The sequence below is a fragment of the Varibaculum timonense genome (assembly GCF_027694345.1).
In the GTDB taxonomy this organism is placed as follows: domain Bacteria; phylum Actinomycetota; class Actinomycetes; order Actinomycetales; family Actinomycetaceae; genus Varibaculum; species Varibaculum timonense_A.
On sequence record NZ_JAQEVU010000007.1, the window covers coordinates 86,937 to 129,102 of the forward strand.

Annotated in this window: 48 protein-coding genes and 1 CRISPR repeat array (1 of these 49 running past the window's edge); of the genes, 20 read left to right on the plus strand and 28 right to left on the minus strand. The window is 49.1% G+C overall.

The window, feature by feature from the left end:
- From sucD to PG728_RS07385, 13 genes are all read right to left on the minus strand, one after another.
- On the minus strand, positions 1-326 hold the start of the coding sequence (gene sucD, locus PG728_RS07330) for a succinate--CoA ligase subunit alpha (protein WP_270626723.1). It extends 607 nt beyond the left edge of the window; only the first 326 of its 933 coding nucleotides appear in the window; it begins with the start codon at positions 324-326; its stop codon lies beyond the left edge, outside the window.
- A 30-nt stretch (positions 327-356) separates the two neighbouring features.
- Entirely contained in the window at positions 357-1,523 is a 1,167-nt protein-coding gene (gene sucC / locus PG728_RS07335) for an ADP-forming succinate--CoA ligase subunit beta (protein ID WP_270626783.1), read from the minus strand.
- Positions 1,524-1,787: 264 nt separating this feature from the next.
- Entirely contained in the window at positions 1,788-2,051 is a 264-nt protein-coding gene (locus PG728_RS07340) for a hypothetical protein (RefSeq protein WP_270626724.1), read from the minus strand.
- Positions 2,052-2,170: 119 nt separating this feature from the next.
- Positions 2,171-2,392 carry a hypothetical protein gene (locus PG728_RS07345; protein WP_072509173.1) on the minus strand — a complete coding sequence of 74 codons (222 nt, stop codon included), beginning with the start codon at positions 2,390-2,392 and terminating at the stop codon, positions 2,171-2,173.
- Between the two features lie 70 nt (positions 2,393-2,462).
- Positions 2,463-3,711: a CRISPR direct-repeat array (repeat unit 28 nt; unit sequence GGATCATCCCCGCAGGTGCGGGGCATTT).
- 72 nt (positions 3,712-3,783) lie between these two features.
- On the minus strand, positions 3,784-4,188 hold the full coding sequence (gene cas2e / locus PG728_RS07350; protein WP_270626726.1) for a type I-E CRISPR-associated endoribonuclease Cas2e: 405 nt from the start codon (positions 4,186-4,188) through the stop codon (positions 3,784-3,786).
- Positions 4,188-4,445 carry a hypothetical protein gene (locus PG728_RS09330; RefSeq protein WP_333558170.1) on the minus strand — a complete coding sequence of 86 codons (258 nt, stop codon included), beginning with the start codon at positions 4,443-4,445 and terminating at the stop codon, positions 4,188-4,190. Before PG728_RS09330 ends, cas2e begins: the two co-directional genes overlap by 1 nt.
- 28 nt (positions 4,446-4,473) lie before the next feature.
- Positions 4,474-5,145 (minus strand): type I-E CRISPR-associated endonuclease Cas1e, encoded by a 672-nt coding sequence (gene cas1e, locus PG728_RS07355; RefSeq protein ID WP_333558171.1) that lies wholly within the window; start codon positions 5,143-5,145, stop codon positions 4,474-4,476.
- A gap of 7 nt (positions 5,146-5,152) precedes the next feature.
- The gene (gene cas6e / locus PG728_RS07360) at positions 5,153-5,938 is read right to left on the minus strand and encodes a type I-E CRISPR-associated protein Cas6/Cse3/CasE (RefSeq protein WP_270626727.1); all 786 of its coding nucleotides are present in this window, start codon (positions 5,936-5,938) and stop codon (positions 5,153-5,155) included.
- Positions 5,857-6,627, minus strand: a complete 771-nt coding sequence (cas5e, locus tag PG728_RS07365; RefSeq protein ID WP_270626728.1) for a type I-E CRISPR-associated protein Cas5/CasD — start codon at positions 6,625-6,627, stop codon at positions 5,857-5,859. The genes cas6e and cas5e overlap by 82 nt, the downstream gene beginning before the upstream one ends.
- A gap of 2 nt (positions 6,628-6,629) precedes the next feature.
- The gene (locus PG728_RS07370; protein WP_270626729.1) at positions 6,630-6,878 is read right to left on the minus strand and encodes a type I-E CRISPR-associated protein Cas7/Cse4/CasC; all 249 of its coding nucleotides are present in this window, start codon (positions 6,876-6,878) and stop codon (positions 6,630-6,632) included.
- Entirely contained in the window at positions 6,865-9,030 is a 2,166-nt protein-coding gene (gene cas3 / locus PG728_RS07375) for a CRISPR-associated helicase Cas3' (RefSeq protein WP_270626730.1), read from the minus strand. Before cas3 ends, PG728_RS07370 begins: the two co-directional genes overlap by 14 nt.
- 730 nt (positions 9,031-9,760) lie before the next feature.
- On the minus strand, positions 9,761-10,477 hold the full coding sequence (locus PG728_RS07380) for a response regulator transcription factor (RefSeq protein WP_270626732.1): 717 nt from the start codon (positions 10,475-10,477) through the stop codon (positions 9,761-9,763).
- A complete protein-coding gene (locus tag PG728_RS07385) occupies positions 10,458-11,633 on the minus strand; it encodes a sensor histidine kinase (RefSeq protein ID WP_270626784.1) in 1,176 nt (391 codons plus the stop codon). Before PG728_RS07385 ends, PG728_RS07380 begins: the two co-directional genes overlap by 20 nt.
- Before the next feature lie 326 nt (positions 11,634-11,959).
- On the opposite strand from PG728_RS07385, the gene PG728_RS07390 reads away from it, so the two are divergent.
- The 5 genes from PG728_RS07390 (at position 11,960) to PG728_RS07410 (ending at position 15,761) form a co-directional block, all read left to right on the plus strand.
- On the plus strand, positions 11,960-12,349 hold the full coding sequence (locus PG728_RS07390) for a hypothetical protein (protein WP_270626734.1): 390 nt from the start codon (positions 11,960-11,962) through the stop codon (positions 12,347-12,349).
- Positions 12,350-12,355: 6 nt separating this feature from the next.
- Positions 12,356-13,360: an efflux RND transporter periplasmic adaptor subunit gene (locus PG728_RS07395; protein WP_270626735.1), complete on the plus strand. Its 1,005-nt coding sequence runs from the start codon at positions 12,356-12,358 to the stop codon at positions 13,358-13,360.
- Complete coding sequence (locus tag PG728_RS07400) at positions 13,361-14,053, plus strand: ABC transporter ATP-binding protein (protein ID WP_270626736.1); 693 nt, start codon at positions 13,361-13,363, stop codon at positions 14,051-14,053.
- A 1-nt stretch (position 14,054) separates the two neighbouring features.
- Positions 14,055-15,236, plus strand: a complete 1,182-nt coding sequence (locus tag PG728_RS07405; RefSeq protein WP_270626737.1) for an ABC transporter permease — start codon at positions 14,055-14,057, stop codon at positions 15,234-15,236.
- 93 nt (positions 15,237-15,329) lie between these two features.
- The gene (locus PG728_RS07410; RefSeq protein WP_270626739.1) at positions 15,330-15,761 is read left to right on the plus strand and encodes a hypothetical protein; all 432 of its coding nucleotides are present in this window, start codon (positions 15,330-15,332) and stop codon (positions 15,759-15,761) included.
- A 1,329-nt stretch (positions 15,762-17,090) separates the two neighbouring features.
- On the opposite strand, the gene PG728_RS07415 is transcribed toward PG728_RS07410, so the two are convergent.
- The 4 genes from PG728_RS07415 to PG728_RS07430 form a co-directional block, all read right to left on the minus strand.
- Positions 17,091-17,693 (minus strand): HNH endonuclease, encoded by a 603-nt coding sequence (locus PG728_RS07415; RefSeq protein ID WP_270626741.1) that lies wholly within the window; start codon positions 17,691-17,693, stop codon positions 17,091-17,093.
- Positions 17,694-17,868: 175 nt separating this feature from the next.
- The gene (locus tag PG728_RS07420; RefSeq protein WP_270626743.1) at positions 17,869-18,834 is read right to left on the minus strand and encodes a DNA cytosine methyltransferase; all 966 of its coding nucleotides are present in this window, start codon (positions 18,832-18,834) and stop codon (positions 17,869-17,871) included.
- A 158-nt stretch (positions 18,835-18,992) separates the two neighbouring features.
- Positions 18,993-20,642 (minus strand): DUF2326 domain-containing protein, encoded by a 1,650-nt coding sequence (locus PG728_RS07425; RefSeq protein ID WP_270626745.1) that lies wholly within the window; start codon positions 20,640-20,642, stop codon positions 18,993-18,995.
- A complete protein-coding gene (locus PG728_RS07430) occupies positions 20,636-20,854 on the minus strand; it encodes an ABC-three component system middle component 7 (RefSeq protein WP_270626747.1) in 219 nt (72 codons plus the stop codon). The genes PG728_RS07425 and PG728_RS07430 overlap by 7 nt, the downstream gene beginning before the upstream one ends.
- A gap of 432 nt (positions 20,855-21,286) precedes the next feature.
- Here PG728_RS07430 and PG728_RS07435 point away from each other — a divergent pair, with 432 nt between their 5' ends.
- Together PG728_RS07435 and PG728_RS07440 are read left to right on the plus strand one after the other, a co-directional pair.
- Positions 21,287-21,583 carry a hypothetical protein gene (locus PG728_RS07435; protein ID WP_270626749.1) on the plus strand — a complete coding sequence of 99 codons (297 nt, stop codon included), beginning with the start codon at positions 21,287-21,289 and terminating at the stop codon, positions 21,581-21,583.
- A 694-nt stretch (positions 21,584-22,277) separates the two neighbouring features.
- A complete protein-coding gene (locus PG728_RS07440; protein WP_270626751.1) occupies positions 22,278-22,763 on the plus strand; it encodes a hypothetical protein in 486 nt (161 codons plus the stop codon).
- Positions 22,764-23,226: 463 nt separating this feature from the next.
- On the opposite strand, the gene PG728_RS07445 is transcribed toward PG728_RS07440, so the two are convergent.
- From PG728_RS07445 to PG728_RS07480, 8 genes are all read right to left on the minus strand, one after another.
- Entirely contained in the window at positions 23,227-23,547 is a 321-nt protein-coding gene (locus tag PG728_RS07445) for a SinI family restriction endonuclease (RefSeq protein WP_270626753.1), read from the minus strand.
- A 25-nt stretch (positions 23,548-23,572) separates the two neighbouring features.
- The gene (locus PG728_RS07450; RefSeq protein ID WP_270626755.1) at positions 23,573-23,953 is read right to left on the minus strand and encodes a hypothetical protein; all 381 of its coding nucleotides are present in this window, start codon (positions 23,951-23,953) and stop codon (positions 23,573-23,575) included.
- 46 nt (positions 23,954-23,999) lie between these two features.
- Positions 24,000-24,311: a hypothetical protein gene (locus PG728_RS07455; RefSeq protein WP_270626757.1), complete on the minus strand. Its 312-nt coding sequence runs from the start codon at positions 24,309-24,311 to the stop codon at positions 24,000-24,002.
- A 34-nt stretch (positions 24,312-24,345) separates the two neighbouring features.
- On the minus strand, positions 24,346-24,888 hold the full coding sequence (locus PG728_RS07460; RefSeq protein WP_270626759.1) for a hypothetical protein: 543 nt from the start codon (positions 24,886-24,888) through the stop codon (positions 24,346-24,348).
- A gap of 105 nt (positions 24,889-24,993) precedes the next feature.
- Entirely contained in the window at positions 24,994-25,200 is a 207-nt protein-coding gene (locus PG728_RS07465) for a helix-turn-helix domain-containing protein (protein ID WP_057002007.1), read from the minus strand.
- The gene (locus PG728_RS07470) at positions 25,200-26,915 is read right to left on the minus strand and encodes a DUF2326 domain-containing protein (protein WP_270626761.1); all 1,716 of its coding nucleotides are present in this window, start codon (positions 26,913-26,915) and stop codon (positions 25,200-25,202) included. The genes PG728_RS07465 and PG728_RS07470 overlap by 1 nt, the downstream gene beginning before the upstream one ends.
- Positions 26,905-27,123: an ABC-three component system middle component 7 gene (locus PG728_RS07475; RefSeq protein ID WP_270626763.1), complete on the minus strand. Its 219-nt coding sequence runs from the start codon at positions 27,121-27,123 to the stop codon at positions 26,905-26,907. Before PG728_RS07475 ends, PG728_RS07470 begins: the two co-directional genes overlap by 11 nt.
- On the minus strand, positions 27,116-28,267 hold the full coding sequence (locus PG728_RS07480; protein WP_270626765.1) for an ABC-three component system protein: 1,152 nt from the start codon (positions 28,265-28,267) through the stop codon (positions 27,116-27,118). The genes PG728_RS07475 and PG728_RS07480 overlap by 8 nt, the downstream gene beginning before the upstream one ends.
- A 453-nt stretch (positions 28,268-28,720) precedes the next feature.
- Between PG728_RS07480 and PG728_RS07485 the strand changes: the two genes are divergently transcribed.
- From PG728_RS07485 to PG728_RS07510, 6 genes are all read left to right on the plus strand, one after another.
- Positions 28,721-29,257 (plus strand): sigma factor-like helix-turn-helix DNA-binding protein, encoded by a 537-nt coding sequence (locus tag PG728_RS07485; protein WP_057002011.1) that lies wholly within the window; start codon positions 28,721-28,723, stop codon positions 29,255-29,257.
- A 96-nt stretch (positions 29,258-29,353) separates the two neighbouring features.
- Entirely contained in the window at positions 29,354-29,635 is a 282-nt protein-coding gene (locus tag PG728_RS07490; protein ID WP_022865339.1) for a hypothetical protein, read from the plus strand.
- Positions 29,635-30,033, plus strand: a complete 399-nt coding sequence (locus PG728_RS07495; protein WP_022865338.1) for a hypothetical protein — start codon at positions 29,635-29,637, stop codon at positions 30,031-30,033. Before PG728_RS07490 ends, PG728_RS07495 begins: the two co-directional genes overlap by 1 nt.
- The gene (locus PG728_RS07500; protein WP_270626785.1) at positions 30,033-31,217 is read left to right on the plus strand and encodes a DUF2800 domain-containing protein; all 1,185 of its coding nucleotides are present in this window, start codon (positions 30,033-30,035) and stop codon (positions 31,215-31,217) included. The genes PG728_RS07495 and PG728_RS07500 overlap by 1 nt, the downstream gene beginning before the upstream one ends.
- A complete protein-coding gene (locus tag PG728_RS07505) occupies positions 31,189-31,761 on the plus strand; it encodes a DUF2815 family protein (protein WP_270626767.1) in 573 nt (190 codons plus the stop codon). The genes PG728_RS07500 and PG728_RS07505 overlap by 29 nt, the downstream gene beginning before the upstream one ends.
- A 71-nt stretch (positions 31,762-31,832) precedes the next feature.
- The gene (locus PG728_RS07510) at positions 31,833-33,755 is read left to right on the plus strand and encodes a DNA polymerase (RefSeq protein ID WP_270626769.1); all 1,923 of its coding nucleotides are present in this window, start codon (positions 31,833-31,835) and stop codon (positions 33,753-33,755) included.
- 257 nt (positions 33,756-34,012) lie between these two features.
- Here PG728_RS07510 and PG728_RS07515 read toward each other — a convergent pair whose 3' ends face one another.
- The 3 genes from PG728_RS07515 to PG728_RS07525 form a co-directional block, all read right to left on the minus strand.
- Positions 34,013-34,363 (minus strand): hypothetical protein, encoded by a 351-nt coding sequence (locus PG728_RS07515; RefSeq protein WP_270626770.1) that lies wholly within the window; start codon positions 34,361-34,363, stop codon positions 34,013-34,015.
- A gap of 348 nt (positions 34,364-34,711) precedes the next feature.
- The gene (locus tag PG728_RS07520; protein WP_270626772.1) at positions 34,712-35,182 is read right to left on the minus strand and encodes an SMI1/KNR4 family protein; all 471 of its coding nucleotides are present in this window, start codon (positions 35,180-35,182) and stop codon (positions 34,712-34,714) included.
- A gap of 13 nt (positions 35,183-35,195) precedes the next feature.
- Positions 35,196-35,459: an Abi family protein gene (locus PG728_RS07525; protein WP_270626773.1), complete on the minus strand. Its 264-nt coding sequence runs from the start codon at positions 35,457-35,459 to the stop codon at positions 35,196-35,198.
- A gap of 243 nt (positions 35,460-35,702) precedes the next feature.
- Here PG728_RS07525 and PG728_RS07530 point away from each other — a divergent pair, with 243 nt between their 5' ends.
- The 7 genes from PG728_RS07530 (at position 35,703) to PG728_RS07560 (ending at position 41,902) form a co-directional block, all read left to right on the plus strand.
- On the plus strand, positions 35,703-36,470 hold the full coding sequence (locus tag PG728_RS07530) for a phage antirepressor (protein ID WP_270626774.1): 768 nt from the start codon (positions 35,703-35,705) through the stop codon (positions 36,468-36,470).
- On the plus strand, positions 36,467-36,925 hold the full coding sequence (locus PG728_RS07535; RefSeq protein WP_270626775.1) for a DUF7768 domain-containing protein: 459 nt from the start codon (positions 36,467-36,469) through the stop codon (positions 36,923-36,925). The genes PG728_RS07530 and PG728_RS07535 overlap by 4 nt, the downstream gene beginning before the upstream one ends.
- Positions 36,918-39,161, plus strand: a complete 2,244-nt coding sequence (locus tag PG728_RS07540; protein WP_270626776.1) for a phage/plasmid primase, P4 family — start codon at positions 36,918-36,920, stop codon at positions 39,159-39,161. The genes PG728_RS07535 and PG728_RS07540 overlap by 8 nt, the downstream gene beginning before the upstream one ends.
- A 114-nt stretch (positions 39,162-39,275) precedes the next feature.
- On the plus strand, positions 39,276-39,578 hold the full coding sequence (locus PG728_RS07545; RefSeq protein WP_248903172.1) for a VRR-NUC domain-containing protein: 303 nt from the start codon (positions 39,276-39,278) through the stop codon (positions 39,576-39,578).
- The gene (locus PG728_RS07550; RefSeq protein WP_270626777.1) at positions 39,559-40,917 is read left to right on the plus strand and encodes a DEAD/DEAH box helicase; all 1,359 of its coding nucleotides are present in this window, start codon (positions 39,559-39,561) and stop codon (positions 40,915-40,917) included. The genes PG728_RS07545 and PG728_RS07550 overlap by 20 nt, the downstream gene beginning before the upstream one ends.
- A complete protein-coding gene (locus PG728_RS07555) occupies positions 40,914-41,393 on the plus strand; it encodes a hypothetical protein (protein WP_270626779.1) in 480 nt (159 codons plus the stop codon). Before PG728_RS07550 ends, PG728_RS07555 begins: the two co-directional genes overlap by 4 nt.
- 131 nt (positions 41,394-41,524) lie before the next feature.
- Positions 41,525-41,902, plus strand: a complete 378-nt coding sequence (locus PG728_RS07560) for an HNH endonuclease (RefSeq protein WP_270626780.1) — start codon at positions 41,525-41,527, stop codon at positions 41,900-41,902.
- Positions 41,903-42,166: the final 264 nt, after the last annotated feature.

The following is a 42,166-nucleotide window of genomic DNA, read 5'->3' on the forward strand; positions in this document are numbered from 1 at the left end:
CCGGCCTCTACGGCTTCTAGTACCGCGCCTTTAGCGAAACGCGGGGGAACGAACACTACCGAAACATTCGCGCCCTCTTTTTCGATGGCTTCTTTCACGGTGCCAAATACGGGCACCGAAACTGTTCCGGCTTTTACGCCCCGTTTTTTGGCGACCTCACCCAGGGGAACAATATCGAAATCAACCGTTTGCCCTGCTTTCTTGGGGTTAGTTCCCCCTACCACATTAGTTCCAGCTCCTAGCATCAGCCGGGTGTGTTTACGCCCCTCCGAACCGGTCATACCCTGTACGACAACCCGGGCTGCGGAATCAAGAAATACTGACATATTTGCTTCTCCTTATGCTTTTACCGATTCTTAACAGCCAGCAGCGAGTTTAGCTGCCTGGGCGGCGCCAGCATCCATAGTTTCCACCATGGTCACCTGCTCTAGGTTCGCTTCCTCTAAAATCTTGCGACCGGCCTCTACTGAGTTGCCGTCTAAGCGCACCACCAGTGGCTTAGTGGCTTTATCGCCCAAGATTTCGATTGCTTTCACAATCCCGGTAGCCACCTGGTCACAGGCAGTTATCCCGCCGAATACATTTACAAATACCGACTTGACCTGAGGGTCGCTGAGAATCACGTCCAGTCCATCAGCCATTACCTGCGCGGAGGCTCCGCCCCCAATATCCAGGAAGTTTGCTGGTTTCACCCCGTATTCTTCACCGGCATAGGCCACTACGTCCAGGGTGGACATCACCAGACCAGCGCCATTACCGATGATTCCCACTTGCCCATCTAGGTGGACATAGTTCAAGCCTTTTTCTTTAGCCTGGGCTTCCAAAGGATTTTCTGTGCGTTTATCTAGCAGTTCTTCATGAGCGGGATGACGGAAATGGGCATTATCGTCCAGGTTCACTTTTCCATCTAAAGCGATTATTTCGCCCTCTACCGTAGAGACCAGGGGGTTTACTTCTACTAGAGTAGCGTCCTCGCCCTGATATACGTTCCAGAGCCCTTTAAGCACCGCGGTGGCTTTAGAGATGAGTTCCTCGTCCTCGAAACCGGCTTCTTTGAGGATACTGCGCGCTACCGTCTCGTCGATTCCGGTGGCTGACAGAGGTACTTTCGCTAAAGCATCCGGACGTTCCTTGGCTAACTGCTCGATCTCCATCCCTCCCTCTTTGGAGCACATGGCCAGGTGGCGGCGGTTAGAGCGGTCAAGCAGAATCGAGAAATAATATTCGCAGGCAATATCGGCGCCAGCTGCGATTAGTACCTGACGCACAGTGTGACCTTTAATGTTCATCCCCAAGATTTTTTCGGCTTTTTCACGCGCCTCCTGAGGAGTGCGAGCAAGTTTAACCCCGCCAGCCTTTCCACGACCACCCGTCTTTACCTGCGCTTTTACCACCATTAGGGGGTGAGCGAGTTTTTCGGCAGCTTTTTGAGCTTCTTCGGGGGTTTCGACCACGATTCCAGGTAGTACGGGAACCCCGTATGCTTCGAAAAGATTGCGAGCCTGATATTCATAAAGATCCACTTGCATGTCCTCTCATCAAGTACCTCGACATCAAGATATAGGACTATAGTACCAAAGAGTTCGATAGCTTTTGCTGGGATAGGCGACTCCAGATTTAAGAGTTAATAGCATCAACCGTTTAAATTAGGGGAACTAGAAGAACCCCCAAGGTTTCCTACCGAGACTACAGGGTCAAAACCTTCAAGTTAGTCAGCTCAGGGATTTTGGGAACCGTGGTCATAGAGACACCCCACCAAGGCCCACCTCTCAGACAATCCGGCGAGATTATTGCCGTAAATATTGTCGAGTTGTTTCTGACAAAAGTAAAGGATAATCACCGGTCTTTACATAGTCGTCCTGTAGGGCGACTAGCTGTTCGCAAAGGATTTCCGGTAGTTCAATTTGTTTCTCAAAAGCGAGTGAAACAATAAAATCCAGATCCTCACCCTCACCGTATTCATAATCTTCTATCAATTGTTGCACTGCGGGATTAGCGGTTTTTTCGAGGTGACGCCGCAGCTTTTTATATAGCCCTAGGTAGGTTGGCACGAAATAATCCTATCTTTAGCAATGCTTATATTTATCGCTTCCCGATAAAGATGTGCATCTGTCTAAAGAGAAAACTTTCCGGTGCTAGGAGTAAATTCTTTAACCGCGAGGACTATCGATTAATCGTATTCCGGGAGACTATCTAACGCCGCCTTCCAGTCAGCGATTTTTTGGGGCACTCCTGGCTCATCTCCAAGAAACAGGTCAGTAAAGAACAGGATGGAATCGACGAAACCAGCCCCATCGCACTTTTCGTGACTGTCCAGAAGGGCTATTTGCTTAGGGGTAGCACGAGCTTCGAAGAAAGCACGCGAAGTAGCGTAGAACTCATCGTAGGTCATAATAAATCCACAAAAAAGCTGGCAAGCGTCACAGTACCGCTCAGCATAACATTTATAACTGCAGACTAAAGAACCATCCCCGCAGGTGCAGGGCATTTCGTCGGTTTACGATTTTCTGCACGGCTGCGTAGGGATCATCCCCGCAGGTGCGGGGCATTTCTAGCCACGACCTAGACACAGAAATTGCCACTGGGATCATCCCCGCAGGTGCGGGGCATTTCTCCTTTAGGTGTTGTGTAGGACTTTTACTTTGGGATCATCCCCGCAGGTGCGGGGCATTTAGCAGGTTTACGTCTGCGGTTAGGGTGTCGTAGGGATCATCCCCGCAGGTGCGGGGCATTTCGGAGTATCAAGCCCCTGCACAACAGCCTTGCCGGATCATCCCCGCAGGTGCGGGGCATTTTTCTACCGTTGCGTTTACCATTTTTATTGCTCCGGATCATCCCCGCAGGTGCGGGGCATTTGCGTGGCATTAGCGCACACTCCTAAAACACTTGGGATCATCCCCGCAGATGCGGGGCATTTCCGATTTGGCATAGACCCATGTATCCTAGCGAGGGATCATCCCCGCAGGTGCGGGGCATTTTGGTTGTCCACGGGGTTTTCTACTTCGTAAGTGGGATCATCCCCGCAGGTGCGGGGCATTTCTAGATTCCCTCCACGTCATGGATAAATCCCCGGGATCATCCCCGCAGGTGCGGGGCATTTACGGCGGGGTTATAGCTGAAATGCAGCGTCTTAGGATCATCCCCGCAGGTGCGGGGCATTTAGGGGCAGCAAAAGGCGCGATAACAAGTATCGGGGATCATCCCCGCAGGTGCGGGGCATTTATTACGTATTTGCCCGGCGGTCGCGGTTATTTCGGATCATCCCCGCAGGTGCGGGGCATTTTATTTGCTCACCGCGTTTGATGGCGTAATCAACGGATCATCCCCGCAGGTGCGGGGCATTTCGGCAGCGTGAGCTTTAGGGGTTTCACTAGTGGGGATCATCCCCGCAGGTGCGGGGCATTTAGACGCCCGCATTTTGTCTTTCGATGTCTCTTAGGATCATCCCCGCAGGTGCGGGGCATTTGCGGTGTTAGATAGAACTGACCTGGGTAACCTGGGATCATCCCCGCAGGTGCGGGGCATTTTTTCGCGGGATTTTTCCCAGGTTTTTTACCCTGGGATCATCCCCGCAGGTGCGGGGCATTTCAACACGAGGGCGGGCAGTTCGGCGAATGGAATAGGATCATCCCCGCAGGTGCGGGGCATTTAGCTAACCCTCACCGCGCCCCAATATGCGCCCGGGATCATCCCCGCAGGTGCGGGGCATTTACTCGTTGAGCTGGAATATCGATCCAAAATATCCGTCTCTAACGCAATCCTATAGGTAGCTACCTCAGATTTTTAGAATTTACGTTTACGCATTTTTCTACGCCTGGCAGCTATCGACCACCCATAGCCTTTAATATCACTAGTTTTCCCTTGCGGACATCCCGGTTCTCGTCTCTGCCTATCCCCCGCTGAACTATCACTTTTGATTCGCTCGGGTTGTTGCAACAATGTCATCCCTTCGAGTTCGATTGGATTCCATTTATGTCCAGCCGAGCGCACAGCATAACCTTGCTCATCGTTAGTGCTATATATCAGCAGAGCCTTACCCTGTTTCCGCTCCGCAACCACTAAATCCCACAGGTTCTCCCTCACCCGGGCAGACAATCTCCCCACGAATACTCCCGGCGAGGCCTCTAACAGCCAGCGAGTTATGTATCCGCGCAGCCCCGGAGGGCAGGCCGTCAAGACTAAAACCATCAAAACGGAGCCTCCCCTGCCTCTGCCGCATAGTTAGAGCCGCCCCCAACATTTCCTTGATAGTAATCCCACAACCGATTGCGGTTCTCCCGAACTTCTACCGAAGCATCTCGCTGGCCGGTAAGCAAAAAGATAATATCTTGCGTGCACCGTTTCAGCAGTCCCTTTTGGAATACCTGGTCACGCAGTTTAATCCGCATTCTGGTGGCAACATCTTGCTCTCCCTCAGAAACAATCTGGAATGCCAGTGGAATCACGAATTCAGCCTTATATAGGTCAGCAATATCAAACACAAAGGAGCGCGAATGCCCAGTGTGCACTATGCCGAGTCCCGGCGAACAACCTAGAGCACAAATAGCCGCATGGGCAATCCCATACAAAGTCGCGTTTACCAGCAGACAACGCCTGGTTAACCGTATCTCCTGCCGAGAAATCTTGGGAATCAAAAACTCTACCTGCCCAAGGAACCCTATATTCATCCGCCCAGCGCCGATACGCCTTTTTCATGCGGTGCCCTTCCCGCCCCCGCAGCTGCCGCATGGAGAGCCCCTCCACGTCCTCATCACCAAAACGCATTTGATACATCGCCCTGGCTACTTTGATTCTTTCATTTTGCGAGGACGAGCAACGCGCTTGCAGCTGCAACAAAGCATTCGAGTCAGCCAAACTACGTCCACTGGCATAGAAGCGCACCCCGTTTTCACCAACCCAAACCACGCTCACCCCACATTCACCTAAAAGGCTCATTGCCTGGTGAGAAATCGTAGATCCCGGTCCCAGCAGCAGCGATGAAATCGTCGCCGCCGGGACATGCATCGTTCCCTGCTCATCTCGCAGGGTCAAGGCATTTTCTGCACGATGCACTATGCAGCGTTCCGCATAGAGGAATGACCAGCGGTCTTCCACCCGCGGCAGTGATTGCCGCGGGACGGGCTTATTTGCGAGACCACCGCTCATTGCTAAACTACCTAGGAGCTAAGGTTAGCAGCCCGCATCCGTACGCCTTCGCTGCTCCTAAGCCATTTAGCATGGCGCTGCGCAGCAGTTCAGGATTTTTTACAGTCAGAATTCCTTCGAATGCTACCCGGTTCAAGGTAACTAAAGATCCCGGTCTCCCCGATTTTCCTCGCTGAAAACGAATGCGCTCTTTTTCCACGATTGCCACCGCCAAATCAGTTGCGCCACCAGTGGGCGGATTGACAGATACCCGGGGAATCTCAAACCCCCAGCCCTCTGCTCTAGACGCCAACCAATTAATACGGTCTTCATCTCTAACAATCGGAATCCGCTTAGATCGTTTAGTACCTTCAGCTTTCACCGCTCGAGTGGGAGTCGCCACTAACCTAAAGTTCCAGCTGCTTCCCTCCGCGAGTTGCTCTAAGAAATGCTGATAGCTTTTTACTCCGAACGAGGACGCTATTTCTGGCCACCCTGCCTCCTCGGCAAGTTGGGTTAAATCCGGACGCACCGGAGACTGTATATAGAGGTAATAACCCTTTTGATATCTATCCAGCCGCCAGAGAATCCGCGGAGGTTCCCCTCCCTCCCATTGGGAATCATGAAAACAGTTTTGCAAGATAGCTGCGTGCATCCGCTCCATAGAGGCGAGTAACCTGGTGGCTCCACGTCTCCGGGGGTTTAAAGCGCACCGTGAAAGATAAATTTCGCTCACCACATACCTCCCGGATTGTGGGTGGTTAGGAAGGACGGCTCGGTTTCGGCAGCTGCTATATCGGTAGCTACCTCGCATTTCCACCTGACTACGTCACGCCATTCGTATTGGCGATGGTGGGAATCGAAACTGAGCGGAACATCGTGCACTTGGTCAAAAATGCAGTCTTCACGTCTGTCTTCCGGTAGTAAATCCAGATCTGCAACCACCTCTAAACTTACTTTTCCATTTTCGAGGTCGAGGGGTGAAGAGGACGACCAGGCAGTTTTCCGCGATATTTTCTTTTGATACCACGGGGCTGCCTGCCAAGGGTAGTTGGCAAGTTCATCTATCAGATTTCCCTCTGACAGTTTTGGACGGATAGGAGTCATTGGCGGGAACGCCCTTCGCCCTAAATACAGCGGAAACTTTGGTTTAACCAAGGCTTCGTTAAGGGCTTCGATCAGGGAGGTTTCCCCACTGAGCCCGACAACAAATACCGCGTCTGACAGGTAATATCGGTCAGAAAGAGGATATGCAGTCTCACCATCAAAGGAATGGGTGGTATGAAAATCTCGTTCCCGAGTTCCGGGTTGATCGATGCGAACTGCCAATTTCAGGTCAACTAAGTCCTCGACAGGATCCACCCGCCGGCGTCCCTGTGCTGCCGCTAGCAGACCGATTATTCCGCTTTTGGAGGGCTCTGAGGACGTCCTGCGCTTAGTAAATCGAGACGAAGTCCCCCATGACTGCATTGGACCTTTGAGGGTCAAAAGCATATTCTTCATGATTATTCACCCTTGGCAAGCAGTTCAGTCACCAGGTTGTCTAAATCCGAAACTAACTGAGGGAACGCCACTGGTTCTTGGATTTTCCGGAGCTGCTCCCGCGAGTCCCCGACCCCGCAGGTGAACTGGGCAAGAGGCTTTACTCCATAAGCGTCCTCGATATCGGCTGCTTCTTTGACCAGTCGGGATACTGAGGGTGTTACGAAACCCGTGCCTTCTCGGGAGGTAATGGCATTCTCAAACGCCCCCACCACTCTGCTCAACCACCTGGGTACCCACCACGATTGCCCGCTTCGGGCGGCGAGATTTTCCGGGTTTTCCAAAGGTGCGCACCAGCCATTCATCGTTATCTTGACGATCTTGCTGGGTAAAACGAGAATGCACCAAACGAACGTCCTCTCCGAATACTGTCCGCAAGGTTTCATAGGTACGTTGCGCATTAGCGACCGTATTGCGTACTACCAGGGCACATCCCCCATTTTGGAGTCGTGTTTGCAGATCTGCGACCAGCCCAGCCTCGCCCTCCCAATGCTCCACTTCGATCTCTTTGGTAGTTAATACCGGCAGAGGGCGAACTTGAACTCCTGGCCCATCCGAGTAAGAAAGCGCTGGATATATGGGAGTTTGCGAGGACGAACCCGCCCCTTCCCCTTTGGCTTGCGCTGCGACTTGATTTCCTCCCACGACTACCGGTTTCCGCATCGCCGGAAATACCGAACCATCAAACGGTTCCGAAACTTTGTCCTTCTCTTTAGCAGCTTGCTTCAACTCTTGCCCTTTTTCATAGGCTGAAAATAGCTCTTCGCGCGCCCTCCGGGTTAAGGTTGCGGATAAAGCAATTACCGGAACCCCGAACGCCCCCAGCCATTGCACGGTTCTCTTCAGGAATTGGCTGGTGTAGACATCGTAGCTGTGCACTTCGTCAATGATGACAACTTTGTCGCTAATCCCCAGATGCCGCAAACTCACATGCTTGGTTCGGAGCGCGGAAAACAGCAAATGATCCACTGTACATACCACTACCGAGGCTAGCAGCGCAGCTTTCTTGTTAAACCAGCGATGTACTACTGCCGGCTGCCTACTGTGACCAGACTCTTCATCAATGCCCATTGAAGAACTCTGTCCCGGGGAAACCGCATTGCCGGAACTAGCAATTCTTCCGTATTGGATTTTCTTATAAAGGCCATTTAGGGCAGCATTTCCGTGCTGAAGTTTTAGGCTAAAACCACTTTTCGCCGAGATCTGCGCCCATTCGACAACTCTAGAAAACATGGCGTCCGTAGTAGCTTTTGTCGGTAGAGCCACCAACACCCCAGAAGTTCCTGCTCGCTTCGCCAAAATGGTGGCTGCCATTAACGCCGCCTCGGTCTTACCGGCCCCCATCACTTCCTCGATTATCATCATGCCGGGTAGCGCCATTTTTTCCGCGGATTCTACCGCTGCAACCTGCGCGGGGCGAGCATGAGTATCAGAGCCTAAAGCGAATAGGGTTTGCAACAGTTCATCAGGGTCGTGAGAGAGTATCTCTGGCTGCCAGGAGGGCGGCAAATGCAGCTTCTCCCAAGCAGCTTTAGTGCGATCGCGATGGTGATCAGGAGATAGCAACCTTTTCGGATATAGCTCGTTCCAGTCAACCAGTGGGAAAAGCTCTTGATTCGAAGCAATCCAGTCGGCCATCACGGTAATACCCGCCACCAAGCTTTGCCAGGTAGTTGGGAAAATCGCCTCTCGACACTGGCTTACTACCTCTTGGCTATCAGTCCATTCCATCCACCAATCTAGTAGTTCCCGGCGGGTCTGTTTCCAGGTTTTATCACCATTAATAACCTCAGGGAGATTGGGATTCGCCATATCATCATGTCGCTGCCAAGACACCGGGCGGCCATGATGAGCGCCGATTATCGACCCCAATTGTTTCGCAGTGGCGCATCTTTTCTCCGCCTTTCCTGGATTCCAGCGCGATTCCAGCCATTTTTCAAACGCTATTTCCCCTATCCAGGAGTGTGGATTGTCTCCGCGCAGTTCCTCTGCCCGCTGGTATTTGGTTAGGGAGTCGTCGCTGTTTTTAAATATCCGTTCATAAAGCTCGGTATTCTGGGTAAGGAACATAGGCGAGCATTTCCCAATGTCATGGGCGCCCACGATTAGCTTCAGTAAGGCTAAAGCGCTCCCCGAGGACTCTTTTATCCCCTGTACCCGCAATAACGGTTCTACTAACAGCTTCCGCTGTCGAGGGGACAGATATTTATCCCATATCAGCTCAGCCACTTCCCCCGAATCAGCCATATGCACAGCGAGCGGCAACCATTGCTTATTTCCGTCATCAGGCGGAGCAGCATTCCAAAAATTAGTTTTTGCCCAAATAGATAACGCTGCTTTCGAGAGCTGAGATTCTGACGCCATCCTCTTAGTAAACCTCATCGGTGAAGCCATTACCGGTCTTTCAATCTTCAGTATTACGCTAAAAAGTAAACAATAAATAACTCTATTCCCGTTTACCCAGGTCAAGGAGGATTATATAACCCTGCTAACCAGATTGCTGAACAGACTAGCACTAACCAGTGTTCAAGTAGTTATTCAGATTAGAGAATCATCAGGTTAAGCAATATCAGAGCACAGCCTCCGAAAACCACTGGCGCGGGCGAACGCTCAGCCCGCGTTTGCTACCTCCCCGCGCCAGCCCTCACGGGTTCGACCCCTCAGCTTATAAAATGGTTAATCCCCAGGATAAACCTGGGGATTAACCATTTGAGTTATCTAGCTGCCGAAGATGATACAAAGTGGGCAGCGGGACAGCGGTGGCTCGGGTGGGCTTTGTCGCTTGATAGCAAGCCAAAACGGCGGCCGGATCATTGCAGCACGAAGACCCGAGTCAGCGGCATGCGACAGCTTTTGCTTTCGAACAAATTTTCCGCGACGGAAAGCGGCGCAACCTTTACGCGCCACTCCCCTGTCGCGTAAAAGTTAGCTCTAGCGCGCACAGGTTGTATCGATGCTTGTGGCGCACCTGTGTTCGTATCATTATCCACATTGAAACTATCAGTAGAACTGTCACAGGTTCGCACAGCCCTTACAGGTAGGCTTGGCGTCCATCTGCAACATAGCTCTTAGTAAGCATATGTGGAGGAGCGGGTTAATCTCCCAAGTTTAGTTCTTGCATTTTGACGGCTATTTCTCCGCGTCTGGCCTCTAGTAAATTTATGGTGTCGCGCACGTAGCTTCCTACGGTATGTTCAGATAAGCCTGTAGCGCGGGCGATTTCCCGATTTGTGTACGACTTAGCGAGATACTGTGCAATTCTATATAAACGGTCAGGCAGCGTTTTTACACGTTTAGCAAAATCTTCATCAACACGTGTCTGGTTGCTTTGGATATAATAATTTAGCAGCATGTCTGTTGGGCGTTGATTAAGCACGGTTTTCCCGTTATAGGCATTGTGTAGTGCCGACACAATTTCTTCAGTTGACGTTTCTTTAGTGAGAAAACCTTTCGCTCCAGCAGCTAATGCTTCACGAAGCGTGTGTGGACGCTCAAAAGCAGTAAGCATCAAAACTATAGCCTCAGGGCGAATTTCTAATAATCGTTTCAGAGTTTCAATTCCATCTAATGTCGGCATGGCGATATCGAGCAGTGCCACATCCCACTGCACAGATTGTGCAATATTTAAAAGCTTAATCCCCGAGCTGGCAACTCCAACGAGTTCTATACTGGAGAAGCGTCGCAACAAATCGCTTTGCTGCTCACGATACATGCGAGAATCGTCAGCAAAAATCACCCGCAAGACATTTGCTTCGGGGGCAACGCTATCAGTCTGGAGTTTGTCCGTGTTGTTAAGACTCTTGGAGACCATTTATATTGCCTTTCCCAAGTGGGAGTTCGCCGTGAACATGCCACCAGTTATCTACGGTCCATATGTCTAACTCGCCTCCAGCGAATTCAAACTTTTCACGAAGATTGTTGAGTCCCCTACCTGAACTAATCACTGAATCGTGGGGTGCTGTGTGATACTGATTCTTCACCATCATTTCAATCGTGTCTGTGCTATAGGAAATACTCAAAACAGCATATGTTGACGGCGCACCATATTTGACTAAGTTGGTTGATGTTTCTCGGAGAAATGCTAGTAACACGCTCTTTATTTCCAGTGGAAGCTGTTCCAAATCCTTATCCTCATACTCCAGCTCGAGATTAATTCCTGCAGCTGAAGCGATACTTTCCGTTCTTGCCAGTGTAGAAATAAAGCTACTTCCTTGATCGTTAGATCCGTTTGTGTCATCTAGTAGTTGAATAATTTCTCGAAGCTCTTTCAGAGAAGCACGAGTTTGTTTCTCTAAAAAAACTAGCTTTTTTGCTAATGAGGTGTGGTCAATTATTCCTGCTTCTTGTCGCACTGATTCAGCAAGCTTTGTTATCACAGATAAAGTTCCCGCTAAAGAGTCATGCAACTGCATAGCTAGATTAGCTTTCAGTTGTTGTGCTTCTTCTAAGTTCTGCAATTTGGTTTTCCATAATTGCGCTACCGCAGCATCTCGTTCCTCTGCAGAACGACGCATAACATACCCTAGGACGAATCCAGTGCCGAGCATAAGTACCAACATCAAAGCAGCTGGAAGCTGAAACGAAACCGAAAACCAAAAACCTCCAAGCAAAGCTAACGCCCCTAAAATGGCGTCAATCTTGTAGCTATGCCAACCCCAAAGGAAAAATACCACAACGCATACATAACCAAGGATGCCTACAGAGGTAGCTGGAGCGACAATGAACGCAGTATCAAGCAGGAGAAAAATCCACCCGCCCAGCCGAGGACGCAAAGGGATCAGTATGGCGGCAACAAGCAAGAGCAGCACGCCTGCTCCACTTATGGAAGAATCCGCCCCGCCCAAGAAATACAAATCTATAACAGCAATGAAAACCAGAAGAAACCAGAAGATGAGACAGAAAAGCCCGTTGCTTTTGAGATTCTTGCTTATGTTAGAGATTAGGTTTTTAGCACTATCTACCGGCATATCCACGGGAAAATTTTACACACTGGATGAGCGGTAAGAACCACATGAGTCATATAGTTCCCTCCCTGATGCGAAAGATCTACCTCCCCATTTCCACTCACTCCTGCACTAGGCAAGAAAAAAGCAAGAATACACAGAGCAAGAACCCGCATGGCACCTCCTGAACTAGACTCTGTAACTCTTAAAGCAAGTCTACCTCTCCCCTAACACGCTCCGCATACCCCAATTTCGGGACATTGCGCATCATATAAATCTTAGGAGAGCATGGGAGATGCTGGAGCGCTCCAGAAAGATTAATCACACATCTACATGTAGGAGGTTAACTTATGTCGTTCAAGAAAGGAATCCTTACAGCAACTGCTGCGATTGCAATGCTGGCAGGTGGCACTGGTGTTGCCTATGCAGACAACAGTTATGTTTCAGGTCGGCTCAACACCTCTGGATCTCTTGTTCAATACGATTACACCCGAACGCACACTTTCAATGGGCCGATCAGCTTGAGTGTTAGCGATATGCCTAGAGGACATCTTCGTTTAGGGTTGCGTAACATGAAGCAATCAGGCGGTCCACAGTTTACTGGGACGTTGCAGTGGAATGCTAAGGGGGCGAAATCGTGGGATAACATCCTGAAAGGTACTCGATTCGCGTTCCAAGGTCGCATGAAGGCTTGTAACTGGTTCTGCGATAACACGTGGGGCGGTGACCTTACATACTGACAAGTTATGAAAATTTCAGTTATGCGAGCCGTCTCTGCGTGTCTGGTGTCAATGGTTCTGTTCCTATCTGGATGTACTACTGGTGACCCAGACACGCAGCAGGCAGAACGATCCAAGGATGTTCAGATTGTATCCACAATTTCTGTGGAAAAACGCCGGATTGCGCCAATGTTTTCCACGAAAGCAACTGTAGAGCAAGCGAAGTCTTTTGTTCTTTCGACATCTCAGCGTGGTCCTTACCGGTCTGCGGTTAAAGTAAACGATTCTGTAAAAGCTGGTCAAGTATTGGGGTGGAACAATGGTGTGGAGATTAAATCACCTGTAGATGCCATTGTGCGCAGAGTTGGGGAGACATCTGAACATCTCCCGATGTATTATCCCGTTTTTGAGCTGGAATATCAGGGGTTTGCTTTTACTGTAGATGCTCCTACGCTTTTATCTGTTGCTTCTATCGAGTCGTTGACTGGAAAGTTTCAGATTGAAAATGGTCTTGGCCCCACTGAGATTAAAGCTATCCTGGCTTCGCCTGGGGATCAAGAGTCGCTAGATAAAGATTTGACCGCAACAGTATCACACAATACAGAATTCCAAATCACCAATGCTGAAATCGCCACTAGTTTTCCTAAGCAGGAGAATTTAGCTGTGTTCGGGGAGAATCCATCTGGGCAAGATCCTGTTTTTGAATCCGGTGCGGAGCAGGGGCTAAGACCGCGAGTTGCTTCACAAAGCTTGGTATGCCTCATCGATAAAAATCAGCCAGTGCACCCTGGACAAGCGGCAACTGTGGTACTTAATGGACAAGCTAAAGCTGATGTTCTTGCTATACCTGTCAGTGCCGTTGCTGGCAGAACAGGAAAAGGTGCTGTCACTCTAGTAAAGGGCGAGAATAGTTCTCTCCTGGAGGTTGGCTTGGGTGTTTCCGATGGAGCTTATATTGAAATCACCTCTGGACTGAGTGAAGGTGACGTGATCAGCACTGTTGCCCCTAATCTTGATCCTCGAAAGAAATAGATGATGAGCGATGTGTTACTGCAGCTTGAAGACGTGACAGCGAGCGTGAAACTTGGACGCCGTCAAGTTTTAACAACAGTGGATAGCGTTTCTCTAAACATTATTCGCGGTACGTCTAATGCAATTATTGGGAAGTCAGGATCTGGAAAGACGAGCCTTATATCTATTCTGGGCTTGTTGAATTCAGATTTCACTGGTCGTTATATATATGGAGACTGTGATGTTTCTAGTTTGAGTGACCGGAGGCGTTCGAAGCTACGTGGCAGCAAAATTGGTTTCGTATTCCAAAACTATTCGCTTATCCGGCACCTTAACATAGCCCAAAACGTCGATCTAAGCCTACACTACGCACATGAGAATCTTTCTCGCAAGCAGCGAGTCGAGCGCATTAAGAAGGCTCTTGAGGATGTTGATTTAGCAGAACGCCGTAAGGAGTACCCTGGAAGCCTTTCTGGTGGCGAACAGCAGCGAGTAGCGATTGCACGTGCGTTAGTGCTGCGCCCTGAATTATTGATCTGCGATGAACCAACAGGAGCGCTCGATACTGATACGGGGATACAAGTGCTCAATGTACTGATGGAACTCGTGAAATCCTCACATACTACGCTTGTGCTCGTCACTCACGATAAAGACGTAGCTGCACGTTGCGAAAATCTTATGTATATGGATTCTGGAAGGCTTACTCATGCTTAGGATGATTATCCAAGATCTGCGAATCTCTCCAGGACGGGCATTTCTCACGGGGTTTTCAATGCTCATCGGGATCGTTGCCGTTATTGTTTCTGTGCTCGCTGGGACTATCGGAAAAGAATACCTTGCCTCAACTATTGAACAGCTCTATGGTCGGGCACCCACATATTCGATGTCGATTAGTTCACCACACTTCTCTGACTCCTCAGCCCTATCAGACCTGATCGGCGCACTCGATAAACACAAGTTGCACGCTGCACTAGCTCTTACTCCAGGCGAAGAGCATTCCTACATTACCAACCATGACTTAGACAATCCTCCCACGACGAAAGATCTTTCTAGTGGGCTGAGTGTTGATACGGTTTACACCACGGCCAACTATGCACAGGTGTACAACTTACCAATCGTGCAAGGACGCTGGTTAACACCGGTCAATCAGATGCCTCGTTTGGAATTAGTAGCAAACAAATCTGCCGCCCAGAATTTTCCTCTCCATTCCTATGCGTATATAACGACTCAATCAACAGTCACACCAACCCCGCTTGAAGTTACTGGAATCGTCAACGATGGGTTGAGCGATCCACGCATATACGTAAATGTGGAAGGCCTCGCCACCTTAGCTCCTCACCTATGGAACAGCACAAACGCTGTTTTCTATTGGCACGATACCTCTTCTCGAACAAATGAGCAGCGCTCAACACTTATTGCCGATTTACTACACGACTATGCCCCTGGTACGACTAACACCATTAGCCGTACTGATTCTCGAGACTACGAGGAAGTATTGAACATCATTTCCCTCAGTTTTATCGCCACCTCCATATTACTGCTTGTCGTTGCTGCCATCGGGCTAATCAATATAGGTCTTGCAAGCATTGAACAACGAGCACATGAACTCCTCATCCGCCGTGCCCTAGGAGCAACAAGAGGATCCGTCGCGCTGCAAGTCATCGGCTCATCTATTCTGCTTGCTGCCATAGTTTTCAGCGTAGCCATTGCGCTCTCAATCATAATCGTGGAAATTATCCCCACGTTCCTTCCATCAGACAGCCCAAGCCCTAAACCCCAATACCCCTATGTTGCTGCTATAGCAGCGGTTGGAGCTTCCATTATTACTGCTCTTATCGGGTCAATCGCGCCAGCTATCCGCGCAGCACGACTCCAACCCGCTCTAGCTTTACGCTGATTAAAACAAAGAAAAGAAAGGAACACCATGAACAACAAAAAGAAGCGAACAAGAATCATCGGGGCGGCACTTGCATGCACTTATGCGTTGTCAATGACCGCGTGCACTCAGCAAGATGAGGCACAAAGTTCTGAAGAACTCAGCATAGTTTCCTATGACGAAATAAATAAGGAATATCAAGATTCCGTTGCTCAGCTCGACTGGCCAGATTCATACACCCCACCAGCAAATCTCGAAGCTGAGGATACCAAGCTAACGTTCCAATCAGGATACGGGGACACGCGCGCTTCTCTGTTATTTGAATGCGCATGGGAACAAGAATGGCTCAACAACTACACCACAGACACAGACAAAGCTGATAAAGCAATCGAGCAACTCAGCAAAGTACCTGAGATGGGCTACATGAGTCCCGAACGCGCCGACGATGCCACACGTAGATTCTTTAAAGACTATCTTGACCGCGCCAAACTCGCAGACCCTTCAGGATTCCAAGAAAACATCGACAATAACTGCCCTGCCAATTGACCACGTTCACACAAGGCATAGCTTAGGATACAAAGTGGGCGGCGGGACAGCGGTGGTGAAGATGGGATTTGTTGCTTGATAACAAGACAAAATACAGATAGAAAGGTCGCGCCTCGAGATCCGGATTGGGTTGCTACGACAGCGTAGCGCATCACGGCTAAATGCACGATCTAAGATTTTTGGAGCAAACTTCACTTCGATAAAACCGTGCCGCGAAATTGTTGGGTCTGCCGCGAAAAGGTTGCTCCACGTCCCTCTGCCGGATTACACAAGCGTCCATATTGGACACAAGGGCGGCGAGGTGGCGGCGGTGAGTCGACCGGACTTTTGGCTTGATACTAGGCGAAATGGCGCTCGCGGCTACTCGTTCAATGCCGGCTTCTCGCCCTGATCCCAGTCGCAATTCCTTTTGAGGACAAAGAAGCACGGCGCCTGTGAACCCAATGACCCTGCCAAAGAAGAGACTCGCGCAAAGGTACGAGAGTCGCCAAAAGGTACAGATTAGCTGCCGAAATACCTGGATTAGTGAGCGTTTTAAATCATGTACATGACCAGCGAATTCACTATCTAAGCGCCGTGCGCTGCCACTGCGGCGTGAATACGGATGAACATCAAAACTAGTGAATTCTTGCACCATCGCCATCTAATCGGGACGTTCGGTGACATCGGCTTTTGGGAAGGCATCTATAATAAAGATACTCCCCCATAAATCTCGCTGTACCTTGCATTGACATATTCGTCGAGAGAGCTTGTTCCCGCTCGTCGCGCTGTTACTCAACCTGAAAGGATTCACGTTACATACGGCGAATCTCAGATCAGGCTTGAAAGTCCAGATCTTCGAGGGGCATTCCGTATAGGAGCATAAAACACATAAGCATCGTTACCCTCCTTATATAAGCATAAGTGCGGAAATACTTCACTCGCGTAGATCAATTTATTATCAGGGAACTCAACAGATGAATATGAATATACATTAGTGGCGGTTGCACTCGCGTTCGGGCGACTTTATGAACATTCTGGGTGGTGTTTCTTATCAATCTAAAAAGGACTTAGCTCTCGCGCAATCTCGGTCTTCTTATTTGCACGAATGCCACTGATAACCCACTTATCTCCAGACTTTTCCATGGCGTATAAATCCTTGACCAGCTTATCTTCCACTTCGGAATCACGAGAGTTGTAAGCACCTTTTTGAAATCGAAATGCCGTTGCTCATGAAGATGTTCCGCAGCAACCTGCTACCTCAGAGACCAACTGAGTTTTATCGAAGCCTCCAACCCAAGTTCATGGTGTGCAGGCGTAAACATCGGAAATTTGTGCTTGCCGCTTTCATTAATCGATAGCTTTACGAATAAAATCCTTGGCTTTTGAAAGCTCGCCAGGACTTAAGTAGCGAACTTTTGCATATGCCAAGTCCAATTTCGAGAAAGTCTTCTTTCCATCATCAATCCAAGTCATCAAAGCTTTTAATTCCGATGCGGATAAATCTTTTAGCAACGGCTCAACATCTTCAAACGTGTCAGGATTTTTTAACAAGTTTCTAATCGGTTCATTACATCTGGCGCACTCTGTTTGAAGATTTTCAAGGGTGGCTTCACCTAGCCGTTGGTTTGGTATTCTGTGTCCAACGGTCATTCTTGCCTTACTGCCCGGCATATCTGGATATTCATCGCCAACTGATATTCCACAGATAACACACGTGTTGTTATCGCGGGCAAACACTTGCCTTCTAAGCTTGTTAGAAATAGCGTCTCGCTCGGCTCTTTCGCCAAGCCAGAGGCGTAGACCTCTTTTCACGAGCCTATAAGAATCCATTGGTAAAGACTTGTCATCTTTGTATCCAACTACAACCCAGCCTTGTTCTCGCAATTCTCGCATTCTGCGATCAGACTGTGTTTGTTTTTCTATTTGAGCCGCAGCCCTAACTTCAGCCATGGTGAAAGTGCCACCTTCTGAGACATTGAACCACAGATAAGCAGCAATCCGTTTCGTGGTACCACCTACCGTCCACCACGGAACACCGTCACTGGTTAATTTACTATCCTTCTGTACATACACGCTTAAGGCTAACACAGCGGTGTATATATGAAGGAGCCGTAGTAAATACTTTCTAGCTCATTTCAGAAGCGCCAAGCTCTAGTGCGCGCAATATCTCGACTCCTACGCTACGTGCTACGGGCGGAGGAAAGGCATTGCCCACTTGCCGATATGCAGGAGTCTTTTTCCCTTCAAAGATCCATGTTTTTGGAAAACCTTGTATGGCAGCTGCCATCGCAACTGTGAGACGAGGTATGCCAGCAAAGTCCTCAGCTGGGGAACTATCTGCTAAGCCCTTCCCATCTACACCTAGCTCCAGCCATCCATTCTTGGCTCGAGTAGGCCCTAAATCTGCTCCACCGTGCTTCTTTGACCCGCCAACAAGCGTGGGAGCGAGTCCTGCTGCTCGTTCAGCCCAGTCACCAGCTCCTTCCCAACCATTCTCAAGCATAAACGGATACAAGGCTTCACCTACAGTTCGCATGGATTCGTTTGGCTCGGGCCAAGAATAGTACATGGCGTAGGGCATTTTCATTAATACAAGTATGGCTCGATATCTCGTTTGGGGGACACCAAAATCTGCTGCATTAAGTAGATTCCAACCACATGCGATATACCCCATGCGTTCAAATTCTCGAAGAATTTCCGTCCGATAAGTTTTGAACTTATCGCTCAGTAGCCCTCGGACATTTTCAATCATGATTGCTTTAGGATTAAGCTCCTTAGCAAGACGAATCATCTCAGGAAAAAGATCACGCTCATCCTCTTTGCCTTGCTGCTTACCAGCAATAGAAAACGGAGGACAAGGCACACCGCCAGCAAGCAAATCAACGTCCTGTAATGAATCCTCAGGAGACCACGAGCGAACATCAGTTTCAACTACATTCCAGTTTGGTCGATTTGTGCGTAGGGTCGCACAAGCAGCTCTATCAATCTCAACACATGCAAGATGCTCAAAACCTGCTTCTTCAAGACCTAGTGCTTGCCCTCCTGCGCCAGCGCAAATCTCAACTGAAGTTCGTTTTGATTTTGTGCTCACTAAGCAGTCTCCTTCACACAAAGCTCAAGGACAGGTCAAACTCTTCAGGGAATGAACCGTACCCAAATCGTCATTGTGCGATTCTACCCTGGTGTCCCCTAATATGCCATAGTAGGATTTCTTGCTCTTCGGTTGGTGGAAATCTGATAACCCAGAATTTATACACGGTCCTTTCGGCTCCACTTCTCCCCGAACAGGGCGTGCTCGTTGTTGTCAAGCTTGAGCACCATGGTCTGCTGGATGATGGCTTTGGCTTCGTCAGTGCAGTCACTAACTTTGTCAACGGCTATGAAGATTTGCTTTTCTACCTGGTCGTTGTATACGCGGATGAGGTTGCTGAGGTCGGTGCGTGACATGGAGTCGAACATGATCGAGTCGTGCGCGATGGCCGGGAGCGCTGTGTTCTGCGCTATCGCCAGGTCGTAAATGATGACGCCACGATGGTTAGTGCCGGTGCCTTTGTCTCTTGGGGTTTCAAAGTCGTAGCTGTTGAATGCGTTGAGTGAGAGCTTTGGCGCGTTGTATTCGCCGCCGGTTACTTCTTCATTGATGGCTTCCATCTGGCTGTTGATTGCGATTTGAATGTGCGAGAGCACGGCATCGAGCTGTTGTTGGTAGCGGGTATTGGCCTGTTGCTTTTCTTTTTGGAGCCGGTCGCGAGTATCAAAAGCGTCGTTTTCGTCTTGTAGCTTATTGATGCGCCGATCGAGTTCTGTGTAGGCGTCCAAGAACTCGTCTGTGAATGCTTTTGAAGCCGGTATGGAATCTATACGTGCCAGTAGCTCAGTCGCCTGCTCCTCTAGTGTTGCAAGTAGCTTGGTGACGTGGGCGTGAGCTGCTTCGAGTTCTTCACCGAGGATAGCTTGTATCTTCGTGTGAAACTTTTCGATTTCCACGAGCTTTGCAAGGTTCGCCCCTGGGAAGAATTCTTGCAGACTTTTGAGGTCAGCTTCGGTTGGGTATGCTCCGTGGTGGAGATTCAGGTCAAGCAGATGTAGTTCGTCTTTCTTGCTTGTAATCTCGCGGTGCAGATCATTGAGCTGGCGCTTGAGCTCGTTACGTTCGTTCGCTTTCTCGATTTCTGTCGGTTCTACATCAGTCTCATCGGATTGGGCGAGTTTGCGCCGGTCTTCCTCTAGAGTAGCGATTTCTACTACGTTCTGTTTGTATTTGGTCATCCCGTCGACAGCGGAGGGTATGAACTCATAGCGGCGTGCCGCTTTGAATGCAGAGATTTTGTTTTCGGCTTGTTGCAGTTGTTCTTTGAAGTCTTTGATTTCGTCGTAGTACCCGAATAGCGAGATTAGGACGGTGATTGCGTCCTTTTGGGATTCGTCTCCTCCTCGGGTTTGGAGAGGTTTAAGTTCGTTGTGGTTGTTCTTGCCGTAAATGCGGAAAAAGCGGCTGAGGGTATTCCTGTATTTCAGTCCTGGCAGGTCCATGTGGTATTTCGCAGCAAGCCAAGCGTTGAACTCTTCAATTTTCATTGTGCCGATGACGGTTTGGTTTTCATCGATTTGTGCGACAAGTTTTGGATCGGTGGGAGTTCTAGCGAAGTGGTACTGCCCGTCAGCGAATTCGAATGTGAAGTAAATCGTGTGGTCGTCCAGTTCTTTGACAGCATCACTACCAACATACGTGTTGCCGCCGAATGCGAAGTCAATGATGAGCATCATGGTTGATTTGCCGATAGATCCGGCTTCGCCTTTGATTGCTCCGAGGATGGTGTTCAGGCCGCGAGTGAAGTTGATGGGTGGGCGGGGTTGCCCGGCTTCTCGGAAAAGTTGGCAGCTGATTTGTTTTAGCATCGGTGCAGTTTCCCTTCTTCATCAAGCTCAATCCGGCCAAGCGCATATAGGCAATCCAGGGCTTCAATGAGCCTAGTTGGATCAGTATTGGTGCGGGCAAGAGCTAGGGCAATCTCGTTAGGTGTTTTTGGGGTATCGAGGTGGCGCAGGATTTCTGGCAGCAGTGGCAGCACGCTGTCTTGGTAGGCGAAGAGTTTACTTGGTAGCAGCATCGAACACCTCGCAGGATTGAACGAAGTGGGAAATCACGTAGGCGTATCTGGGTTAATACCCAAAACTTACACTCCAGAAATTCCCTCACCAGCCGAACTCGCTGGCTCTCGATTACTGTGTGCCAAAGTATGCGATGAACAACCTACAATCAAGAACACTCTTCCAAGACGAGATATTGCCCATATGGCAGCCACAGCTCTTGGATACATCACTTGGGGTGTCGATCAAAATGCTAATGAATATGGATTAGGAGATCTGGGGGGGGTTGGCCTTTAGATCTCTTACAGATTTGGGGTAGCTACCAAAAGTCTGGCTCATCACAAGATCTCTACGCGTGGATACATTCTCACATTGGGGCTACAGGTGACGGTAATGGATTTAGTTATGAGGATGTTTTAGCGGATGCAGATGCTTGGCTAATTGCAAAACACATGAAGAATAACTCATCTGATAAGAGCCTCTCTGAAGCTATGAAAGAGGTTTTCAAGCTAAGTGAAACCAATAGAATCAAACGTTTTTATAGTGATAGGTTTCATAGCAATGGCGACAATCTCGTGGCAGCTTTCCTAACAGTATCAGAAGGTATAGATGCTATGGGGCTAACCAATATCATAGCCACGGACAACCTATTGAAAATGGCGGCACATGCAGATAGATTACCATCACGAGCAGAAGCTGAAGTTATAGCTCGCGCATATGCGGCATTTCTAGCTAATCCTCACCGATAAAACAACTCCATTTTGTGTGGGTGTATGAAGAATAGCTTCATACACCCACACAATGGATTTCTTACTATGCTTATGGAAAAGAAATGATAGCTGAAACGAAATAAATCCATAATGACAGAATGAAAAATAATACTGTTACAGTACCCGTAAATATTTTTAGTGAGCGCTGATCTGAATTCCTTTTAGGGATCGTAACGACACATAATCCAGTAAAGCAGATAATTCGGTTAGAAAACCAAGCAAAGTAACCTAATGTATTTAAGATAAATAATACAAAGAATGCTCTATGCGTATAAAAGTCGTTCCCATCTACAAACGGAGATATGCTTTCAACGCTCGGAGCGTTAGAAAGCACTTTAATAATCCAGTGTTCATCGACATACATTAAAACCGATGGCAGCAAAAGCAGTAAGCCTAACCACCACAGCAATTGCCTGAGATACACAAGGAGAATTCTTCTACGCACGATTGACCTGATTCCGTAATAGTTAGTTTTTTAGCATCTAACTACCATCATAGATGGCGGTGAACAACAAGCGTGGTTAAAGATTTCACGAACAGGGGCGACAGCGCGTCTGGTTAGCACTAAACCAGACGCGCTCCACGAGAAGTTCCCGAAAGTTTTCTCACAAGCAAGTATCGCGCCGTCATCTGGCAATGCAACCACAAATTCTCTACACCCGACCCAGGCAAAATGCCGATCCTACGCGATAATCAGCTGCAAACAATCTTCCAAACAGCGCTCGCCCAGCTCATCGAGCAACGCGGCCTCATTGACTGGAAACTCCTCGAATCCGTACTCACCGACACCAGCGAGCTAGAAGCCAAAGCTGCTGAGCAGGTTGCTGAAGTAGAGATCGCCACGAAACTGATCGAGCAGGCTATCAACGCGAATGCACATCAATCCCAAAACCAGGACGACTACCACCAACGCTTCAAGAAGCTGGAACAACGCCAGCGTGAAGCCATCGACGCCTACGAAGCAACCATGGCGGAGATTGAGCGGCGCACAGGACTCAAAGCCACACTCAACCACTACCGGCGCACCCTAACCACACTAGACAGTGTAGGCGACTTTGACCCCGCTACCTTCCACGCCCTGTGCCAACGCATCGAGATAGCACCAAGTGGCAAAGCGACCGTGATCTGGAAAGACGGAACCAGTACACCAGAGCAATAGCGCCAAAGCCCAGAAATCAAAAGCCAGCACCGTTCATTTCAGGCGCTGGCTTTCTATTTTCCCAGCTCAACACAACAATTTCGCGTAACCCCTATTTTGGAGCAAACAAGCAATTTTTGGAGCAAAAAGGCAAAACAAAACCTGCTGGCGCGAAATTGTATCAACACCAGCAGGCAGTTAGTTACGGGATTGCTGGTATTAATACAAAAGTGAGGGCTGTAGAGACTGAGCAAATATGCCTGTTTTCCCTTGTTATCAAGCCAAAGTGGGGATTCTAAACTTGCTCTAACGCGCCTTGTGTCAGCGCCGAATTGAGCGTCTGAAAGCAGTTACCCGAAAGAGCCGAAAACCTTGCGCGCATCTATGCGCGCAAACCCCACTTTTGCGAAATGGTTAGGCTTTTGCGAAAATGTCGCTTCCAAAATGGCAAGTGTGCTGAGCCGTTATACGACCACCAATAGATTTAGCGCAAGCTCATCAGGTACTCTTTCACAAAGTTCTGAAAATCCACTTCATCAAACTTTTCGCCATCTGCGCCAACTGGGAATTTTTCCCACCTCGTACTGCCCGTTTTAGACACTGTTCTGTACCACTTTTTGATGTCGGTGCCATTACGGATAGCTGAACTGGACGAGTTTTCTGAATTGTCGCGGTTTTTAATCTGTAAAGACTCCCAGTCAACTCCAGCTTGTTTGCTTGGACGAATAAAGTCGACAGCTTTTACTACTTCGCCCGCACACCAAACCCAATCATCATCTGTACATTTACTATCAGAACCCGTCAAATTATATCGTAATTATTTTAATACACTATTCAATTACCAGCTCTACATAATCCCCATCTTCCTTATTGTATACATGCTTATTTACGATTCCAAGTAGTTTCTGTATATCTTCCATATTTGAAGCCGAAAATTCCAAATAACAAGTCTCATCACTGGTATAATTCAAATCTTTATAAAAATCCTGAATCGCCACATAAAATTTTTCTAAAACATCTTCCAATGGATATTGGGAAATATTCCTCGGACTATCTCCTTCTCCTAATTCTGGTTCTTGAACAAATTTTAATGAAGTAACAAAGCAATCACTTTTCATAAAATCGTCATACGTTTTATAGATATGTTCTGCTACCTTTTCGTAATCAGCTTTGTTATATTTTTCATGTACGAAAATATCTATATTTTTCATCTCATAGAACCTTATACCTTGCCAAATTCAATAAACTGGGAGTTGACTATATAACAATAGAACAAATATTATTTATAGCATGATCTAAAAGGTCAATATACTTCCAGTATTCTGTCGGAAAGTTTGAAATTTCACTCATATCATTTTGATCAAAGTGGTAAACAATATGCCTCATTACTTGATTTTGAATAAAATATAAATCTCTTAATTCTGCGAGAGTTATACTTTCCAATTTACTAACATAAGCATATAGGTCATAAAAAGACTTCTCGTCAAATCTATCTTCTTCATGTAAAAAATAAAGGAAGCTATAGTTGGCTGCATTTTTATTAGAATAAATTATATTTGGTGTTGACACACTATTCCCTCTACAACTTCTAATTTTTATTTATCTACTTTAGCTTTTTTAATAATTCTACAAAAGGTACTTTATTATTAGCTTTTCTAAGCGAAATCAAATCAAAAACAGAATCAACATCTAAATCGAACATTACGGATTCCAAACTAATTGTCATAAAATAATAATCTACAACCTCTTTACTAAACTCATTTTCTAAACTACTCCATAAGTTATTCGGTAAAATGCAAAACGCTAAAGTATCATCACCAAGACTTTCAACAAACCATCTTATTTCAAAATCTTCCTTTATGATTTCGTTGAAATACTTTATAGTTGTATCCCTATCCATATTATCCATATAAGGAACAACTATTTCTTCAGCTCTGTATTTTAATTTTATGTCATCACCATATTTTTTATTATTATTTATAAAATCTACTTCTATAAGATTTCCTATTTCACTATTAAAGTAATTGATTACAGATTCGTCTTCTTCTCTCCAATCAATCCAAATTAAATCATTACTTTCCCAAAGGTCATCAATATTATCTGGATATAATAAAAATTTTCTTACGCTTTCATATTTATTATTCATAAAACCTTATCCTCAACAAATTCAAGTTGTTTCACTCGACAGCCAAATGCCCAAAGTTTGCTAGGGAAGGAAAATCTTTTTCCAGGAAGGAGAAGTTGTCGCTCATTAGTTGTCTCCTTTGATTTCCATAATGTCTGCCGGCTGGCAGGCAAGAGTTTCACAGATGCGAACGATAATGTTGGTTTGGATGTTGTCTCCTCTACCTAGTTTGGCAAGGGTGGCTGGGCTGAAGCCTGCTGCTGTGCGCAGTTGTTCTTTCGTCCATCCTTTGTCGATGAGAAGTTTCCATAGTTTGTTATAGGACAGTCGCATTATTTGTTCTCCTCATCGGTTTCGTCTTTCTCTTCGTTCCAAGTGAATCCATAGAGTGCGTGCTCGTTTTCACCTAGTTTGATGACTCTTGTCCTGTTAACGATTTCTTCTGCTTCCGCCCGATATTTCGGGGTGGCATCGAATGAGAAGAATATTTGTTTAGGGTGGCCATCCTCGGAGGTAAGTTCCGCTACTCGTTCATAGAGTGTGAGCAGGTTACCAACAGGGAAATATGCGAGTTGTTTGATGAGCACGGAGTCGTGGATCAGGATGGGCAACTTGGTTAATTCTAGGATAGCTAAATCAAATGAAATCAGGTTCTTGGATTGCGAACCGGCCCCGTTGTCTCCTTGAGATGAAAAGGTATACCCCGCTTTACCGCGTGATTCTTTGAAGCTAAATAGTGGCGGTTTACGCTTTTTATTCGGATAGAGGGCTTGGACGAATTCTTTGGTGAGTCGGTTGATGTTGTGCTCGATATCGCCGAGAATGACCGGCCGTTGTTCTTTGAGAGCTTTGTTTGTTTCTTTGCGCAGCTTGTCGAATTCGCGCATTTTGTCATAGGCGTCGATTTGAGCTTCAAGACGTTTAATGGTGGCTGCTAGCTCACCGTTTTCTTCGTAGGTTTTATCATCGAGCTCAACTGATTGTTTGAGCTGGTGAATTTCTCGTAGCCGTTGGTTAATCTCGTTGTCCAACACAGCAATTACGCGACGATATTTTTCTGCCTGCTCGTTGAGCTGGTCTTCATAGACGTCGACGAGAGCTCGGTGATAGTACTCGATAGTTTCGAGTTTCTCTTTGTTTACGTTCGGGAAGAAGTTATAGAACTCTTCAAGGTCATCGGTTGCGAGCCTTGATTCTCCCGATAGCGTTGCTTCAACTATCGATAATTTTCCTTTAAGAACAGAACGTTTGTTCTGCAGCGAGCGCAACTGAGTCTTCATGTGTTGCTCTTCGCTTTTCGCTTGCTCTGCTGCCTGGAAAAGATCGAGGTCTGCTGTCACTCGCAGTTGTTGAAACGCAATCCGTGCTTGCGTTAGTTCTCGCTCGGCTTGGTCGCGTTCTTTCTTATTTCGTATTTTCACGTATTGACTAAGCCCTGTTTTAGCCATCCCTTCAAGCGAAGAGTAACTGAGGTTGGCTGCTTTGAGGTCTTCCTCGAGTTGTTTGAGCTTTCCGTACACGCCGAAGAGTTTCTCCAGCGCAAACACACCCTGTTCATCGGGTTGTGCAGGAGCGGCTTTAAGCGGCTTTTTCAACATGGCAAGTTGCTCGGTATCGATTCGAACGAACCGGCCTATTAATTCTCGAAGAGTCGAATCGGGAATGTCTAGACCGTATTGTTCAGCAAGAAATACTCGATAATCGTCTATCTGCCATTCTTCTTTTCGTTCTTTCCATTCAGGATCAAAGTATTCTTGAACGAAACCTGGGCGTGAGGTATCGCGGGAGAAATACCTGTCTTGTTCTCCAAAACGGAAGGTAAAGTAAATAGTGTGGTGGCCGACAGCATCAGGATCGGTAATGACGTCAGATTTTGCGAAATCTGCACCACCGAAAGCGTAATCCACTATGGAGAGCAAGGTAGATTTGCCGATAGAGTTCTCGGCTTCAGCTCCTCCCTCGACGACGTTCAGACCAGGGTGAAAAACTATGGGCGGGCGGGGCTCGCCCGCGTCGTTGAATCTGTCAGACCATACGTTAATCAGCAAGCGCAATCACCCCGTTTTCAACATCAATCGTTATTTTTCTCAATGCGAGCAGTAGAGTGAGTGCTTCTATAAGTTCAGCCGTCCCGCCTACCTGTTTCACTAGATCAAAATGTAAATCAATGAGGCGCATCGGATTATTTAAGTGATTCAGGATTCGCGGAAAGTTGGCGAGGGTTGATTCGTCGAAAGTGTAGAGCTTGTTAGGCAATCGCATAGTCTGTCTCCACGTCTACATCTGGGCGGAATACCTCACAAATATGGATGAAGTAGCTGATGAGAATGCCACACACGTAAATGCCGCTTCCCGTGTGATTGTTCATCCAATCGCATAGTTGCCTGAACTGCCCGGGCTGATCCAACCCCGAGCTTTCGAAGGTCAGCCACGCCCCTTGAACTTGATTGCACAGTCGAGTGAACTTGAGCTGTTCTCTCGCTTCTTTAGATTTCAGCTGATTGACGATAAAAGGCTTGTAGACGGATACAGCATCAGTTGCTTGGGAAAGCAGATCAGCATCGTGAATTTTCTGCTCAAGGTCGACTGCGTTGAATTTGGGATCTGGTATGCGTTGCTCGTAAGGAATGTTGGAAACCGCGTCCAACAGCAGGCTGATTTCGTTTTCAAGCCCCAAAGGCACGACATTGTCGGCAAGGCGATGTTTAGCAAGAAGACGTGCAAGGTTAGCTCGTAGCTGTTGTTCTTCTTTTTTCGTGTGAGCCAGCTGGTATTTTTCGCCATGCTCGGCGCATAACACTGCGAAATCATCGCGTAAAGGTTCTTCAATGTCTTCGTCGAGAAGCACGATCATGTAGGAGGCCTTGGATTTATCGTGCGATTCGATATTGAGGGTTTTTCCGCACTGCAGACAACCATCCGATAAGACGAGAAGTTCTTCGCGATACCTAGCCTTCGCAGCTAGTTGGCGAATACGAATCCGTGCTTGCAAATCAGGATTTTTTATTTTTGCGAGCCGCTCGAGAATGTCCAGCAGAATTAGGCAGGCATCTTCGGCCACGTGCGTTAAGCGAATCCTTACTCCAAAACTCTCAAAATTGAGACGGATGAGATTCTGCGCTGGCTCATCTAAATCCTCAATCAGACAAATGAGATTATCTATATTCAAGCGAGAATAAATTGCGTTTGCTAGCCCTTTGCTAAATCCCGCGTCGCGTGACATAAGCGAGGTAAGTACATCATCGGATATTGAGGCCGTGCTTGTGGGGTCGTTTCGCGTATTCCATTCCCCCTCATTGACAGTAGTAAACATGGAGATCAGTTCACGCGCATAACTAGACCCATGGAGGTTGCCAGGAACAACAGGGCGTACTGATTTAGCCCACTGGTGGAACTGCACTGTTCACCTCCTAACGAAGTTTTCTCAAAAACTCTCAAAGTTTTGCCTCAACGTTTCTCAAAGCTTGCGAAAGCCCATTATTTAACCTTTTCGTGAAGCCCAGCGATGGGATTCGTTGTGGCGGAATGACGAGATAGTCGCCTTTCATTATATCGAATCAACCTGCGATGTGTGAAGAGAAACTTCACAAACGCATGAATAGACGGTTAGAAGGCGACGTTCTCGAGCATCCCGCACACATCTATTAGTGAGGTCACCACGAGCCAGCGCGCAATCGGTGCGTGGCAACCTCACGACCGACAAATAGCGACAAGCAATAAGTCGGGAGATCTGCGGAGCAGCCAGCACTGGCCATTACCTTCATAGGCGATGGCTTGTTGCTGGGTTTGTTCTTGCAGGTCGACCTCATAACTGAATATCGCTCCGTGGATCTCCCGGAAGGGAAATCCACAAATGAAAGTACAAATCCGTTACGAAAAGCAAAAGTTCGATGTGAAGAAACCTGCAGAGTATGTGGAGGTTGAGGTGAGTGATGGCGAGGTGGTCTCGATGATTGAGGCTGATTATCGTCAACGCCGCGATATGGTACAAAGCCTTGAATTGGTGCAGCGGCGTTCTATTGAGGAGATTGTCCGGGAGGAGATTAATAAGCCGGAGTATAACCAGGCGAAACAGTGGGTACGCAATACGGATTCGTGTTGGCGTGCTCCTTTGGCTGGTGGCGGCAATATTTTTGATGAGCTGGTCGACCAGTATGGTCACATGAAAGCGTTCGATGATCCGTTTGATGACGTAGATACGCGGTTGACGGTTGAGAGTGCTTTGGCTGGCTTGGATGAGCGTGAGCGCTTCATCGTTATCCAGAATCGTTTGAATCAGGTGCCTTTGACTGCGGTAGCGGCTGAGCTTGGAATTACTCAGCCTCGTGCCTCGCAATTGTTGAAATCTGCGCGGGCGAAGATTGCCGCCGAAATTGGTCTCAAACTTTGATTTATATTTCGACCCCCTGGAAGCCCTCCTAGTGAAGGAACACAGCGTGAAGGCAGTGGGTCTCACTGGGAGGGTTCTTTCAGGAAGGAGCCGGTGATGAGCCGGAAACTACGTGTGAAGGTCAGTAAGCATTCTGACCCGGATGCTGTGGCATCGGTGGGTATGCGCCGCCTGTCAGGAAGGGTTTTGCGCAAGCTCACGGGTCAGAGTGGACGGTGTGCAGTGTTACTGCAGGGGCGGGATGTGCAATCCATTGAAATCATTGACAACGACCAGTCGAAGATATCAGGTAAGCGGCGTGGTTCGTTTGCGGATGAGGATTTCGAGTCGTTCATGAAGGCCGTATTTGGTCCTGATCAGGCAGATGAGGTGGCGTGATGACTCCAGCGAACCATGTAGCCAATATGCGTCAAATTTTCGTCAATCTTCGCCAAGATTTGAAAAGCCTGCAAGCCGAAATAGAAGCAACCGAGAACGACCTGCTGTATTGGATGGAATCAGGTATCGAAGCGGACTATATGCTCACGGGCGGGCCGGGTGAACCCGAAACCGTCGAGAATCAACAAGCAGAATCTGTCAGCGAACCTCAGCCGCAGGTCAAGCTGCTGCCACTGGAGGAAGTGCGCGGCGTGTTGGCGGATTATGCACGCTCGGGCTTAAACGATTTCATCAAAGCCAAGATTCGCTCGTTTGAGCATACGAAGCTTTCACAGTTGACGGTGGAGCAAGCCAACGCGGTGCTCGCTGCAGCTGAGGCTGAGGCTGGTGGTGCATGATGCCACCGCAAAAACACGCACTCTTGAGCGCCTCGTCGGCGCATCGTTGGTTGCACTGTCCCCCATCAGCGAAACTCACGGCTGGGGTGACAGAGGCTCCAAGTGAAGCTGCACTTCAAGGCACGGCGGCTCACGCGTTGGCAGAACATAAGCTGCGCCGAGCACTCAAGCAGCAATCTAAACGCCCCGTCTCCAAATACGAAGATGACGAGATGAATACCCACACCGACGATTACGTCTCCTACGTGCTCGAACAATACGAGCAAGCCAAACAGGTGACGTCTGGCGCGGTGATCTACATCGAACAACACTTGGATTTCTCCAACGTTGTGCCTGGTGGCTTCGGCACTGGCGACTGCCTCATCGTGGCTGATGGCACGCTGCACGTTATCGATTTGAAATATGGCTTGGGCGTGCTGGTAGAAGCTGAGTGGAACCCACAAATGATGCTCTACGCGATCGGTGCACTTGCCTTGTTCGACGCTCTTTATGACATTGAGCAGGTGGCATTAACGGTTTTTCAGCCACGGCGCGAAAACGTATCCACCTGGACGATTAGCGTCACTGAGCTGAACAAGTGGGCCGAGCAGACGCTCAAGCCTGCAGCCGAACTAGCAGCGAAAGGCGATGGCGAATTTTATGCAGGTGCCTGGTGTCAGTTCTGCAAGATCGCCTCCAACTGCCGGGCAAGGGCTGAAGCGAACCTTGAGCTGGCTAAGTACGAGTTCGCCCCGCCAGCCGAACTTAGCCCAGCTGAGGTGGCTGATGTGTTGGCGCAAATACCAGAACTCACGCGGTGGGCGTCAGACGTGCACGACTATGCCCTCAGTCAAGCCCTAAGCGGTGAGCGGTACGAGGGGTTCAAGTTGGTTGCTGGCCGCTCGATCCGCAAATACACAGATGAGACTGCGGTGGCTGAGGCTGCGAAAGCTGCAGGCTATAAGGACATCTACAAGCAGTCCTTGCTCACTATTACCGCGATGGAAAAACTCATGGGAAAGAAGAACTTTTCCGAAATCCTCGGGAATCTAGTGGTCAAGCCCGAGGGTAAACCCACTCTGGTTCCCGTCACTGACAAACGCCCAGAACTGCAGGTTAGTACTGCGGCTGACGATTTCACAAACATCGACAATCAACAGAAAGAAGGTAACGAAAATGTCGAACCGCGTGAACACCAAGAATAAGAAGAATAATCCGACCAAGGTCATAACCGGCGAAGTGCGTTTGAGCTACGCAAACGTGTGGGAAGCAAAATCTATTAACGGCGGCAAACCAAAGTTCTCAGTATCGCTTCTTATTCCTAAGGATGATGCTGCGACTATCGATGCGATTAATGCTGCTATCGAGGCAGCAATCACCGAGGGTATTGGGAAGTTCGGTGGGAAGATCCCGCCACGCGCATCTTTGAAGCTGCCGCTACGTGATGGAGATGCTGAGCGTGACGATGACGCTTATGCCGGACATTATTTCGTGAATGCCAACAGTATTAATGCTCCGCAGATCGTGGATCAAGACGTAAACCCCATCCTCGACCGCTCCGAAGTCTATTCTGGCTGCTACGGGCGAGTTTCCATCAATTTCTACGCTTTCAACACCAACGGGAACCGTGGCGTGGCCTGCGGTCTTGGCAATATTCAAAAGACCCGTGATGGTGAGCCACTCGGCGGCCACGTGAGCGCGGCATCGGAATTCGATACCTGGGATGCAGACGAGGACTTCCTCGCCTAAAGCAAACCAATCCACTCAAGGGGCGGAGTCAAGTCGGTTGGCTCCGCCCCACTCACTCGTTAAGGAACCTTATGCGCACGCTCAGTATCGACATCGAAACTTACTCGCCAATCAGCCTCGCCAAAGCCGGAGTTTACAAATACTGTAACCACCCTGACTTTCAGATTCTCCTTTTCTCCTACGCGATCGACGGTTGCGCGGTGCGCACAGTGGATCTAGCATCCGGAGAGCAACTCCCCACAGAGATTCTCCGAGCACTTGATGACCCTGCCGTTATCAAGTGGGCTTACAACGCCGCTTTTGAACGCACCTGTCTTAGCGCCTACCTCGGACGACGACTTGATCCAGCTGGGTGGCGCTGCTCAATGATATGGGCAGCAACCCTTGGCCTGCCACTTTCCCTTAAAGATGTCGGCAAAGTGCTGAATCTCGATGCTCAAAAGATGGATGAAGGCAAGGAACTCATCAAGTATTTCTGCGTCCCCGACAAACACGGCCATCAGCGTCTGCCCGGCAGTGACCCGGATGGCTGGAGGCTCTTTAAGACCTACAATGCCCGCGACGTGGAGGTAGAAACCCAGATTAGGGGCAAGCTCTCCAACTTCTCAGTACCTGATTATCTCTGGGAGCAGTATGAGGTCGATCAACAAATTAACGACCGAGGTATCCGTATCGACACCACACTGGCCGCAAACGCTATAACTATTGACGAATCCCACCGGGCGCAAGAACTCGCCCGTGCGCAAGAACTCACCGGCTTGGAAAATCCTGCCTCGCCATTACAGCTACAAGAATGGTTAAACCAACACGGATGCCCGATAGAGTCAATGGCGAAAGAATCAGTCGATGATGCCCTAGCATCTGCCAGTGGTGAGGTGAAAGAAGCACTCGAACTCAGGCAAGAATTATCGCGCTCATCAGTGGCGAAATACCGGAAGATGATGGATGCCGCCTGCATCGACCAAAGAGCGCATGGTCTGCTCCAGTTTTATGGTGCAAACCGTACAGGGCGGTGGGCAGGACGTCTTGTGCAAGTACAAAACCTACCTCGGAACTATCTGCCCGACCTTACCCAAGCACGTGGCTTGGTGCGTGACAGTAACGGTGAGGCGCTCGATATGCTTTATCCTTCCGTGCCCGATACTCTCAGCCAGCTGATTCGCACCGCATTCATCCCCTCGGAAGCTCACCGGTTCATCGTCGCCGATTATTCAGCAATTGAGGCGCGAGTGCTGGCGTGGCTTGCTGGTGAGGAAACCACGCTCGCCGCGTTCAAGAACGGTGAGGATCTTTATTGCGCGACTGCGTCCGCGATGTTTGGTATGCCGGTGGAAAAGCACGGAGTCAACAGTGAGCTTCGGCAGAAAGGAAAAATCGCTGTCCTTGCTTGTGGCTACAACGGATCTGTGGGTGCGCTCAAAGCTATGGGCGCTTTGAAGATGGGGCTAAGCGAGGACGAGTTACAGCCCATTGTGGACGCTTGGCGGCAAGCCAACCCTAATATTGTGCAGCTGTGGCACAAGGTCGACAATGCCGCTACCAGAGCAATTAGCACCAGCAGACCGGTCACGCTGCGCAACCTGAGTTTCGAGAAGAAATCCGGGATGCTCTTCATCACCTTGCCAAGCGGTCGGCGCTTGGCATATGTAAAGCCAGGTATTGGCGTGAACAGGTTCGGAGGCACCTCGATTACTTATTGGGGTCAGGGCGTGGCTCGGAAGTGGCAGAAACTAGAGACTTACGGTGGAAAACTGGTCGAGAACATCGTTCAAGCCACCGCCAGAGACCTCCTCGCCGAAGCCATCACCCGCATTGAGAATGCCGGTCACCAGATCGTGATGCATATTCACGACGAAGTCGTCATCGACGAACCCATCAATTCCGGCACCACCGCTGCTGACATATGCACCCTCATGAACGAGCTACCCCAATGGGCTGAGGGTTTACCGATTGATGCAGCCGGGTACGAATGCGGCTTCTATCAGAAGGATTAGTTAATACTCCAGAGCGGGTTCTGCTGCCAGATCGTTTGAAATATATAGGTAATATGCAAGTTCATACAAAGATTTAACATCAGAATTTCTCGTAAACGAACAGCTTTTTCTTAATTTTTTTACAAAGCCTGATGATTCGTTTTTCGCAATTTGTCTTCATAAGTTCTTCAAATCACATAGTCAACCTCTACAACTTCAAATTTACGTATCCACATAAATTTATATTTTGTACCATTTCAATATTATACAATTATTACCTATTCATTTTTCTTATAGTAACTGGGATAAAGAGGGTGTTCAAATACACCATCATCAATCATTTTCTCAATCTTCGATGGCAAATCAACTTTATATACTTTTTCATAAATAGCTGTGCTTAAACATTCAAATCCTCCTCCCGAAGAAATATCACCTAAAAAATTTTGAATTGCTTCTATATCGGGATAATGATCAGGATTATGTAGATAACGCATATATTCCTCTAAAACTCGTCTAATGTATAGAAAGTCTTTCAGGCTTATTGTTATTTTTTCCTTATCAGAAATATTATTTAACCCATATTCAATTATGTCTTTTATATCTGCATATTTTCTCATATCTGAATTCAATACCTCTTTTCTCCAAATAAACCGAGAGTTTCATTAAATTTCTAATGAAATTATCTGCATAAATTTTTGATTTCTCTTTGCTTAAAAATAAATACCGTTATTTAATTCCATAAACTCTTTAGCAAACTTTGCGATAAGTTCATGATCAAGTGTAGTAGCTAAGATTTCTTCACTATCATTAGCTGTTGATGTCCAAGATTCGCTGTTACAGAAACGCTATCGCATATAGCATTCGTAATTAAGGACTTCGGTCTATTCCCTTGTCATTAATACAACCGTCTCCTCAACAAATTCAAGTTAGCAAGTACACATTATGTCAATAAGAACTTCACGAATGTCCATTATTGGCTATTTAATTTGGTTGTCAAGCTCAATACCCTGTTCCGCTAAACCAAAAACTAACTCCTTAAAACTTTCTGCAATAATTTCTAAATCATCAACCGATGTCACATATACATCATGTGGCAAAACAACAATTTTGTCTGTTTCCTTTAAAATACAAACTAAACTGCCATCACCTAAACCGCCAATAGGAAAAACAGTATTATTTGATATGTTGCTTTCTTCGTCGTCGGTACAGTTTGCAATAAAAGCAGGGTATTCACAGCCTAATTCCTCTAAAGTGAAAATCCATGGATCAACAAAATGGCAGCCACCAAATTCCTTGAGTAAATACCGATATTCTGACGGAATTGGTTCGAATTTGTTTTCAAACTCAGATATGTCTTTTTCGGACTCCGGGTGATATTTGCTGTGCGTGTCAGCCATAACGCTATAAGCTTTTCTTAGTAATTTAATCTCTGCTTTCATTAATTCCATATGCTTTCTCCAATCAATACACAGCATCAATATCAGCAAGATTCATGCCAGGAATAAACACATCGCAGCGCGCACCATCTGCCCCTATCTCACGCCACGAGTACCAATACCCGGAAAGCCGATAATAATTCACTCGTTCCAACAGATGCCGTGCCAACTGATCGGAATCAATCACCATCCCGCGAGAGCGTAACAAGTTGATCTGCTCGCCATGCGTCTTGAACGCCTTACCGCTCCCGGTAGCGCTCTGCACTTGTCGGCTCTGCTGCGGGCTCACGACGGCACCTCCCTTGAGCCTAGAAACAATGAGGACCGGCCCTGGACCCTCGCGGGCGGAACCGGTCTTGATGCATCAATCATAACCCACATCCCGTTAACAGCCAAGCAAAGTTCTCGCCTGTCCTATCAAGGTTTTGCCTGCCTATTTTCAAAGTCGTGTTTATATTTCGCTCTTCTCAAAGCCCTCCTTGTAGAGGGTCAGCTCATGGCTCTCACCAACAAACTACGGGAAGGAGAGCTAATGACCGGCTCCACACTACAAGTATTCACCAACAAGCAGTTCGGCCAAATCCGCACCATCACTAACGATGGAACCATCATGTTCTGCGGCCGTGACGTCGCGAGCGCTTTGGGATATACGAATCCGAATAAGGCAGTGCAAGACCACTGCAAGGGGGTTCCATTTCGTTACCCCCTTGAAACGTCAGGCGGGATCCAACAGATCCGTTTCATCACTGAAGGGGATGTTTACCGCCTGATCGTCTCCTCAAAGCTCCCTGGTGCGCAACGTTTCGAGAGGTGGGTGTTTGATGAGGTGCTTCCATCGATTCGTCGGACCGGTTTGTACGCGATCGATGAAATCCTCGACAACGATGAGCTGCTCGAACAAGCCCTCACACGTCTGCGTGCCGAGCGTGTCAGGCGTCTTGCTGCCGAGCAGGCGTTGCCCGAGGCAGCACCGAAAGTTTCCTACTACGATATCGTGCTGCAGTCACCGTCGTTGATGCCCATCACCGCTATCGCTAAAGACTACGGGCTATCCGCGAAGAAACTCAACCGACTGTTAGCTGATGAACATATCCAGTTCAAACAGTCAGGCATCTGGTATCTGTACGCCGAGTATGCGAAATACGGCTACACCCAATCCAAAACCCACCTGCTGGAGAGCGGCAAGACGGTGATGCACACGTACTGGACGCAGAAAGGCCGCCTGTTCATCTATGACCTGTTGAAAAACTGTTGCGGAATCCTGCCCGTCATTGAACGTGAGGCAGGTGAAACCAAATGAGCAATCTCCTCGACGACAAGCCATTGATCAGCGACCTCGCTCCGTGGCGTAACTTCAAAGGATATGCGGACCCTACCGCTTATAAGGCGCTGCGGGCGGTAGAGATGGCCGAATTCGGGTATCGACCACTGACCTATGTTTGCTCACCGTATTCGGGTGATGTTGGGGCGAATGTGGAGTTGGCGCGGGATCTCTCAGCTTATGCGGTGCGCTGCCGGCGTATCCCGCTCGCACCCCACCTGCTGTTTCCGCAGTTTATGGATGATACCGATCCGTGGGATCGCGACCTCGCCATGTTCTTTAATCGCGTGTTGCTTTCTAAGTGCGAGGCGATGTGGGTTTATACGCCGCGTGTTTCGCCAGGCATGAAAGCTGAAATTTCCTGGGCACACCAGCTCGAGCTACCCATCACCTACTTTGACCACAATTTTGCGGAGGTGAACCTCAATGACTGACTTCATTTTGTGCACGACTAACCTGGTTGGCGCTCAGCGTAACCTTAACTACCCGAATCACCGGCAAATCGCGAGCGCGGCTGATTTGAAAAATACCGTGGCACGTGACCATGTGGCGGCCGAATATGAGGGCGATATCCGTTCCACCGACAAGTTCTTGAACTCCACGTGTGTGGTGATGGACATCGATAACGACCACTCTAACAGCCCGGCTGATTGGGTGACACCGGAATCGCTCGCTCTCATTTTCCCGGGCGTCGCTTTGGCGACCGCGACCTCGCGTAATCATTTAAAGCCCAAGGGTGAAAAGACCGCCAGGCCGCGCTTCCACGCCTATTTCCCAATCAAACCGGTCATTGACGCTGCAGTCTATACGGGGATCAAGAAGAAGCTCGCCTCATATACCGGAATCTTTGACCGTAACGCTCTCGACGCTGCCAGATTTATTTACGGAAACCCGACAGCTGAGGTCACCTGGGTAGACGGTGCCCTATCCATCACCGATTTTCTTGATGCTGACGCGTTCGCCGCACTCGAAATGGCTACTGGTGAGATTCGAGAAGGTGCCAGGAATGCGACCATGAGTGGTTTCGCTGGGCGAGTGATTGTGCGTTTTGGCAATACTGAGCAAGCACGCCAGCTTTTCGAGACGAAAGCACAAACCTGCGTGCCACCCCTACCAGATAGTGAGTTGGAGGCAATCTGGGCCTCGGCTCTCAAGTTTGGTGCAAAAGTAGCTGCAACACCGGGTTATATTCCACCAGAACGGTACGCTGAAATCCAAGGACTGCGTCCCACCGATTTCACCGATGTCGGTCAAGCCACCGTCCTGGCAGACGAATATGCGCAAAAACTAGCATTCTCTGAGGCCACAGATTGGCTGGTGTATAACGGCTCGTTTTGGGAAGAAACCAGACCAGGCTCGCGCGCCATCGCTCAAGAACTCACCACGCGCCAGTTAGAGCAAGCCACAGATTTGTTGGAGAAAGCCCGTGAGGCGTGTGATTCCACTGGGGTCACAAAGTTGCTGTCGGCGATGAGCCTAACCAAAGCGAAAAACCTATTCACTAGCGTACAGTGGACCGCTTACGAGCAGCTCACTAATGCTCAAGTCTACGAGAAATATGTGCTCAAACGGCGTGATTCTAAGGCGATTACGGCGTCGCTGAAGGAGGCAGCTCCGATGCTGCAAGTCACCCAAGCAGACCTTGACGCAGACCCTTTCGCTCTCAACGCCCCTGGTGGCACCATTGACCTCACCACCGGGCAAATTCACGAGCACGACTATGGGGATTTCATCACCAAACAAACCACCACCGATCCCGCCACCAAAGGCATGGACACGTGGTTGGCGGCGCTCGAGGTGTTCTTCCAAGGCGACCAAGAACTAATCGACTATGTGCAGCGAATCGTGGGGCTGACCGCGATCGGCAAAGTCTACGTCGAAGCCCTCATCATCGCCTACGGCGACGGCAGGAATGGCAAATCAACGTTTTGGAACACAATCGCTCGGGTGTTAGGCACATACGCGGGCAACATCTCCGCCGATGCTCTAACTGTGGGTGTGAAGCGGAATGTGAAGCCTGAGCTGGCAGAAGCCAAAGGCAAACGCCTCTTGATCGCGGCGGAGACCGAGGAAGGCATGAGGCTCTCCACCTCTATCGCCAAGCAAATGGCATCCACTGATCTGCTTTATGCGGAAAAGAAATATAAGGCGCCCTTCGCGTTCGCTCCTTCGCATACGCTCGTGCTGTATACGAATCACCTGCCACGCGTAGGTGCAATGGATGTTGGTATTTGGCGCAGGCTGATCGTGATCCCATTCGAGGCAAAAATCGAAGGCTCCTCGGACATCAAAAACTACGCCGAACACCTCTACCAAAACGCCGCTGGTGCCGTTCTGCAATGGATCGTTGATGGTGCCCGCAAAGTGATTGATGACGACTTTGTTTTGAAGCCACCGCCTAAAGTGCGTCGAGCCCTGGAGGCCTACCGGTTTGAGAACGACTGGATGACACATTTCTTAGACGATAACTGCGAGATTGACCCGAGCTTCACACAGCCCTCGGGCGAGCTTTATAGCGTCTATCGCGCCTATGCGCTCAGCGTGGGCGAATACGCCAGATCCACGTCCGATTTCTATTCAGCCTTGGAACAACTCGGATTCCGCAGACGCCGCACAAAGAGCGCACGCTATGTGGACGGACTACGCCTGAAGAGCGAATTCAACCTTTAGCCCCTAAGTGGTGACACTATCTGTCGGTCTATAACAGAACTTTTCTTAAGAGCAATAAAAACAAATATCTATATATAAAAAGTTATGTAAACGACTGGCAGAAAGCGTCACCACGTGAGCAGAAAGCAACACGTGATGAAAGAACAACATTTAGAACAAGCACTCGTAAAAACCGTTGAGGCTTTGGGCGGGGTCTGCTGGAAACTAGTCAGCCCCGGAACCGCCGGTGTACCTGACCGAATCGTGCTGTTACCTGATGGGCATGTTGGCTTCGTAGAAGTCAAAGCACCCGGCGGAAAAGTCCGCGCAATCCAAAAACACAGGCTCAGGCAGTTGAAGCACCTGGGCTTCACCGCACTCGTACTCAATAACCCTGATGAGGTTGAGGAGGTGTGCCATGCAATACAAGCCGCATAACTACCAACAGCTAGCAACGGCTTTCATTGAGGAACACCCGGCTGCAGCGCTACTGCTCGAGATGGGGCTTGGCAAGACCGTCATCACCCTGACAGCAATACAAGATCTCCTCTTCGACTCCTTTGAAGCCCACCGGGTGCTGGTGATTGCGCCGCTGCGCGTAGCAAGGGACACGTGGCCTGCCGAGCAAGCAAAGTGGAGCCACTTACGCCAGCTACGTCTGGCAGTAGCTGTCGGCACCGAACGCCAACGCCGAGCCGCACTCAACTCAGGCGCAGACATCACAGTGATGAACCGGGAGAACGTCGACTGGCTTATTACCCGTAGTGGCATCAAGTGGCAGTGGGATATGGTCATCATCGACGAACTCTCCTCCTTCAAAAACCACCGCGCCAAACGCCATGCCGCGCTCATGAAGATCCGCCCCCAAGTCAAGCGCATCGTCGGGCTTACCGGCACCCCAGCCAGCAATGGGTTGATGGACTTATGGGCGCAGTTCCGGCTGTTGGATTTGGGTGAGCGGCTCGGACGCTACATTTCCCGCTACCGCGATAAATGGTTCGTGCCCGATAAGCGCAGTGGAATGCAAGTATTCACCTACAAACCCAAACCTGGCGCTGAAGACGAAATCTACCGAGCAATCTCGGATATCACGCTGTCTATGCGAACCAGCGACTACCTCACCCTCCCACCACTGACTGTCACGACCACCGAGGTGACCATGAATCCGAAGGAGCGCAAGGTATATGACCGGTTAGCGGCAGAGATGGTAGTCGAGCTGGGCGATGAGGTGATTGACGCGGCCAATGCTGCCGTCCTGGCAGGTAAGCTCACCCAACTAGCGTCCGGTGCGATCTACACCGAAGCCGGCGACCCTATCGTGGTACACGGCCGCAAACTCGATGCCCTTGAAGACCTCATCGAAGCAGCGAATGGGAATCCCGTGCTTATGGCGTATTGGTGGCAACACGACCTAGCACGCATCCGGCAGCGCTTCCCACAAGCCAGACAGTTAAAAACATCGGCGGATATTGAGGCTTGGAATGACGGTGAAATCCCACTCGGGTTGATTCACCCAGCTTCCGCTGGGCATGGGCTTAACCTCCAACAAGGAGGCTCAATCCTCATCTGGTATTCCCTCACCTGGAGCCTTGAGCTATACCAGCAAACCAACGCCCGCCTGTATCGGCAAGGCCAGACCAAGCCGGTGACTATTACGCATATTGCGACCAAAGATTCGATTGATCAACAGATTCTTAGGGCACTCGAATCGAAGAACATGACCCAGTCGGCGCTCATCGACGCGGTAGCGCAGACCTTGAAAGGAGAAACCAAATGAGCGTTACGCATCAAGAAACCGACATCACCTGGCGCTACGTTGACCGCCGCGCCGCTGCTATCAACGCGCTACGCGACTACGCCACTATGGAAACCATCATCGATAACACTCCCGACGACCTGAAAGCCATCGAAGCCGACCTGCCCAGCCTGTCCTCCCCCATCTTGGATGGCGGCCGCCGTGCGTTCAATCCCACCGCTGCCGAGGACAAAATCCTTAGACACCTGGAACGGATCGATAACCGCACCCGCAAATACCTGCAAGCCAAGGATTACATGGACTGGTTCAACCCCGCCTGGCAAGCGCTCACCGATGAGGAACGGGACGTGCTAGAAGTTTGCTTCCTTTCCGGATACGAGTCCGCAACTGATGCGATTTATGAGGTGCAAGAGCGGCTAAACGTGGAACGCTCCACCGCCTACAACCGGCGCAAAACCGCCCTCGACCACCTCACCAGTCTCCTGTACGGACGCTAAAATGCTTGGACAAAACGCGGACGACATTCTCGTTTCGAGCCTGATATAGTGTAACTAGTTAGAAAAAGGTCAAAGCCCCGAGCGGAAAATATCCTCTCGGGGCTTTACCATCACCACAGGAGATAACGGGAATGCCAAGCAAACCCAAACACCCCTGCTCTCAGCCTGGCTGTCCCGAACTAACCCGCGAAAGGTTCTGCCAGCTCCACGCCAAGGAAGCGGACAAGAACTACCGCAAGTTTCAACGTGACCCGAGCATCAACAAGCGTTATGGTGCACGCTGGCGACGCATCCGTGCCGCATACATTTCCCAGCATCCTTTGTGCGAAGACTGCCTAGCACAAGGCAAGACGACACCGGTACAGGAAGTCCACCACATTCTTCCCCTCGAGCATGGCGGCAGCCATGACTTTGCTAACCTGCGCTCGCTTTGCAAACCGTGCCACTCCAGGCAGAGCGCGTTAGACGGTGACAGATGGAGGCAAGCCCTTCAGGTCTACACCTACTAGATTTTTTGAAAAACGCGACATAACCACTAAGCACTTCCCCACCCCAAAAATATCGACCTTCTTCCCACGCCAAGTTACGGGACCAGTCGAGGATTCGGTTAGGGGTTGGGGCCCTCGAATCTCTACAACTTCGGCGAAGGTCAGCGGGCGGGGCCAACCGTACGCAAAAAGACCGAATCAAACAGGGTATTAACCTGCATTGGTCCCTCTTTGCTTCATCACTATTTGTTGTTTTGGGATTTTCCGCCCTGGAAAGCCAATAGA

Coding starts and splice junctions, on each gene's coding strand:
- PG728_RS07490 (WP_022865339.1), top strand. CDS start 29,354: ATGAGCCGGAAACTACGTGTGAAGGTCAGTAAGCATTCTGACCCGGAT.
- PG728_RS07380 (WP_270626732.1), bottom strand. CDS start 10,477: ATGGTCTCCAAGAGTCTTAACAACACGGACAAACTCCAGACTGATAGC.
- PG728_RS07400 (WP_270626736.1), top strand. CDS start 13,361: ATGATGAGCGATGTGTTACTGCAGCTTGAAGACGTGACAGCGAGCGTG.
- PG728_RS07540 (WP_270626776.1), top strand. CDS start 36,918: ATGACTGACTTCATTTTGTGCACGACTAACCTGGTTGGCGCTCAGCGT.
- PG728_RS07460 (WP_270626759.1), bottom strand. CDS start 24,888: ATGAATAATAAATATGAAAGCGTAAGAAAATTTTTATTATATCCAGAT.
- PG728_RS07555 (WP_270626779.1), top strand. CDS start 40,914: ATGAGCGTTACGCATCAAGAAACCGACATCACCTGGCGCTACGTTGAC.
- PG728_RS07405 (WP_270626737.1), top strand. CDS start 14,055: ATGATTATCCAAGATCTGCGAATCTCTCCAGGACGGGCATTTCTCACG.
- PG728_RS07560 (WP_270626780.1), top strand. CDS start 41,525: ATGCCAAGCAAACCCAAACACCCCTGCTCTCAGCCTGGCTGTCCCGAA.
- PG728_RS07505 (WP_270626767.1), top strand. CDS start 31,189: ATGTCGAACCGCGTGAACACCAAGAATAAGAAGAATAATCCGACCAAG.
- PG728_RS07390 (WP_270626734.1), top strand. CDS start 11,960: ATGTCGTTCAAGAAAGGAATCCTTACAGCAACTGCTGCGATTGCAATG.
- PG728_RS07450 (WP_270626755.1), bottom strand. CDS start 23,953: ATGAAAAATATAGATATTTTCGTACATGAAAAATATAACAAAGCTGAT.
- cas6e (WP_270626727.1), bottom strand. CDS start 5,938: ATGCGAGGTAGCTACCGATATAGCAGCTGCCGAAACCGAGCCGTCCTT.
- PG728_RS07495 (WP_022865338.1), top strand. CDS start 29,635: ATGACTCCAGCGAACCATGTAGCCAATATGCGTCAAATTTTCGTCAAT.
- PG728_RS07520 (WP_270626772.1), bottom strand. CDS start 35,182: ATGGAATTAATGAAAGCAGAGATTAAATTACTAAGAAAAGCTTATAGC.
- PG728_RS07430 (WP_270626747.1), bottom strand. CDS start 20,854: ATGCTGCTACCAAGTAAACTCTTCGCCTACCAAGACAGCGTGCTGCCA.
- PG728_RS07465 (WP_057002007.1), bottom strand. CDS start 25,200: ATGCGACTGTCCTATAACAAACTATGGAAACTTCTCATCGACAAAGGA.
- PG728_RS07500 (WP_270626785.1), top strand. CDS start 30,033: ATGCCACCGCAAAAACACGCACTCTTGAGCGCCTCGTCGGCGCATCGT.
- PG728_RS07345 (WP_072509173.1), bottom strand. CDS start 2,392: ATGACCTACGATGAGTTCTACGCTACTTCGCGTGCTTTCTTCGAAGCT.
- PG728_RS07425 (WP_270626745.1), bottom strand. CDS start 20,642: ATGCTAAAACAAATCAGCTGCCAACTTTTCCGAGAAGCCGGGCAACCC.
- PG728_RS07535 (WP_270626775.1), top strand. CDS start 36,467: ATGAGCAATCTCCTCGACGACAAGCCATTGATCAGCGACCTCGCTCCG.
- PG728_RS07550 (WP_270626777.1), top strand. CDS start 39,559: ATGCAATACAAGCCGCATAACTACCAACAGCTAGCAACGGCTTTCATT.
- PG728_RS07440 (WP_270626751.1), top strand. CDS start 22,278: ATGCCGATCCTACGCGATAATCAGCTGCAAACAATCTTCCAAACAGCG.
- PG728_RS07435 (WP_270626749.1), top strand. CDS start 21,287: ATGAAGAATAACTCATCTGATAAGAGCCTCTCTGAAGCTATGAAAGAG.
- PG728_RS07415 (WP_270626741.1), bottom strand. CDS start 17,693: ATGGCTGAAGTTAGGGCTGCGGCTCAAATAGAAAAACAAACACAGTCT.
- PG728_RS07485 (WP_057002011.1), top strand. CDS start 28,721: ATGAAAGTACAAATCCGTTACGAAAAGCAAAAGTTCGATGTGAAGAAA.
- cas5e (WP_270626728.1), bottom strand. CDS start 6,627: ATGAAGAATATGCTTTTGACCCTCAAAGGTCCAATGCAGTCATGGGGG.
- cas2e (WP_270626726.1), bottom strand. CDS start 4,188: ATGGTTTTAGTCTTGACGGCCTGCCCTCCGGGGCTGCGCGGATACATA.
- PG728_RS07395 (WP_270626735.1), top strand. CDS start 12,356: ATGAAAATTTCAGTTATGCGAGCCGTCTCTGCGTGTCTGGTGTCAATG.
- PG728_RS07385 (WP_270626784.1), bottom strand. CDS start 11,633: ATGCCGGTAGATAGTGCTAAAAACCTAATCTCTAACATAAGCAAGAAT.
- PG728_RS07510 (WP_270626769.1), top strand. CDS start 31,833: ATGCGCACGCTCAGTATCGACATCGAAACTTACTCGCCAATCAGCCTC.
- PG728_RS07530 (WP_270626774.1), top strand. CDS start 35,703: ATGACCGGCTCCACACTACAAGTATTCACCAACAAGCAGTTCGGCCAA.
- cas1e (WP_333558171.1), bottom strand. CDS start 5,145: ATGAGCGGTGGTCTCGCAAATAAGCCCGTCCCGCGGCAATCACTGCCG.
- PG728_RS07410 (WP_270626739.1), top strand. CDS start 15,330: ATGACCGCGTGCACTCAGCAAGATGAGGCACAAAGTTCTGAAGAACTC.
- cas3 (WP_270626730.1), bottom strand. CDS start 9,030: ATGGCGTCAGAATCTCAGCTCTCGAAAGCAGCGTTATCTATTTGGGCA.